The sequence below is a fragment of the Clostridium sp. genome (assembly GCF_036646415.1).
GTDB lineage: Bacteria > Bacillota > Clostridia > Clostridiales > Clostridiaceae > Clostridium_J.
Genome location: NZ_JAVXMF010000003.1, coordinates 57,672 through 115,342, shown reverse-complemented (window position 1 = coordinate 115,342; position 57,671 = coordinate 57,672). Strand labels below are relative to the sequence as shown.

Sequence of the window (57,671 nt, the reverse complement as noted above, 5' to 3'; positions counted from 1 at the left end):
GTTTTATATTATATTTTTAGATTAATACATGATAAAAAAATGTTAAATTTAAGAGTTAATTTGAAACAAATATAAAAACAGTAAATCATAAAAAAATACTGGTATAAAATGTAAAAAAGTTGTTTACAATATTAATATAAAGATGTAAAATAAATACATAAAATAAAATAGATGGAAACGATGAGGGTTATTCTTAATTTGGTCACTTTGAATAATTAGAGTTAGTAGTGAACCCACTCCAGTTAAAGTATGCATATTTGTATAGTTTATTGGAGTTTTTTTATTGGTGCTATTTTAGGGGGAGAGGAAGAGGAGATAGAATGAGGAAAGAAATAAGGAAGCTTCATGATAGAGAGAGTTTAAAAAAAATATTTAAGTATGCTAAGAAAACAATTATTTATATAGTAATTATATTATTATTTACTATTGTACTTCAAAGTTTAAAGATAAGAGTAGATAAGGAATATATACCAAGTATACTTGGACATACATATTTGAATGTATTAACAGAAAGTATGAATCCAGAATTTTATCCAAAGGACTTAATAATTGGAGCTAAAGTAAAAGATACATCTAAACTTAAGATTGGAGATATTATTACATTTAAAGATAGCAATATGTTGGTAACCCATAGAATTGTTGAAGTAACTGGAAATGGAAACACTTTCGCTACCAAGGGGGACGCAAATACTGCCATTGATGAGAAAAAAGTTAGTTCTAATCAAGTAATATCTAAGTATAGTTTCAAAATACCTAAGGGTGGAGTTTTAATAAGCAAAATGCAAAACATTCAATTCTTAGCCTTGGCTTGGATAATAATTATGTACTATATTTCAAAAGAAATATTTAAAGAAGTAAAACTTATTAGAGCGAATAAAAAAAGTATAGAATAAATTCTATTTGATGCATGAAAATAATATTTATATTTTTACAATGTCGTTATAAAAGGTCGCTGAGAAGTATTCACTGTATATGGTCACTTGGTGAATATGGAGCTAATAGTGAATCCACACCATTATATAATAAATAATTATATTATATGGGAGGAATTTTATTATGAAAACTAACATGAAAATCGTGTCATTATTAATGGCAGCAGCTATTACAACTGGGGTAGGCGGATATGGTACTTATGCTTATTTAACTGATAGTGATTCATTATCAGATAAAGTAAACATTACAATGGGTAAACTAGATGTAGAGGCATATTGGGCTACAGATGCTGGGTTAGATAGTTGGAAGGCTACATCAAAAGTTACAGAATCAAATGCTAAAGATGGTGGAAAAACATTAAGCTTTGAAAATGTTAAACCAGGAGATACTTTTGAAAGAGACATAGTAGTTGCGAATTATGGAACACTAAAAGCAGATACAACAGTTCAATTTAATCCTGAATTAATTGATGGATTGAAACTGGAGATGGTAAATTTTACATCTCAACATGGTCATGCACAAATAGATCCAAATGTTGAGAATAGAGTATATGAAAATGGAATGGAAGTTAGAGATTTTATTAGAATGACAGTTAAAGTTACTGTTCCTACAGATGCAGGTAATGATTGGATGGAAAAACTTATCAGTACTGATGCTCAAGAATTTGTAAAAGTTGGAGCACATCAAGTAATAGAACAGTAAAATATAATAAAAGAAAACATTACACCACATAATTGTGTTGTAATGTTTTTTTTACTATTAGTATAGAAAATTCTTAGTTAATAATAGTTACTTCATTTTATTACCATTGTCATCTATATAATGCCATTTATCACTTATACGTACAGGAATAAAATATATCTTGTTATATTCTACCACTAAATTCCAGTATTTACATTGTGAAAATATAGATGATTTAAATTAGGCAAACAAAAATGCAGTATGAACAATTCATACTGCATTTTTTATTGAAACTCATTCTAATATATTAAAATGAGTAAATTACAATTCATAAATCAAAGATTTATATTGCTATTTATCTTCTTTTGTTTGAAATTTCGATATTAACTTTTCTTTTTCCAAACATTTGACCTTTAGAGTTGTTTAAGATTACATCTACAAGGTTTGTAGGTACATCTACGAAGGCAAATTTATCTAGAATATCAATTCTTCCAATTTCTTTACCTTTAACTCCAGCTGTGTGGTCTAAGAATTCTATAACATCTTTAGTTTTTGCTTTATCAAGCTTACCTATAGATAAGAATAATCTAGTAGTTTCTTCAACATCAGAAGAACTATCTTCTGAGTAGTTACAGTTTAATTCTCTATCAAACATAAGTTTAAGAAGTGAAGCTGCAACATCTTCTGAACCATATTCGTTTATAAGTTCTTTAGCCATTGGTAAGAAATTACTGTAAGAATCTTCTTGTAAAACATTTGATATGTTTTCAAGTAAACTTCCTGATTTAGCAGAGAATATATCAGCTAAAGTAGGAATCTCTTTCTTAGAAATTTTGCTCTTAGTATGATTTTCGATTTGTCTTATGAAAGACACTTCTTTTCTTGAAGCAAAATTGTAAGCTATACCTTCTTTATTTGCTCTACCAGTTCTTCCGATTCTATGAACATAAGACTCGATGTCTTGTGGTAGATCATAGTTTATAACGTGAGTAACATTTTCAACGTCAATTCCACGAGCAGCAACATCTGTTGCTATAAGGAAGTGTAATTGACCATTTTTAAATTTAGCTAAGGTACTCATTCTTTGACTTTGTTTCATGTCTCCATGCATACCTTCAACACTGTAGCCTTTGCTATGTAGGGCATCAACTAATTCATCTACGCCTTTTTTAGTTTTGCAGAATAAAATTGTTGTAGTTGGATTATCTACGTCTAAAACTCTGCAAAGAGAATCAAATTTGTTAGATGAGTTAACTAAGAAATATGATTGTTCTATTTTAGAAACAGTCATAGATTTTTTAGCTATTGCTATGTGTTGAGTATCTGGTTTCATATAGTTTTTAGAAAGCATTTTGATTTGTCTTGGCATAGTTGCAGAGAATAAAAGTGTTTGTCTTTCTTCACTTAAGTTAGAAAGGATACTTTCAATATCTTCAATGAATCCCATGTTTAACATTTCATCAGCTTCATCTAAAACTAAGAACTTTACATCTTGAAGCTTTAAAGTTCTTCTGTTTATGTGATCTAATATTCTACCAGGAGTTCCAACTACGATGTCTACTCCTCTTTTAAGTGCACTAAGTTGTCTATCGAAAGATTGACCACCATATATTGGAAGAATCTTATATTTCTCATACTTGCAAAGTTTTGCTAGTTCTTCACTAACTTGGATAGCTAATTCTCTTGTTGGAGCTAAAATAAGTGTTTGGATAGCTCCACCTTTAGGACCCATATTACTAAGAATAGGTGCTCCAAAGGCAAGAGTTTTACCTGTTCCTGTTTGCGCTTGACCTATTATATCGTAACCCTGTAAACTTACCGGAATGCTTTTTTCTTGTATATCACTAGGATTTTCAAAGTTTAAATCAGTTATAGATTTTAATATTGAATCCTTAAGTCCAAGTTCATCAAATTTAGTTTTTACCATTCATATTCCTCTTCTCTTTCTCTTTCTTTTTCTTCTTTAAATACATCTAATAGTAACATAGTATATATATAATAGCAAATGTAAAAATGAATTTTATGTAGATTATTGTAAGTATATATAAAATAAATTATGTAAGTGGTAATATAAAACTCTATTACATTTAGGGAAAATAATATATTATAGTATGTACAGACATAAATATAAACATAAATATATTATATTATGCACAGATATAAAAATATATATATTATATTATGTACAGATATGAATATATTTATATCATTATATTTATATTTATTAATTTAATTTTATAAGGAGAATATATGAAAAAAAATTTATTTGATACTGTAGAAACATTTTTAGATAATGGTCTACAATTAATTACTATAAAGAAAGAAACTCAAATTGCATCACTTAACTTAGGAGTTAAAGTTGGAGCGGTTTGTGAAAATAAGAGAGAGAGAGGAATCTCACATTTTATAGAACACATGCTTTTTAAGGGTACTTTAAATAGAGATAATGAGACCTTAAACAGTGATTTAGAAAGCTTAGGTGGAGAATATAATGCTTATACAGATTATACATCAACAGTTTTTAATACAACTACATTAAATGAAGAGTTAGTAAATTGTATAGAGTTAATTAGTGACTTAATTCAATATCCAACATTTATTGAGGAGCATATTGAAAAGGAACGAGGTGTGATTCTTGCAGAGGTTAGAAGTGGCAAAGATGATATAGAAGATTTATCATTTCAAAAGATAAATGACATGGCATTTACAAATAGTCCATTAAAAATTGATGTTATTGGTAAAGAGTCTATTGTAAAAACCCTCAGTAAGGAACAGTTAACAAGATACTATAAAAATCACTATGTTCCAAATAACACAGTTATATCAATTGTGTCTTCATACGACCATAGCTATGTAATAGAACTAGTGAAAAAATTCTTCGATAGTTGGAAGAAAAAAGAGGTAGATAAACCAATTTTAAATTTTGAGCAGAATAAAGAAAAATTTAAGGTAACTCACAGAGAAAATATGGAACAAAGTACAGTATTATATTTATATACTTTTAAGGATTTAGATAAGAAGGAAGAACTAGCTTTAAGAATACTAAATCATAAGTTTGGAGAGAGTTCAAACTCCATATTATTTAGAGAACTGAGAGAAGAAAAAGGTCTGGCTTATGATGTCTATACAACATTAGATTTAACTCATAATCTAAAATCTTTATATATTTATGCTGCAGTGTCTCCAGAAGATGTAGATGCCACTATAAAAACAATTGATGATTGTATAGAAAAAATTAAAAAGGAAATAATTGTATTTGATGGCAATACTATAAATATTATGAAGAAAGTATTTAAAACTGCTATCGCTTCAACACTAGAAGATTCTTCAGACCATGGTAACTATGTGGTTCATCAAGCTATGGAAAAAGAAAATCTATATCAATTTTCAGAAGATATGGAACAATTAAATGAAATAGTAGCACAAGATTTATATGAAGTTGCTAAGAAAGTATTAAATAAACCTACAGTTCATGTACTATTATCTGACAAAGATGAAGAATAGTAAAAAAGTTTAATTTTATATAGTGAGATTACCTTAATTAAATAAAGCTGAAAAGTCATTTATATAGATAAAAGGTATCAGCTTATGGGATTATGATGGGAATGAAGATTAATGAGTAAAATAATTACAAAGATAGAAACTCAAAAGAAAAAAGAAAATAGGGTTAATGTATTTATTGATGGAGAATTTTCCTTTGGGTGCAGCAGTGAATTAATTTATTATCATAATTTAGCTAAGGGCAGAGAAATAAATGCTGATGAGCTACAAGGGGTAATAGATGAAGATAATTACCTAACTGCTAAAGCTAAAGCTTTGAAGCATATGGAAAGCTCTCTTAAAACCGAATTTCAAGTAAGAGAGCATTTAGAGAAAAAAGAATATGATGAGAAAACTATAGATAGAGTTATAGTGTTTTTGAAGGACTATAAATTTATAGATGATGAGTATTATGCAAAGGCATTTGTAACGCAAAATATAAGAACACAAGGAAAAGGAAATATAAAATATAAACTTATTAAAAGAGGAATATCAGAGGAAATTATTTTAAGAACCTTAGAAAGTGTTCATGGAGACACAGAAGAAAATGTAGCCGCAAAGATTGCAGAAAAGAAGGCAGTTTTATTATGTAAGAATGAAACTGATGAAAGAAAAATTAAAATGAAGCTTAATACATTCTTAATTTCTAAGGGATATAATTTTGATATAGTAAAATCAGTTATTGATAAAATAGAACTTAATATAGTTAAAGAGAATTCTGAAGGTGAAGATGGCTATAATAAGAATGGCGTAGAGTGTAACGATGAAGTTTATTATGGAAGTAAAATTACTTCTGAAAAGAAAAAAAATAGTATATTAAACAATAGAAATAATCATAGTGGTGATAGTTATGAAGTTGTTGAAGAGGATAATGAAGTTAATAGAGAAGAGCTCTTTAAAATCGCAGAAAAGAGATATGAACGATTATCTAAATCAGAGGGAGATGCGATTAAAATAAAGAGAAAGCTGCAGGATTTTCTACTTAGAAAAGGATACTCTTATAGAGACATCAAATCAGTTCTTAGTACAATTATTTATGGAGAAGAATATGATTATTAAAGAGAAAAGGCTATTTGAATAAATAATGTATTTTAAAGGCTTGGACAGAAGAAATGTATAATTAATATCTGTTTAAAATGTACTTAAAAAATATTAAATTAAAACTTTATTATAAATATTAATACAGAAATAAGGAGGTGTGAGGGTGAATTTTTTAGAAGAAAACAGTATAAATATAGTATCATTAATATTAGTGATAGCATTTATTTATCCTATACTTATGGGATTTTTATTTAAACTTAAGAGTAAAAGTCTTGTAATAACGCTAAGGGGTATTTTATCATCCATAGCTATAGTATGTTCAATTATGTTGACCACTGCAGTGGTAAGAGATGTAGTAACTTTAGATAAATATGGTGCTATTGAATATATAGAATCTAAAATTTCACCTTCTTTTGCCTTACTTATTACAACATCTGAATTATTTATAGGGGTTATACTATTAATTGTATTTTTACTAATTTATCAGTTGTTTAAACTTGTTATAAATTTGATAAGTAGATTTGTTTTAGTTCCTGTTTCAGAGGGAATTGATAGAAGTATTAGAGATACAGGAAGAGGAATTAAGGCGTTACTAGGAGGGGTATTTCAAATACCTAAAGCTATATGCTATGTAATAATAGTAACCGCACTACTTAGCTATGGGGCTCTATTCCTAAATGACAGTAAGCTAAATAATAAATTAAATACTTCAAATATATATAATTATGTAAATATAAACATTATAAAGCACGTTACAGAATCAGAAGTTGCAAAAAAATTTCCTAATATATTAGAAAACTCATTTAGAGTTGTAGATGAAGAAAGCAACTCAGTAAATAATTCCGTAGATACTGTAAATGGATATCTTCAAGGTCTTATATTTTATAATGGAGTAACCATAGAAGATGGTGTTAGATCAAATGAAGTTATTGATAATGCAGCAATAAGTATAACAAATGGATACTCTAGTGACTATGATAAAGCAAAGGCTATTTATAAATGGATAGGAAGTACAATAACCTATGATGATAACAAAGCTGAAGAAGTTATGTTAAACAAAATACCAACAGGAATAACCTCAGGTGCAATTAATACATTCAATACCGGGAGTGGAGTGTGTTTTGATTACGCATGTCTTTATGTGGCTATGTGCAGAGCTAATGATATTCCGGTTAGATTAATAGTTGGAGAGGGCTTTAATGGAATGAGTTGGATTAGCCATTCATGGAATGAGGTGTATATATCTGAAAAGGATGAGTGGATAAATGTAGACCCAACTTTCTATAATGCAGGTAACTTTTTTGATAGTGTAGGTTTTAATAGTGATCATAGGGGTAGAAAAATTGCTGGGGAATGGAAATAGAAGGATTAGAGATAGATTAGACCTTTTATTAATATAATTATGATATAAAATAATTTTATAGGTAAATGCATCTTCAAAAAATAAATAAGTCAATCTCCTAGGCTATTTTGAGTGATACGTCGTCAGCAGAACCCTTAGATAGTTCTACTATCTGCGGAACCTGCTTCCTTGTCTAACTCAAAATATCCTTCGCATCTTTGACTTATTATTTATTTTCAGATGCCTAAATAAAAAAACAAGCAAATTAGCTTGTTTTCTTACATTTAGCAAGTATAAGGTTTATGGCTTTTTCACACTCATCATCACTATTATCAATGGACCAAGCAGTATTAAAATAATTTAGAGCTTTACCATTTTCATTTAGCATTACATAGCAGTAGGCAAGATTAAAATAGTACTTGCTTTCATTCTTTAATTCAAGAGCTTTATAAAGTAATGGTATGGCATTTTTATATTTTTTCAACTTTATAAAACACACAGCAGAGTTATAAAATGAAGGCGCTTCATATTCCTTTAGCTCTAAGGATTTTTTATACATGTCAATGGCAGTTTCATAGTCTTTAAGTTTATATAAATCATTAGCATAGGTAAAATAGTTCAAGGAAAAAACCTCCTATAAGTGACATTGTAAATTTATGATTTAGATAGTAGAATTTACTCCTTTAAATTAGTATGAGAAGGAGTTTTTAATTAGTTATCACATTTAAGTAATTTCCACTTTATTCTAAAATATACCGGAACCTAATGAAAATATTTAAATAATTTCAATTAAATTACAATATTATAATTATGGATTATAATAAAAGTTATATTTAAAGATTATAAATTATTATACAGTTAATATTGACAAAATTAATATATTGTATATAATATATTAAAAGAGTAATATATATATAAATTGGCTGTGATGAAGAGGAGTAGAAATAGGAAATATTAAGAGAGGAAAACTCATAGGCTGAGAGGTTTTCTATAGGAAGTATTTTGAAGGTAGCTTCGGAGTTGCTTTAGTGAAGTTATAGTAGCTAAAGACGGTGGTTCCTCATCGTTAAAATTAAGAGAGTCTTAAAAGTGATTTTGAGAAATAAAGGTGGTAACGCGCGCTGTCGTCCTTTGGGGATGGTAGCGCTTTTTTTATTTTAAATAAATTTTTATTTTAAAAAATAATTTTTGTGTACTAAGATTGAGAAATCCAAGAGATGAAGCACTAATTTTATATGTGACCTAAGTAAAAGTTAACTTTAACTTTCATTAAAAAATCATGATTAAAACTATAATAATTAAGCAATTACAAATTAATAGAAGGGCAGGGAATAGTAATGGATGAAAACAACAATATAGCAAAGAATTATGACCCGAAAGAATTTGAAGATAGGCTTTATAAATGGTGGGAGGAAAGTGGATTTTTCACACCAGAAGTGGATAAGAATAAAAAGCCTTATACAGTAATTATGCCACCACCAAATATAACAGGACAATTACACCTTGGTCATGCACTAGATAATACTCTACAAGATATTCTTATAAGAACAAAGAGAATGCAAGGATATAGCGCTCTATGGCTACCAGGAGAAGATCACGCAAGTATTGCCACAGAGGTAAGAGTAGAAAAAGCTTTACTTGCAAAGGGACTTAAGAAGAAGGAAATGGGAAGAGAAGCATTTCTAGAAAATGTTTGGGAATGGACAGATGAATATAGAGAGAAAATAAAAACTCAACTTAAAAAAATGGGTTGCTCTGCAGATTTTACTAGAGAAGCTTTCACTATGGATGAAAACTTAAGTAAGGCTGTTAGAGAGGTTTTTGTTAAATTATATAAAGATAATCTTATTTATCAAGGAAATAGAATTACAAATTGGTGTCCAAAATGTATGACAGCTATTTCAGATGCTGAAATAGAATATGAAGAGCAAGGTGGACATTTCTGGCACATTAACTATCCAGTAGTAGGTAGTGATGAGATTGTTGAAATTGCAACTACAAGACCAGAAACATTGCTTGGAGATACGGCTGTTGCAGTTAATCCTAAGGATGAAAGATATGCTCACTTAGTAGGAAAAAAATTAAAATTACCACTAGTAGATAGAGAAATTATAGTTGTTGCAGATGATTATGTTGATATGGAATTTGGAACTGGGTGTGTTAAGATAACTCCAGCCCATGATCCAAATGACTATCAAGTAGGTAAGAGACATAATCTTGAGCAAATAGTTGTACTTGAAGAGAATGGAACTATAACTAAGGGATATGGAAAATATTCAGGTCTTGATAGATATGAAGCTAGAAAGCTTATGATTAAAGACTTAGAAGAGCAAGGATACCTAGTAAAGGTTAAAGATCATAGCCATAATGTTGGAACTCATGATAGATGTGGATGTACTGTTGAGCCAATGCTTTCTAAGCAGTGGTATGTAAAAATGGATACTCTTGCAGAACCTGCAATTAAGGCTGTAAAAGAAAAAGAAATCAAATTTATTCCAGAAAGATTTGAAAAGATCTACTACAACTGGATGGAAAATATACAAGATTGGTGTATTTCAAGACAATTATGGTGGGGACATAGAATCCCAGTTTGGTACTGTAAAGATTGTGGAGAAATTATAGTACAGACGGAGGCACCAACTCATTGTAATAAGTGTAATTCTACAAGCTTAGAACAAGAGAAGGATGTATTAGATACTTGGTTTAGTTCTGCTTTATGGCCGTTCTCAACTTTAGGTTGGCCTGGTAACACAGAAGACTTGAAATATTTCTATCCAACAAGTACATTAGTTACTGGGGGAGACATAATATTCTTCTGGGTTGCAAGAATGATATTCTCAGGTTTATATAACATGGATGCTATACCATTTGAAACAGTATTTTTCCATGGAATGGTTAGAGATGATCAGGGAAGAAAGATGTCAAAATCTCTTGATAACGGAACAGACCCATTAGAAGTTATAGAAAGCTATGGGGCAGATGCTCTAAGATTCTCACTTGTTACAGGAAATGCACCTGGAAGTGATATAAGATTCTATGAGTCAAGGGTTGAAGCAGCTAGAAACTTTGCAAATAAGATTTGGAATGCATCAAGATTTGTTATGATGTACAATGATGAAGTTCTTATTGAGAAATATAAAGACTGCAAGAATTATTCTGTAGCTGATAGATGGATATTATCAAGACTTAATAATATTGTTAAAGAAGTTACAGATAATATAGAGAAATATGAAATAGGAATTGCTCTTCAAAAGGTTCATGACTTTATGTGGACGGAATTCTGTGATTGGTATATAGAAATTGCAAAACCATCACTATACAGTGACAATGAAGAAACTAAAGGAATAGCTTTAAATGTTCTAAATAAGGTTCTAGTAACAGGATTAAAATTACTTCATCCTGTAATGCCATTTATTACAGAAGAGATTTATACTCACTTAACTAAAGAGAGTGAATCAATAACTATTTCAAACTGGCCAGAGTTTGAAGCAGACCTTGAAGATGGAAAATCTGAAGAGTATATGAACTATATTATAGATGCTATAAGAAATACAAGAAATGCTAGAACAGAAATGAATGTACCGCCTTCAAGAAAAGCTAAGACATATATTTATGCTACTGAAGCTGCAGATGCATTCAAAGAAGGAAAGGTTTATTTTGAAAAACTAGCTTCTGCAAGTGAGGTTATAATACTAAACGCTAAGGAAGAAGCACCAGAAAATATAGTATCTGTAGTTTCTAAGGGTGCAGAAATTTATATGCCACTTTTAGAACTTGTAGATGCAGAAAAAGAAATTGAAAGATTAAACAAAGAAAAAGCTAAGTGGGCTGCAGAGATAGATAGAGTTGAAAAGAAATTAGCTAATGAAAGATTTGTTTCTAAAGCTCCAGCAGAAGTTGTAGAAGAAGAAAAAGCTAAAGGTGAGAAATATAAAGAAATGTATAACTCAGTTTTAGAAAGTATAGCAAAGTTACAATAACTTATAGAGATATTAATCATTAATAGGATAAGTAGTGTGATCATTTACACTACTTATCTTAATTTTTTGAAGAATATCCTTATTGAGTATAATCCTGTTATGAGGTAAAATAAGATTGGAAAAATTAGAGTTCAGGAGGCTTATTATGAATTATACTGAAGCTATTAATTATATAAAAGACACTGCTAAGTTTGGAAGTAAACTTGGTCTTGAAAGAACTGAAAAGATATTAGAACTATTAGGGAATCCTCATAAAAAAGTAAAAACTATACATATTGCAGGAACAAATGGAAAAGGGTCAACAACTGCAATGATTACAAATATATTAGTGCATAGTGGGTATAAGGTGGGAAGCTATATTTCTCCTTATATTGAAGAATTTGAAGAGAGAATACAAATAAATAATAATAATATATTAAAGGAAGATTTAGCGAGTATTGTTACTGAAGTATCAAAGGCTGTTGCTGAAGTTACAGAACTTGGATATGGAAATCCTACTGAGTTTGAAATAATAACTTGTGCAGGTTTTTTACACTTTATGAAAAAACAAGTTGATTTTGCTGTGGTAGAAGTTGGACTTGGAGGACGGTTGGATTCTACAAATGTAATAACTCCAGAACTTTCAATAATTGGTTCTATTAGTTTAGATCATATGAATATTTTAGGAGATACTTTAGAGAAAATTGCCTTTGAAAAGGGTGGAATTATAAAAGCAAATACAAATGTAATTCTTTATCCTCAAGAGAAGCCGGTTTCTAATATTATAGAGAATATTTGCAAAGAAAAAAATGCTCCACTTGTAAAAGTAAATAGAGAAAATGCAACATTAGTTGAAGTTAAAGAAAATGATGAAAAAAGAATTATTCAAAATGTAAGAGTTAGTACAGAAAAAGATGTATACGAAATTTCTTTAGCTCTTTTGGGAATTCATCAAATACAAAATTGTAATGTGGTTATAAATAGTTGTGAGGCTCTTATGGATATGGGAGTAAAAGTTACAAAAGAAAGTATTTTAAGTGGATTAAAAACTGTTAAATGGCCAGGTAGATTAGAAATTATGACAAGGAATCCCTTAGTTGTACTTGATGGTGCTCATAATATTGATGGAATAAAAAAATTATCAGAAAGCATAGATACTTATTTTAAATACGAGAAGCTTGTACTCATTATTGGTATCTTGGCAGATAAACAAGTGGATGAAATGATAAATATAATATGTCCTAAGGCACAGCATATTATAGCAGTTACACCACATAGTGAAAGAGCTGAACTATGTGAAGACTTAAAGGCTAAGATAGATATATATAATGATAATTGTGAAGCTATAATGGATTATGAAGAAGCATATGAAAGAGCATTATTTTATTGTGGTGAGAATACACTTTTAGTTGTTTCAGGGTCTCTTTATATGGTAGGAGACATGAGAAAAATAATTAGAAATCATGATATGAATTTTTAATAGTTTAAATTAAGAACACTGTAAATGGGGTATTATCTTAAGGTGATATTAGTGCTAATTTAAATATTTTTACAAAAGTAATCTGTGTTTAAATTGGTATATAGAAGTAGCAATAGGTAGAAAATAGTTAAAAAAGAGTTGAATAAAATATTTTCGTATCAAAAATAGGAGTTTCTTCATATTATAAATGTGAGGGAGGGATTCCAATGAGGCACTTATATATTTGTAATACAACTCAAGACCGAGTTGATAAGGTGAGTATTGACGAATTTGCCGTAGAAAACATTATAAACTTAGTGGGAGTTAATAGAAGTAAAATAGGTCCTCATGGATTATGCATGCAAGGGGGCTTATTATTTACCTCGAATTGTTATGATGGCTCTGTATCTGTAATTAATTTAAAAACTTCTATGTCTAGTAGTTATTATTTAGGTAGAAACTGTAGAGATATTTGTTCATTAGGAAATCATTTATACATTGCTTGTGGTGATTCAAATAATGTGGTAACTTTTGATTTGAACAAAAAGGAAATAATTGAGATTATTCCTTGTGGTGATTCTCCTCATAGTATTGATTGTTGTAATATTACAAATAAAATAGTTGTAGCTAATAATGGGGATGATTCAATAACCTTATTCGATTCATTATATGGATGTGATATTAAGAATATAAAGGTTGGGAAAGCACCAACAAAGGCCCTATTTACTTTAAATGGAGATTATATACTTGTATGTGAAAGTAGAGCAGGAAGTTCAGATAAGGGGTGTGTAAGCGTTATATCTAGTAAAAGTTATAAAGTTATACATAAATTATCTGTTGGAAATTGTCCATTCGATATGTATTGTGATGAGAGATATTGTTATGTATCTAATTATGGTGATGGAACTATATCAATTATTGATGTGTTAGATTTTAAAAATGTAAAGAACATAAGAACTGGTGGGATGCCAAGAGGAATAACATGTGATGAAAAGCATATTTATGTGGGCGATAGTTATAATAACTTATTAATAAGAATTAATAAGGAAGATAACCAAAAAAAACTAATCATCCAATTGAAAGGTCAACCTACGGGGATGATTATTGCATAGGTTACATTTAATTGCAGTGGTTATTTTGTAAGAAATTTTTAATATATGTATATAAGTTGTAATTAAGTTTATACCTAAAACTTAATTATAGTATTTAAATTTTAGGTAGTTTATTTATTACAACCTATATATTAATAAATTCTATTCAGTTAAAACTTTAATAATTTTAGTATATAAGTCAGAGGGGTTGTTTTTCCATTTTGTACATAACTCTCTGGCTTGTTTATTTGTGGCCACCGTTATTTTTACTTCCATAAGGGGAATGTTGTTTTCAGAGGCACCTAAGCTAACTACGTAGCTGTTAGAATTTTCAATTGTGTAATCAGCTGATATGGTAGCTTCTTTTTTTATTACGTTCATTTTAACATTAATATAGGAATCTAGTTTATTTATATATTCACTTGATAATCTGTTTTGAAATAGAGATAGGACTTCTTTACCTTTATCAGAGATTACAAGTCTATCCTTATCTTTATGATTTACTTTCATAAGTAGATTTGATGAGATGAGTTCATCTATATACTCTTGAAGTGTAAAGTAGTTTATAAAATTATTTTCAAGTACAATCTCTGTTAGTTGTATATTTGAAATAGGTAAGTCGATTTTATCTATTATATGCAATAATAGAAGTTTATTTTCTGCTAAGTTCAAAGAATTATCAAACATAAGGTACCCTCCTTTAAACTATGTATATAAATATACATTAATTAATTATCTAATTATAACATATAATTCGTCAAAATGAATTAATTTTAGAAGATATGATGTAGCATATATTTATTCATTGTGAATATAATTTTATAGAAAGTATGATTAAGTATAGGGGGAACATGAAAAAGATAAATAGATTTCAATTAAGAGTTGTAATTGCCGTAGGTATATTAGCTGTAGCTATTTGTACAAGTTTAGTAGGAAGAATATTTAATAAGGAGGTATTTGCACCTTCAAATAAGAAATTACCTATTTATTCAGTAGAAACTACGGAAAAAAAGATGTCTATAACCTTTGATGTAAACTGGGGAGACGACAAGACTAAAGAAATATTAGATATATTAGACAAGTACAATGTTAAAGCAACTTTTTATATTATTGGATTGTGGTGCGATGATTATCCAGAGCAAGTGAAAGAAATAGCTAAACGTGGACATGAAATAGGAAACCATTCTAATAAACATTCAGACTACACCAAAATGGACAAGGTAGCGATTATAAATGATGTGGAAATAGCTAATGCAAAAATAATGGAACTCACAGGAGAACTACCTAAAACTTTTAGATTCCCATCAGGATCCTACAATAATCTATCAGTAGAAACTGTTAAGGGACTAGGAATAAAGGCTATACAATGGGATGTGGACAGTGTAGATTGGAAGGCTAATGGAGCAAATGTAGAGTATGAGCGAGTAGCATCAAAGGCTAAGGAAGGGTCCATTTTACTATTCCATAACGATGGTAAATATACTCCGGAGAATTTACCTAAAATTATTGAGAGATATCAAAATATGGGATATGAATTTGTAAAAGTTTCAGATTTAATTTACCATGATGATTATTACTTAGATCATGAAGGAAGGCAGATACATAATAAAAATTAGTGATTTGTATTATGTATAGCTAAATACAATAGAAATTAGATGGAAGAATATATGTATATATTAGTTAAGGTGGAATTTAAGAGTAGATAAGTAAATAAAGTATAAAATCCATTTAATGCATAAAATATATGAACAAAAGTTTGAAATTTCAAAAATTAAATGAGATTACTTTAATTTAATAAATAAAAATGTTGTAAAATTTAGACAATTATTTTATAATTAATTAAACGGGGTATGTAAATAGAACTATAAGAAAAAAATGTGTGATTTTTACTATAAATAGTTATATTTTTAATTTTGAAGAATATAGATTATAGTAAATTTTACTAAAAAACCAAGGGAAGAGGGGTTACCATGGATAATAATATGTTTAACAACAAAATCTACTTAGAAGGAAAAGTAATTTCAGATTTAGAGTTTAGTCATGAAATGTATGGGGAGGGCTTTTATAATTTTGAATTTGAGGTTTCAAGACTTAGTGATACTTCAGACACTTTAGTAATTACCGTATCAGAGAGATTAATTGCAGGAATAGATGTGAGCATTGGAAGTGAGATTGTAGTAGATGGACAACTTAGATCTTATAACAAGTTTGTTGATGGTGCAAATAGACTTATATTAAATGTATTTGCAAGAGATATTCGTGAACTTGAAGAAAGAGGAAAGAATCCAAATCAAATTTTCTTAGATGGATATATTTGCAAAGCACCTGTTTATAGAACTACTCCATTTGGCAGGGAAATAGCAGATATGCTATTAGCTGTTAATAGATTATATAATAAATCAGATTATATTCCTACTATAGCTTGGGGAAGAAACTCAAGATTTTGTAAGAGTTTAGAAGTTGGAGATAATATCAGAGTTTGGGGAAGATTGCAAAGTAGAGAATACCAAAAAAAGATATCAGACACAGAAGTTATTAAAAAAGTTGCCTATGAGGTTTCAATTTCTAAAATGGAAAGGGTTACTGATGAAAATAGGGACAATATAGCAGTCATAGGAAGAGTAGATAATGATAATATTACTCCAGTAAGTAACGTAAATTCAGAAAGTCAGACTACTGAAATTAAGATTGAGGATGTTATTTAATAGGGTAAATGCAATAATAAGAAATAAAATATACCATGAGAATTTAATTCTCATGGTATTATATTTTTTTAATTCACTATTTTCTTAAATCAGCTAATATTTCAGTTTTGCTTTTAGTTTTTGCATCTACATGCTTAACTATCCTCGCAGGTGAACCTGCTACAACTACATCTTCAGGTACATCTTCAGTAACAATAGCACCAGCGGCAACTACTGAGTTTTTACCTATTTTAACACCTTCTAAAATAACCGCATTAGCACCAATTAGCACATGATCTCCAATTTCGCATGGTTCCTTACTAGGTGGTTCTAAAACTCCTGCTACCACGGCACCAGCTCCAAGGTGTACACTTTTACCAAGTTTTCCTCTTGCACCAACTACAGCATTCATATCTACCATAGTTTCATCACCAATTTCAGCTCCAATATTGATAACAGCCCCCATCATGATAACAGCGTTATTTCCAATGGAAACTCTATCTCTTATGATTGCACCTGGTTCAATTCTAGCATTAAGATACTTTGTATCTAGCATTGGAATAGCAGAATTTCTTCTATCGGATTCAAGTCTATAGCTATGTATGTTACTTTTATTTTTCTCTAAAAAGTTACCTATGTCAGCGCTATCTCCAAATAAAACATAAAAACTTCCTTCACCAAAGCAATCTATATTTTCAAAGTTGCAATTTTGTATATCACCTTTGATATAGGCTTTAACAGGGGTAGATTTTTTAGACTCTTTTATAAATCGAGCAATTTCATATGGGTCTGTAAAGTTATAATCCATGTTTCTTAACTCCTTTCAGTGAGCAATGTATATTTATTTTATATATTATCCAAAACTCAATATAATAATATATAAATTAAAACTTTTTGAATATAATACTTAATATACTTAATTTACTAATATAGTTATATCATATAATTAAGGTATAATGGAATATTTTATTTATAAATGATATAATAAAGTTAAAATAATACACCATAGGAGGTACAAATATGGGAAACTTAAAAAACGGATATATTCAAATATATACAGGGAACGGAAAGGGTAAAACTACAGCGGCAGTAGGTCTTGCTACAAGAGCAGCAGGAAATAAATATAGAGTTTGTATGGTCCAATTTTTAAAGAGTGGAGTTACTGGTGAACTTGAATCTGCAAAACTTATGGCACCGTATTTTACAATTCACAGATTTGAAAGACCTAGAGGGTTTTTCTGGACATTAAATGACCAAGAAAAGTTAGAATTAAAGGAAGATATACAAGAGGCATATAGATTTTGCTTAAAACAGTTAGAAGAAGGAAACTGTGATATTTTAATTATGGATGAAATCATGGGAACTCTATCTAATGGATTAGTTACTGAAGAGCAATTGTTAAATCTTATGAATAAAAAGCCTGATAATGTAGAACTTATAATGACTGGAAGAAATGTTCCGGAAGCTATAATGAATAAGGCAAACTTAGTTACAGAAATGAAAGATCTTAAGCATTACTTTAACGAAGGAGTTCCAGCTAGAAAAGGAATAGAGTTCTAATATAAACATAGGAAGTGAAGTGTAAGGGATTATGATATTGTCAAATAGGATAGATGGAATAGAGATATCAGGGATAAGAAGATTTTATAATAAGGTAGCGGAGGTAGAAGGAGCAATATCTTTAACCTTAGGTGAACCAGATTTTAAAATTCCTGTTGAAGTAAAGGATGCCATGAAAAGGGCAATTGATGAAGATAAAACTACATATACTCCAAATGCTGGGATTTTGCCTCTTAGAGAAGAAATATCTAAGTACTTACAATTTCAAGATGTAGATTTCTCTAAGGAGGAAATTTGTGTAACTGTTGGAGGAAGTGAAGGGTTACTAGCTACCTTTACAGCTATACTAAACCAAGGTGACAAGGTGTTAATCCCTTCCATAGCATATCCAGCCTATGAAAGCTGTGTAAGTATATGTGGAGGATTTATAGTGAATTATGAGTTAAATGATGACTTATCTATAAATCTAGATAGTCTTAGGAAACTTATAAAAGAAGAAAACCCGAAGGCAATAGTTGTATCCCATCCATCTAACCCAACAGGAAGAGTAATGACAAAGGAAGAATGTAATGAACTCTTTCAAATATTAAAGGATGAAGATGTATTAATTATTAGCGATGAGATTTATAGCTCTATTATATTTGAAGAATTTAATTCTATATCAAAGTATAGTGAGCTGAAAGATAGGTTAATATTAGTTAGTGGATTTTCAAAGATGTTTTCTATGACAGGAATAAGAATAGGGTATGTATGTGCTTCACAGTGGATATTAGAGAGCATAATAAAGGTGCATCAGTACAATGTATCCTGTGCACCATCCATAGGCCAATATGGAGCATTAGAAGGATTGAGAAATTCTATGTACCATATTGAACACATAAAAAATAATCTTATGGCTAGAAGAGATTATGTATATGATAGATTAATCAACATGGGTCTTAAAGCTATAAAACCAGAGGGAGCGTTTTATATATTCCCATCTATTAAAAGCACTGGAATGAGTAGCGATGAGTTTTGTGAGAGACTTCTAAAAGAAGCTAAGGTTGCTATAGTTCCAGGTTCTGCTTTTGGAAAAGGTGGAGAAGGATATATAAGAATATCCTATTGCTATAGTATGGACCAATTGAAACTAGCATTAGATTTAATGGAACAATGGATAAAAAATATATAGGATAAAGACTATGATTTAAGTAAGTGTTGATAATATTGGAGTTCAATTTCAATATTATGTTAAAACATAAACAAAGCAAAAAGACTATGAGAAAAAAATTCTCATAGTCTTTCAGTTTTCACAGGTTTAAGAATTGTATTTAATTAAAATGATTTAAAGTTGAATAAATTTTAATTAATAATTATACATTAACTACATTGTCCATGGAGTAAAGACCATTTGGTTTGTTATAAACATATTCACAAGCTTTTAAAGCTCCAACAGCAAATACTTCTCTAGAAATTGCGGAATGCTTTATTTCTATAACTTCACCTTTGCCAGCGAATATAACTTCATGGTCACCAATTATATTTCCACCACGAATAGCGTGAATTCCTATTTCTTTATGCTCTCTTTTAGCAATACCATCTCTACCACATGTAAAGGTTGTATCTTCATCTATTGAATCCTTAATAGTATTTGCAAGAAGTAGAGCAGTTCCACTTGGTGCATCAACCTTTTGGTTATGATGTTTTTCAATGATTTCGATATCAAAATCTTTAAAAAGGGTATTGCTAATAGATTTTAGCATGCTATTTACTATATTTATACCAATAGACATGTTAGCAGAGAAGAATACGGGAATAGAGTTTTGTAAATTCTTTATGTGAGAAATTTGATCCTCAGTATATCCGGTAGTACAGAAAACTACTGGAGTTATAGTATCTATAACATATTTAGAAATAGAATCCAGGCTTGATGGTCTTGAAAAATCAAGAACTACATCAACATCTTCAACTACTTTAGAAATACATTCATAAACAGGGTAATCAAAGGGACAAGTAGTTTGCATATCTACTCCAGCTACAATTTTCATATTAGAAGAACTAGCAGCTACACTTGAAATCATATGACCCATCTTTCCATTACATCCAACTAATAAAACTTTTACCATATTGAGTCTCCTTTATATTAAGTCGTAGTTTTTTAATTCTTTTTTTAAGAACTCTAAATTAGCAGTATCCATATCAACTAATGGTAGTCTAAGGTCGCCAACTTCTCTTCCAATAAGGTTTAAAGCAGTCTTTATAGGAATAGGATTAGTTTCGCAAAAACATGCATTAGTTAATGGAATAGTTTTTAAGAATAATTCTTGAGAAGCTTTAATGTCTCCATTGAAGAATAATTCGCAAATATCGTGTACATCTTTAGGAACTATATTTGCAATAACAGATATTATACCCATACCACCAATAGCTAGAGTTGGAAGTATCTCATTATCATTTCCAGAGTAAATATCTAATTTATCTTTGCAAAGAGCTTTAATTTCAGCAATTTGACTTATGTTACCGCTAGCTTCTTTTACAGCTACGATATTCTCCATTTGACAAAGTTCAAATAGTGCCTTAGGAGTTATATTCATACCTGTTCTAGAAGGTACGTTATAAACTACTATAGGAGTTTTAACTGATTCAGCGATAATCTTAAAGTGAGCAATTAATCCCTTAGCAGAGGTTTTATTGTAATACGGGTTAATTACTAGAAGACCATCTACACCTACAGATTCAGCGTATTTACTCATTTCAACAGAAGCCATAGTATTATTACTTCCAGTACCAGCAATTACAGGTATTCGTTTATTAACTGCGTCTACGGTGAATTTTATTGCGTCTTTCTTTTCACATTCAGTCATAGTAGAAGCTTCACCAGTAGTGCCACATATTATTATGGCGTCAGTTTTACTTTCTATATGCCATTCAATTAACTCTTTTAGTTTAGGGAAGTTTATTCCATCTTTATTAAATGGGGTTACAATTGCAACACCAGAACCTTTAAAAATACTCATATACACACCTCTTTATATTTAATAATATTTCAATTTGCTTAAATAGATAATTAGTACATTCAAGGCAATTGAAGATTAACCTTGAAGTGAATAAATTACTTGGAAAATCTTATTAGATGAAAAGGTCATTAATACTCTAAATTAGTTATTGATTAAATTCTTTTCTACAAAAACCTCTGCAATTTGAACTGCATTAAGAGCGGCCCCTTTTCTAATGTTATCTGCAACAACCCAAATATTAAGTCCATTATCTAAACTAAAATCACGTCTAATTCTACCTATATAAACATCATCATTTCCTTCTATATCTATAGGCATAGGGTAGATATTATTCTTAATGTCATCCATTACAGTTATACCAGAGAAATCGTTAAATAATGTAAAGATGTCATTGAGTTCAAATTCTTTTTCAAGCTCAAGGTTGATGCTTTCACTGTGACCGTGGAAAACAGGAACTCTAACAGTAGTAGCTGTTATCTTTAATTTATTATTATGAAGAATCTTTTGAGTTTCATTAATCATCTTCATTTCTTCTTTTGTATACCCATTATCTAAGAATACATCAATTTGCGGTATTACATTATAAGATATTGGATATTGAAATTTCTTTGGTGGAACGTAATTCATTCCATCTTTTAAGTCGTTGTATCCTTGTACACCAGCTCCAGAAACAGCTTGATATGTGGAATAAACAATTCTTTTAATACCATACTTATCAGCTAAAGGTTTTAGTGCAACAACTGCTTGAATTGTAGAGCAATTAGGATTAGCGATAATACCATTATGCCATTCTATATCTTCACTATTTACCTCTGGCACAACTAAAGGCACCTTAGGGTCCATTCTCCATGCACTACTATTATCGATAACCACAGCACCGTTTTTAGCAAAGATTGGAGCGAAAATTAAACTTATATCTCCTCCAGCTGAAAAAAGAGCGAAATGGATTTTTTTGTTAGTTATATTTTCCTCTTTAAGTTCTTCTACAATAATATTGGTCTCATTGAAAGTTATAGTACTTCCTGCTGAACGTGAGGACGAAAATAAATATAAATTATCTATTGGGAAATTTCTTTCAGCCAAAATACTTATAAATTGTCTTCCAACCATTCCAGTAGCACCAACTATAGCTACATTATATTTCAAAATATCACCTCATTTAAGTTATATACTATATATATACATTATATAACTTATGGGAATAAAGTTATACACTTTCTATAAAATATATAACTTTTGTAGATTGAATATAATTTAATATATAAGTTGTAATTAAATATTACACTTAAATTTAAGTACAATATTTAAATTTAATGCAATTTATAATAATAGAATTATTTAAGTAAACCTATTTTTAAAGATCAACATTAAAAGTAAAATCATGGAATTTTAAAAAAAATTTTTATTCCATTATAATAGTTAATACAAAAATCATAGGATTAAAATGAAAAAAATGATGAAATATATTTAAAAAGAAGATATGTAATTTATTGTAATATAGGGAAAGGTAAAAAAAATTGTTGTAATTTAAAACTTTTAATATTAATGGGATACTAAAATAGTTTGACAACTTGTGAAAGGCTGTGTTAATATTATAAAAAATGAATTTATTATTATTTTTATTTCATACTTTTGACGTCATATTTTAATTGGATTTATATCTGTAAGATGCATATAGAGTTGATAGTAGCAATTAATTTCAAGGAAAGTTACTAAAACAATAAAAGTTACAGAAGCAATATTGGGTCAATTGAATAGCTATTGTGGTAATTTTCTAAATATTTAAAAACTGCAAACTATTGAAAAAATAACTCATATATACTCTTAAAATGATTTTTGAAATGTCAAAGGGATGAATCCTTACTAGTTTGATTAATAGTGTAGGAGGTGTTAGTAAGGGGAAGTAATTCATAAAGTTTAAATTTAATAAGTTTAGAGGCACTATAAAATATAGAGTACAAAAAAATGTTGAAGGTGTTTTTCTTATATGTATATCAATGGATTAGTAAAGTCTGTATACGATATCATAAAGGGTAAAACCGTTGTCTGATGTACAAGTGTGAGATTACATTTCATTAACTTTAGGGTAAGGTGAGGTGTAATTTATATTAGTGTCTTATGCACAAGGTAAAAAAAGGTTGACATTGGGGAGATGCAATAGATGGGGAATTTATTGCAGGTATTTACTTAAAATGGAGGGATGATGATGTTAAAATTTACTCTAAAAAGATTTGGGTATATGCTATTGACGCTATTTATATCAGCCTCAATAACGTTTATGCTTATTCATGCTATGCCTGGAGATCCACTAGCTGTAGCGGCTAGAAAGCTTCCGGAGCAAATTAAGGCTAACTTTTATGCTAAATATGGTTTAAATGAGCCGGTTATTACACAATATGGATTGTTTGTTAAGAATACTTTGAAGGGGGATTTAGGAGAATCTTTAGCATTCCCAGGTAGAAGTGTTGGTGAAACAATAAGAAAACATGCTCCTATATCAGCGAGAATAGGAGGACAAGCAATCTTAGTTGGTGTAACATTGGGTATACTAATGGGAATAATAGCAGCGTTTAATAGAGGTAAGTGGCCAGATTACGTAGTAATGTTTATAGCGATTTTAGGTATTTCAGTGCCAGCCTTTGTTGTAGCAGCGTTATTACAATTTGCATTCACCGTTCAATTAAGATTGCTTCCAACAACTGGTTGGGGTGAGTTCAAACATACTATATTACCAACTGTAGCTCTTAGCTTTGGGTCTATTGCAACTTATGCTAGATACATGAGAGCTAACTGTCTAGATGTTATAGGACAAGATTATATTTTAACAGCTAAATCTAAGGGTGTTTCTAGTGTGAGTTTAGTATTTAAGCATGTTATTAGAAATGCAATTTTACCATGTATAACACTTTTAGGACCTCAAATTGCAGGTATATTCACAGGATCATTTGTTATTGAGAGTATATTTGCAGTACCAGGACTTGGAGAGAACTTTGTATCAGCGGTTACTAATAGAGATTACACCATGATAATGGGGCAAGCTATATTTGTATCAGCATTACTTATTATAGCTTTATTCTTAGTTGACATTGTATATGGATTAGTTGACCCTAGAATAAGGGTATCAAGCGATAAGCGTTAGGAGGGGATAAGTATGGCAGAACTTTCAAAGGATAAATTTAAGATTATTGGTTGTAATGACTTAGATTCAGAGGGAATACTTAGACCTAGTATGACCTACTGGCAAGATGCTTGGAGAAGACTTAAAAAGAATAAAGTTGCTATGGCTTCATTAATACTATTGGGATTACTTGTAGTGATGACTTTAATTGGACCATATTTAAGTAAGTTTGAATATCAAGTTGGAAATAATGATATGATTAATGTAAAGCCAAACTCAACTTATTGGTTTGGAACAGATACTTTAGGTAGAGATTTATTTTCAAGAGTATGGATAGGTGGAAGAATATCTATCTTAATCGGGTTGATTGGTGCTATTGTTGACACGGTTATAGGTGTAATTTATGGTGGTATTTCTGGTTACCTTGGAGGGGCAACTGATGATATCATGATGAGAATAGTAGAAATTCTAGTAAGTATTCCTTACTTAGTATTAGTTATTCTTCTTAGAGTTATAATTGATAAAGGTGGACTTGCACCAATTATCTTAGCCATGACAATCACAGGTTGGTGTTACATGGCAAGGCTTATAAGAGGACAGTTACTGCAAATTAAAGAACAAGAATATATTTTAGCAGCGAAGGCGCTTGGTGCTAACCCATCAAGAATCATTGCTAGACACTTAGTACCAAATACACTAGGAGTAATGATTGTTGCTATAACTTTTGATATACCAGGATTTATATTTGGAGAAGCTTTCTTAAGTTACTTGGGACTTGGGGTACCTTCACCAATGACAAGTTGGGGTGCTCTTGCATCAGCAGGACAACAGAATTTAATATTCTATCCTCATCAGTTAATCTTCCCAGCTTTAGCGATATCGCTAACGATGTTATCATTCCAGTTATTAGGTGACGGCTTAAGAGACGCACTAGATCCAAAATTACGTCAATAGGGGGGATTAGCAATGGAAAAGATTTTAGATGTAGAAAATTTACAAGTTTCGTTTCATACTTATGCTGGTGAAGTACAATCAGTTAGAGGAATTAGTTTTCATTTAAATAAAGGTGAAACTTTAGCTATAGTTGGAGAATCAGGTTGTGGAAAAACCGTTACATCAAAAGCTATAATGAGATTACTTCCTGAGCCGATGCCGGCAGAAATTAAGAAAGATTCTAAAATATTATTTGATGGTAAAAGCATATTAGATATGAGTGAAAAAGAACTTAGAAAAGTAAGGGGATCGGAAATATCTATGATATTCCAAGACCCAATGACTTCTCTAAATCCAACTATGACAGTTGGTAAACAAATAGCTGAAAGTTTAACAATCCACAGAGGAATGAGTAAAACAGAAGCTATGCAAGAAGCTATAAAGATGTTAGATCTTGTTAATATTCCTAATGCGGATAAAAGAGCTCATCAATATCCACATGAATACTCAGGTGGTATGAGACAAAGAGCAATGATAGCGATAGCACTTGCTTGTAACCCAAAAATATTAATAGCTGACGAGCCAACAACTGCTCTGGATGTTACTATACAAGCTCAAATCATGGATCTTATTGGAGATCTTCAAAAGAAACTTGGAACAGCGGTTATACTTGTAACACATGATTTAGGAGTGGTTGCTGACGTTGCTGATAGAATTCAAGTAATGTATGCAGGTAAGATTATTGAAAGAGGAGATGTTGAAGAAATATTCAAAAATCCTCTACACCCATATACTTGGGCGTTGCTTCAATCTGTACCAAGACTTGATACTAAAAATAAAGATACACTATACTCACTAAACGGAACACCGCCTGATTTAGTAAAACCACCAGTAGGTTGTCCATTTGCTGCGAGATGCGAATATTGTATGCAAATATGTTTAGAAGAAATGCCAGAAACGGTTACTGTGGCAAATAGCCATGAAGTGAGTTGTTGGTTAAAACATCCAATGGCACCGAAAGTAGAAGTTCCTGAAGCATTAAGAAGAGGTGAATAATATGGCTGGAGCAAATAGCAAAAACAAAGAAGTTTTAATTGAAGTTAAAAATCTTAAAAAGTATTTCCAAGTTGGAGCGAATGCTACACTTAAAGCTGTTGATGATGTTAGTTTTAACATTTTCAAAGGTGAAACTTTAGGTTTAGTTGGAGAATCAGGTTGTGGTAAAACTACTTGTGGTAGAACTGTTATGGGTCTATATGGTGCTACAGATGGAGAAATATTATTTGACGGAAGTGATATTAGTAAATATAACAAAAAAGAAAAGAAGGAATTTACTAGAAGAGCTCAAATTATATTCCAAGATCCGTATGCTTCGTTAAATCCAAGAATGACTGTTGGAGATATAGTTGGAGAAGGTATCGATGTTCATAATATCCATAGTGGTCAAGAAAGATTGGAAAGAATATATGAATTGCTTCAATTAGTAGGACTAAACAAAGAGCATGCATCTAGATTTCCACACGAATTCTCTGGTGGTCAAAGACAAAGAATAGGAATAGCAAGAGCTCTTGCTATCGAACCAGACTTCATAGTTTGTGATGAGCCTATTTCAGCTCTTGATGTATCTATTCAAGCTCAAGTTGTTAACTTATTAATAAAGTTACAAAATGAACTAGGATTAACATACTTATTCATAGCCCATGATTTATCAATGGTTAAACATATTTCTGATAGAGTTGGAGTTATGTATTTAGGAACTATGGTAGAACTTGCTAGTAGTGCAGATTTATATGCGAAGCCATTACATCCGTATACTCAAGCATTGCTATCAGCAATTCCAGTACCTGACCCTGAGGTGGCTAAGAATAAAGAGAGAATACCACTAGAGGGTGAGGTTCCAAGTCCGATAAATCCTAAACCAGGATGCAGATTTGCTCCAAGATGCAGATATGCAAAACCGATTTGTAGCGAACAGAATCCTATATTAAAAGAAATAGAGCCTAATCACTTTGCTGCATGTCATATATTATAATTAAAATAAAAATAAGAGTAGATTTAATCTGCTCTTATTTTTATTTTGTTTGCTTTTGAATAATATTTTAGGGTATATAGTGATTAAACTGTGGTGAAAATAATTAAAAGAATATATAGAGAAAAGAAATTTATAAACCTAAATAATTCATAATTAGATTTCAACTGATATTAAACAAAAAAAAACTACAAATTGTGACAAAAACAAAGATTGGGTTGTTAAAAAATAGACATACCAATGAAAGAGAAATTATAATATGTGAATAAAAAAACAATAAAATGTAGAAAATTAGAATTAAAGAGGTTAAGAAACAAGAGGAAGATTCCAAAAATTGAATAACATTATAAAATAAGAGTCTTTAGTCGGAACAATAACCGTTGACAGTGTCGACGTAACGGTGTATTATATATGTAGATTCAATTCATGAAAGAATGTGTAGAAATTTCTGGAATTATAATTTGTAAAGTTATATAAATTTTTCACATTGCATAATGAGGAAGAAAAAGTATTTTTAAAATTACAAAGATTAAATGTTTTAAAATACTTAGTGAAACTATGAGATTATTTAAGGGGGATTTACTTATGAAAAGTAAAAAAATACTAGCATCATTATTAGCGTTATCTATGGTAGCAACTGTTGCTTTAGTTGGATGCGGTAAAGATGAGGCTAAAGATTCAACTAATGGAAGTGCAAGCACGGAAGCTGATAGTGAGCAATACTTAAATATGTTATTAGCTCAAGAGCCAAAAACAATTGACCAATCAAAGTCAAGTGACTCATATTCATCATTAATCCTTGCAAATGCTGAAGAGGCTTTAACAAGAATCGTTCAAGATGAAAATGGAAAAGATAAAATCGAAGCTGGTGTAGCTGAGAGTTGGGAACAATCAAAAGATGGATTAACTTGGACATTCAAATTAAGAGATGCAAAATGGAGTGATGGGAAACCAGTTACTGCTGAGCAATTTGTTTATGGGATTACAAGAACTTTAAATCCAGATACTGCATCACCATATGCATTCCTTTTATATCCAATAGCTAATGCTGTTGAATTCAATGGTGGAAAAGCTAAAGCAGAGGAATTAGGGGTAAAGGCAATAGATGAAAAAACTGTTGAATTTAAGTTAAAATCACCATGTGCATTCTTCTTAGATTTAACATACTTTAAAGTAATGCAACCACAAAGAGAAGATATAATAGCTACTCATGGAGAGAGATATGGTTCGGAAGCAAATACCATGGTATTTAACGGACCTTATATGATATCAGAGTGGGTACACAACAATAAAGTTGAATTAGTTAAAAACCCAGAATACTGGGATGCTGAGAATGTAAAACTTGAAAAAGTTACAATGAAAATAATAAAAGAAACTTCAGCAGCTATGAATGAGTTATATAATGGTTCAATAGATATGGCTGCAGTAAATAAACCAGAGTGGATAGAAAAATTAGATGGAACTGGTGAATTTGATGTTAAAAAAGGGTATGATGCATCTACTGCATATACTTTCTTTAACCAAGAAAATAAATTATTCAGCAATGAAAAAATAAGAAAAGCGTTTATAATTGCTGAAGATAGAGAAGGAAAAATTAAAACTCTTAGAAAAGGTCTTGGAGAGCCAGCATTATCATTCTGTCCTCCAAAAGTACAAATAGGTGGAGAAGATTATAGAGCTAAGGCTAATGATTTACCAGTAAAATCTCTTATGGATGAAAATCCAGATGCTAAAGCATTATTTATAGAAGGAATGAAAGAATTAGGACTTGGAGAAGATCCATCAACTATTAAAATTAAATACCTACAATCAGGTACAGATACAACAGCTAAAGAATTTGCTGAATTCCAACAACAAGTTTATCAAAATACTTTTGGAATTAAGGTTGAAGTAGAATATGTTGAGTGGGCTATATTCCAAACAAGAACAGATGAATTGAATTATGAAGTAGCAGCAATGGCATGGACAGGTGATTATAACGATCCTAACACATATCTTGATATGTGGGTGTCAGGTGCTGGAATTGTACCAACTGGCTGGAAAAGTGAGAAATACGATGAGCTTATAAAAAAAGCATCACAAAGTACTGATGCAAATGAAAGAGCTGAATTATTTAAGCAAGCTGAAAGAGTATTAATATATGAAGATGGAGTTGTAAGTCCGGAAGCATGGAGATTTAAAAATACTTATGTTAAGAAGTATGTTAAAAACTACACTGCTCCATTATTTGGAACCATTGATTTAAAATATACTTACACTTCAGGAAGATAATATTATATAGTAAATAAAAGGGTAAAGTGGAATTTCACTTTACCCTTTTATTTTATTAGAATTATTAAATTGATTATTAGATTGCAGAAATAAATTCCATGTGAATAATTTGTCAATTGGGTAATTATATTAAGTGAAATATAATTTTAAAAGAGATTAAATAGTGTTGTTATATAGAAGTTATTTGTTACAACTTTAGGGTGTTTCTTTATATAGGGTTATATAAAGTTAAAAGGTCTCTTGAGGATAAGAATTGTATAGGCATATATTTTAAAAAGTGAGTATTAAATCCAGGAATAAAGAGTTTCATATGAATTTAAAATTAATAAAGTGGTGATTATATATAAATTTGAAGAAACTATTTAGCGTAGATACTTAAATGCGCTACATTTTATTACGAAAAAAATGGTATATATATAATACATATGAGGAAAAAATATTTTTATGTTAAATTTCGTGTTACAATTTTCGCATTTTGATACTTGTAAAACTCGGTTTTTATAGAAAAAGATAGAAAGCTTAGTATATTCAATCTATAAAATTAAATGTTAATTAAAATAATTGATTAGTATTCAAAACATTAATTCACAAATGGCAAGGATACGTTTACATATTGCGTTTTTTATGAAATATTTGTTACATCGAAAATTAATTGGTCGAATTTGAGTAATCTTATAAATATTCAGAAAATAACTATTGCAATAGTGAAATTGTTAATATATAATAAATTTAAATCAAATGAAGTGTAATTAAATTATTACATGATGATGATGATAATAAAGGGGGATTATTCATGAAAAGTAAAAAAATATTGGCTTCTCTATTGGCTGTATCAATGGTAGCGTCTGTTGCATTGACTGGCTGTGGTAAGAAAGATGATGCAAAAGATCCAGGCACAGGTAATGATACCGCAAAAGAGAATGAAGAAAAATTAGATGCTGATCAGTACTTAAATATGTTATTAAAGTCAGAACCAAAAACATTAGATCAATCAAAATCAAGTGATTTATACTCTTCTCAAGTTCTTGCAAACTGCCAAGAGGCTTTAACAAGAATAGTTCAAGATGAAAATGGAGCAGATAAAATTGAACCAGGTATAGCTGAGAGCTGGGAACAATCAAAAGATGGATTAACTTGGACATTCAAATTAAGAGATGCAAAATGGAGTGATGGGAAACCAGTTACTGCTGAGCAATTTGTTTATGGGATTACAAGAACTTTAAATCCAGATACTGCATCACCATATGCATTCCTTTTATATCCAATAGCTAATGCTGTTGAATTCAATGGTGGAAAAGCTAAAGCAGAGGAATTAGGGGTAAAGGCAATAGATGAAAAAACTGTTGAATTTAAGTTAAAATCACCATGTGCATTCTTCTTAGATTTAACATACTTTAAAGTAATGCAACCACAAAGAGAAGATATATTAACTACTCATGGAGAAAAATACGGTTCAGAAGCAAATACTATGGTATTTACTGGTCCGTTCTCAATAACAGAGTGGGTACACAATAATAAAGTTGAATTTGTTAAAAATCCAGAGTATTGGGATGCTGAAAATGTAAAACTTGATAAAGTTACAATGAAAATAATAAAAGAAGATTCAGCAGCTATGAATGAGTTATATAACGGTTCATTAGATATGGCTGCAGTAAATAAACCAGAGTGGATAGAAAAATTAGATGCAACTGGTGAATTTGATGTTAAAAAAGGTTATGATGCATCTACTTCATATACTTTCTTTAACCAAGAAAATAAATTACTTAGCAATGAAAAAATAAGAAAAGCGTTTATAATTGCTGAAGATAGAGAAGGAAAAATTAAAACTCTTAGAAAAGGTCTTGGAGAGCCAGCATTATCATTCTGTCCTCCAAAAGTACAAATAGGTGGAGAAGATTATAGAGCTAAGGCTAATGATTTACCAGTAAAATCTCTTATGGATGAAAATCCAGATGCTAAAGCATTATTTATAGAAGGAATGAAAGAATTAGGACTTGGAGAAGATCCATCAACTATTAAAATTAAATACCTACAATCAGGTACAGATACAACAGCTAAAGAATTTGCTGAATTCCAACAACAAGTTTATCAAAATACTTTTGGAATTAAGGTTGAAGTAGAATATGTTGAGTGGGCTATATTCCAAACAAGAACAGATGAATTGAATTATGAAGTAGCGGCAATGGCATGGTCTGGAGACTACAACGATCCTAACACATATCTTGATATGTGGATGTCAGGTGCTGGAATTGTACCAACTGGTTGGTCAAATAAAGAATATGATGAACTTTTAACTAAGGCATCACAAAGTGTAGATCCAGCTGAAAGAACAGAGTTATTTAAAAAAGCAGAAAGAATATTAATATATGAAGATGGTGTTATAAGTCCAGAAGCTTGGAGATTCAAAAACACTTATGTAAAAAAATATATTAAAAACTACACTTCTCCATTATTTGGAACAATTGATTTAAAATACACTTACACTTCAGGAAGATAATAAATTGTTAATGTAAAGTAATTGAACCCCTTAAAGTAGTTTAGGTGAAATAGCCTATAGAATACTTTAAGGGGTATTTTTTATTCTTAAATCTTTAATTTTCATCTCAAGTAAATTAAAATTTGTATGTTTATAATTTGTATGTTTATAATTTGTATCTTTATTATGGTGAAAAAGTAAAATAACCAATAAATGTAATATAAAATAGTTATAACAAAATAGTAAAGGCTTAATAAATTATATGAATAAATGTAAAAATCATTATAACCATGAATAAAAAACAGCTTACGGTAGAAAATATAGTTAGTACATACAAAGTATATTTAGTTTTTTGGTGAGGTGGAAAATTATGAGTAAGACTCCGTTAAAAAAAGTAATAAAATCTAAATTAAAAGCAAATAAAGAATTAACGCCACAAGAAACTTTGCGAGAACAAATGAAGTATGATATAGTGCAAGAATTAGGCCTTGAAGACAAAGTTAATGAATTAGGGTGGAGTAGTCTCACCGCGGAAGAAACTGGTCGTATAGGCGGAATGATGACTAAGAAGAAGAAAGGTCTAAATGTTCCTAAGAATGATGAGTTTTTCTAATTTATATATACATTGAAAATTTATTTTAAATTAAATAAGTTTATTTTGTAAACTTTCTGTCATATAGAAACAGATAAACTTAAAAAGTAAAATAAGATTTCTTAGACAAAAGAAAAAAATTAAGGTAAAATAATATAGGTAATTATATGGAGAAGTTGGTGAACCTATGGAATGTTATAATGATTTTGCTAACATTTATGATGAACTTGTTAATGAAGATATAGATTATAAAAGTTGGGCAGATAAGATAATAGAAATTTGTGGTGAGAGTAATGTTGTGAAACGGGACTATCTAGATTTAGCTTGTGGAACTGGAAATCTTGCAGTTCCTATAGGAAAGAAGTTTATATTTACAACTGTGGTAGACTTATCGAAAGAAATGTTATCAATTGCAGATGAAAAATTGAAAGAAAATAATATTAAAGCTAAGGTTTGTTGTCAAGATATTTGCGATCTTAATTTGAAAAAACAGTTTGATTTAATTACTTGTGGATTAGATTCAACAAATTACATAACTGACGATTTAAAATTAAAACAGTATTTTATGTCTGTAAATAAACACTTAAAAGAAAATGGTATTTTTATTTTTGATATAAATACAGAATATAAAATTAAGAATATTTTAGGTAATAATAATTTTAATTATGATAATGAAGAGGTTGTTTATATTTGGGAAAACCAATTAGAAGATGATGTTGTTAATATGTACTTAACATTCTTTGTGAAAAAAGGACAAGTATACTATAGATTCGATGAGCATCATAGAGAAAGAGCGTATAGTCAAGAGTTTTTAGAATCAATAATGAGTGAGTCAGGTCTTATTGTAGAAAAGAAACTTAATTGTTATGGATTAGAGCCTATAGATGATAATACAGAAAGAATAACTTATATAGTACGAAAGAAGGGGGAGTATAGCAATGGCAGATAAATTAATTAGAGCTACGGCTAAAGAGGGACAAATAAGAATTATTGCAGCAATTACTACGGATATGGCAGAGGAGGCAAGGAAAACACATGATTGTATGCCTACAGCATCGGCAGCATTAGGAAGAATGTTGACTGGTGGAGTTTTAATGGGTGCAATGCTTAAAAATGATACGGATAGCTTAACACTTCAAATAGACGGGGGTGGAGAAGCTAAGGGAATAGTAGTTACAGCTCATTCTGATGGAGCGGTAAAGGGGTATATAGGAAATCCACAAGTGGATTTACCTTTGAATGAAAAAGGTAAATTAGAAGTTGGTGGAGCAATTGGTAAAGGTGGATATCTAAAGGTTACTAAAGATATGGGACTTAAAGAACCCTATACAGGTCAAGTTCCAATTTATACAGGGGAAATCGGGGATGATATAGCATATTATTTCACTGTTTCAGAACAAACACCATCTGCAGTTGCCCTTGGAGTATTAGTGGATACAGATTTGTCTATAAAAGCAGCTGGTGGATTCATAATACAAATGATGCCTGGAGCATCTGAGTTTCTAGCTGATATAATTATGTACAGGTTAGAAGAAATTCCATCAGTAACTTCTATGATAGATAAAGGAATGACAATTGAAGAAATACTAGAGCTTATATTTGAAGATATGGATCTTAAAATATATGATTCTTTAACTCCAAAATATAAGTGTGACTGTTCAAAAGATAAAGTAGATAGAGTTCTTATGAGTATAGGAAAAAAAGATTTACAAGAGATATATGATGAAGGAAAAAATGAAGAGATTCTATGTCATTTTTGCAATAAATCCTATGAGTTTAAACAAGATGATATAAAAAAATTAATTGATGAGATTGATGGTAAGTAAGTAATAAAAATTTAAAAACAATATTGACATTGTTGTAAGAATTTAATATAATAATCTTTGTAAGAGTTATTAAGTGTTTTTTAAAATTCACATAATTCTTACTAAAGATTATTTTATATAGTGGTTAACATAAAATTAAGATTTTGGTCGCATAGCTCAGCTGGGAGAGCATCTGCCTTACAAGCAGAGGGTCACAGGTTCGATCCCTGTTGCGACCACCACATAATCTTAATATGGCCCAGTGGCTCAGTTGGTTAGAGTGCCGGCCTGTCACGCCGGAGGTCGAGGGTTCGAGTCCCTTCTGGGTCGCCATTTAATTTTATTTTTTATGTTTGGCTCGATAGCTCAGTCGGTAGAGCAGAGGACTGAAAATCCTCGTGTCGCTGGTTCGATTCCTGCTCGAGCCACCATTATTAAGCGGGAGTGGCTCAGTGGTAGAGCGTCACCTTGCCAAGGTGAACGTCGCGAGTTCGAATCTCGTCTTCCGCTCCAATTTGGCGCCATAGCCAAGTGGTAAGGCAGAGGCCTGCAAAGCCTTTATCCCCAGTTCAAATCTGGGTGGCGCCTCCAAAAAGCAAGTAATAATACGTTACTTGCTTTTTTATTTTTGAAAAATTAAAGTAATGATAGTTTAATAAAAGTATTTTGATTTTAATAATATTAATACAATACAAGTTGTTATGAAAAAAGCTCTACTTCTAATAAATGTTTTATGAAGTAGAGCTTTTTTAGTTTATAAGGAAATATAATATAAAATTATACTAAAAATAAATCGTTATAAATATATTAGTAAATTCATCTTTAAATAAGTACTTATACATCTAAAAAGAAAATACTTCCTCTATCAATTAAAGGTGTGTCATTTAAATAAATAGGAGTTATATTATGTTTTTCTAAAAAGGTTTTAATCTTAGAACCATGGTGGTAATAATCTAAACTTCCATAAAAAACTATTGTGCTAGAATCTAACATACCACAAGTTCCACCGATAAAGCCGTAGTCTAAACCGGGCAATGAAATATCACCAGGGGGGAGAAGTAATACTTCACATCCAAGAGTGGATAATTCATTAGAAATAGTGATATCAGAGGTAATAAATGCTTTGTCAGATAATATTACTGTAGAGCATTTGGTATACCCCTGCTTTACGGTTATTAAATTTTTATAATTAACTTCTTTTAATAGCGCTTTATCAGTGTAGTTTATATTATGAATAAAAAACTTTGGAGTATTAACAGCGTTTAATATTATATCTCCTGGATATTTACTCCTAAGTGAACTGTTGCTTCTAATTACTTCAAAGTTTAGAGAAAGAAGTTTTTTCTCGAAATTAGTTGAGGTTTCTTTGTGTATTATGACTTTTCTATCGTTTACAAAGTGTAGAAGGATATCAGGATGACCACATATGGCATTATATAAATCTTTACTAGGTTCACAAGGAATAATGGAACAATTTAAATTTGTTAAATTAAATATTTCTTCAGAAGATATCCTGTAGTCGACAAATGCGTACTTCAAATATAACATCACCTCATATTTTAATATTTATTATAATAAACAATAATATACCATAAATATTATAGAATAAATTGGATTTTAAAAATTGAATATAGAATAAATAAAAACACATAATATATATTAACTCAAGATTTAAAGAACAATATAAAGTTTAACATAAGATGAGGTGATTAAATGCTACTATTGACTATTGTGAATAATAGCCATGGAGACTATGTGTTAGATAAAGTCCAGAGCATTGTCTATTATTTTAAGAATAAGGGGCTAATTTTAAGTACTGATATTAAAAAAGGTGAAGCAGATGAATGTATAGATATATATTTAGAAAGTAATGAATACACTGAAGGAGATAGGAAATTATTTAATTATCATATAGCCAATATTTTATATGAGGTCATGGTAGAGGAATTTATCTATAAAAGAGTAAGTAAATACTTGAGTGAAACCTACACCTTTCTTAATTTTCAGGATATAAGCATAGTTAAAGAAACTGTAGAGTTGGTTTTAAAAGAAGAAATGCCTATAGATGACACGATTTTATTTTGTATGAATAAAAAAAATAAAATAATAAAAAATATAATAATGTGTTTAGAAGAAGGAATAGAAATAAACATTAAAGGGTTTCTGGATTTTAGATCTAAGGAACTTACTGTGGATATTTATGGAATGATAGAAAAAATAGTAGAAAGATATATGGTAGAGAAAGAATATAATGAGTTTATAAGTCTTTTAAAATATTTTGTAGAGGTTCAGGAGAGTAGATTGGATAGGATAGATATTTTTATAGGAAAAGAGGATGGTCAGTATATATTAAAGGATGAGTTTGGGAATGATATGATGAGTTCTTTGATGAGTGAGCTCTGTGAGAATAAAAGTATAGTAGACGTTAGCAAGGATGATTTAGTAATTAGTGGACTTATAACAACTTGCCCTAAGAAGATTGTTATACATTCTGCTAATAGGTGTAGAAATAAAGAATTATTAAACACTATAAAAAGTGTATTTGAAGATCGTGTTGAATACTGTAATGGTTGTAATGAATGTTCAATACTAAAAGAATTTATTAAAATACCCATTGACAACAACATAAACATATAGTAAAATATGTTGTGTTAGTAGAAAACTAAATAAATTAACAAGAAGAAACAGCCGTTTCTCACCTTACAGCAATGCTAGTAAGGTTAAATATTAATTACAATGATTGTAATAACAGGACGGCGTTTGCTGTCCTTTTTATTTTATATATGGTTAATCAAAACCGGAGGTGAATGTTATCAGTAAAAATAAAGACTTCATGATGAATGAAGAAATAAGAGACAAAGAAATCAGAGTTATTAGTTGGGACGGAGAAGCACTGGGTGTAATTCCTACTAAAGAAGCATTAGAAATTGCTCAAAACAAGGAACTAGACTTAGTAGTTATGTCTCCCAATGCAAAACCAATGGTATGCAAAATAATGGATTTTGGTAAATTTGTTTATGAGCAACAAAAGAAAGAAAAAGAAGCTAAGAAAAAACAAAAAGTAGTTACAGTAAAAGAGATTAGATTAAGTGCAACAATAGAAGAGCATGATATCGAAATTAAAGCTAATAACGCTAAGAGATTTTTATTAGATGAAGATAAGGTTAAAATTACTGTGAGATTTAGAGGAAGAGAAATTGAGAACTCACAAGTAGGACGTAAGATATTAAACCTTTTTGTAGAGAAATTAGGCGATATTTATATTGTAGAAAAGCCAGCTAGACAAGAAGGAAGAAATATGATAATGATATTAGCTCCTAAAAGAGCATAACCGAGAGGAGGACTTTACAATGCCAAAAATGAAAACACATAGAGGTGCTGCAAAAAGATTCAGAAAAACAGGAACAGGTAAGTTAAAAAGATCTAAAGCTTTTAAACGCCATATATTAACTAAAAAGAGCGCAAAAACTAAGAGAAATCTTAGAAAAGCAGGATACGTTTCAACTACTCAAGAAAAAATAATGAAGAAATTACTACCATATTTATAGTAGAAATTATCTAGGAGGTAAATATAATGGCAAGAGTAAAAAGAGCGATGAACAGTCGTAAAAAACATAAAAAAGTATTAAAACTTGCAAAAGGATACTACGGTGGGAAAAGCAAGTTATTCAAGACTGCTAACGAGTCAGTAATAAGAGCATTAAGAAATGCTTACGTTGGAAGAAAGTTAAAGAAAAGAGATTTCAGAAAACTATGGATAGCTAGAATAAACGCTGCTGCTAGAATGAATGATCTTTCTTATTCAAAATTCATGAATGGAATGAAACTTGCTGGAATTGATATTAACAGAAAAATGCTTTCTGAAATAGCTATCAATGATCCAAAAGCTTTTGCTGAATTAGTAGAAGTTGCAAAAAAACATATCCAAGGTTAATTTAAAAACATACAACTCTACTTGCCAAGAGAAAATTAAGTTTTGATCTGAATGAGTGGAGTTGAACCTTGTTGGGCCAAGTTATATAGTCTTACCAGTAGGTGATAGACTATATAAGGTCCTAAAAAGAAAAGATGTTATATAGTATAAGAATGTAGCTAAGGCTACATTCTTATACTATATAATATTTTATCTATAAATGGGGAAAATAATTGATGTAATTGAATTTGAAGCTTTTTATTGCAATATGAAATAGAGGTGTTTTTTATGCAATTGAGAATGAGAGACATATTAAAAAGTAAAAAATTTACTCCTGTCCAAGTAATAGCCATGGGGTTTGCTACTATAATTTTTACAGGAGCAATATTATTAAGTTTGCCAATAGCAACCATAGATGGAATAAGCACTCCGTTTATTGACTGTATTTTCACATCTACCTCAGCGGTATGTGTAACAGGTCTGGTAACAGTAGATACAGGTACACACTGGAATTATTTTGGTAAGACAGTAATTATTATTTTAATACAAGTAGGGGGATTAGGATTTATGTCCTTCGCTACATTGTTATCTATAATAATAGGAAAAAAAATAACACTTAAGGAAAGATTAATAATAAGGGAATCACTTAATTCTACATCTCTTCAAGGGATAGTAAAATTAGCAAGATACATAATTATGCTTACATTTTCAATTGAAATTATAGGTGCTCTATTGCTCTCAATACAGTTTATACCGGAGTTTGGCATAAAAAAAGGAATATATTATAGTATATTTCATTCTGTATCGGCTTTCTGTAATGCAGGATTTGATCTCATGGGTGGATATAATAGTGTAATGGCTTATAGCGATAATGCACTGGTTATTATTACTATATCTTTACTTATAATTATTGGAGGATTAGGCTTTTATGTTTGGGATGAAATTTATAATTATAGAAAAGTAAGAAGAATAACAATACACACAAAATTAGTAATAGCAATGAGTATATTTTTAGTTGCATTCGGATTTGTTATGTTCTTTATATTTGAATATTCAAATCCAGATACATTAAAAGATATGTCAATGAAGGGGAAGGTTTTATCAGCATTATTTGCATCGGTATCACCAAGGACGGCAGGATTTAATTCTATAAACTTAGGAAGCATGACAGTAGCATCAACATTTTTAACCATAATGCTTATGTTTATAGGAGGATCACCAGGTTCAACAGCTGGAGGTATTAAGACATCAACTGCTGGAGTGCTATTTATGACTGTTATATCAGTAATAAGGGGAAGAGAAGATACAGAACTATTTAAAAGAAAAGTAAACAAGGAAACTGTTTATAAAGCTTTTGCTGTAGTAGTCATGGCTTTAGGTTTAGTATTCTTTGTAACTATATTATTATCAATAACAGAAAGGGCATCAGGAGTACCTTTTGAATATTATTTATATGAAGCAACTTCTGCATTTGGAACTGTAGGATTAACATTAGGATTAACTCAAAAATTAACTACTATAGGAAAAGTTATAGTTGCTCTTACTATGTATGCTGGAAGAGTTGGACCGCTTACATTAGTGTTAGCAATTTCTATGACAAAGAATAAAAAAGGAAATTCGATTAAGTATCCAGAGGATAAAATTTTAGTTGGATAAAAGGGGATATATTATGAGTAAAAAACAATTTATAGTTATAGGACTAGGGAGATTTGGAACTTCAGTTGCAGAAACTTTATATGCACTGGGAAATGATGTTTTGGCTGTAGACATTGATGAGGAAGCAGTTCAGAATATTGCAGAAAAAGTTACCCATGCAGTTCAGGTAGATGCTAATGATGAAAATAGCTTAAGAGCACTTGGTATAAGTAATTTTGATGTGGCTATAATTAGTATAGGTTCGGATATTCAAGCTAATATTTTATCGACGCTTCTAGTTAAGGAAATGAATGTTAAGCATATAATAACAAAGGCTAATAATGCTCTACATGCGAAGGTTCTATACAAAATTGGTGCAAATAGAGTTATATTTCCAGAGAGAGACATGGGAATTAGAGTAGCACATAATCTTTGTTCTTCAAGTATATTAGACTATATAGAATTATCACCAGACTTTAGTATTGCAGAAATTGTAACGCCTAAAGAATGGGAAGGAAGTTCATTAAAAGACCTAGATTTAAGAGTGAAATATGGAATAAACGTAGTAGCTATTAAAAGAGACAATGATATTGAGGTATCTCCATCAGCTGATGAAGTTATTGAAGAAGGCGATATTATAGTTGCTATTGGAGGAACTTCAGAACTAAACAACATTGAAAGTTTAGTTAGATAAGGAGAAATATAAGTGCAATTTATAACAAGTAAGGATAATAATACAATAAAAGAAATAAAAAAGATAAAAGATAAAAAATATAGAGTTGAACATAGGAAGTTTCTTATTGAAGGATTTCGATTCGTTGAAGAAGGGCTTAAATCAAAATTTGTAATAGATAAATTATTTGTAAAGGAAAGTTCTCTTGAAAAGTTTAAAGAAAAGTTTGATTTTTATTTAGATGATTATGAGGATAAAGTTTTTATAATAAGTGATAGTTTATTTAAAGGAATTTCAGCTACAGAAAATTCTCAAGGAGTTTTAGCTGTTGTTAACATGAATGATGATAGGTTTATAAGTCAAGATGGATTATATGTGTTAGTAGATAAAGTTCAAGATCCGGGAAACTTAGGAACTATAATTAGAACTGCACATAGTGCCGGATGTAGTGGAATTATATTGACGAAGGATACAGTTGATATATACAATGAAAAAACACTTAGATCAACTATGGGTTCTATATTTAATATTCCTATAATTCAGGATGAGGATTTAAGAATTACAACGGGTTTAATTGCTAAAGGGTATAACTTAGTGTGTAGTTCACTACAAACAGATAAAAACTTCTATGAAGTTAATCTAGAGGAAAATGCTATTATTGCAGTAGGAAACGAGGGCAATGGTATTAGTAATGAGGTTATGAAACTTGCAACTTCAAAGGTGAAGATTCCTATGATAGGAAGCACAGAATCATTAAATGTTGCCATAGCAGCATCTATAATGATTTATGAAGGTGTAAGACAGAAGGTACTAAAGAATAACCATTAATACTTGAATTTTTTCAATATTATATGTATAATGTTTCTAACAAGTTAGAATGTGAAATTATGATTTATCACTTAGAAGTTAAGCTGTGATTCAAATCTTATATTTGGAAAATAGAACTTACTGAATTAAGAAAAATAAAATTAGTTCAATATATTTAATGACTATATTGAAGAACTTAAAAAGTAAATAGATATACGATGATGGAGAGAGTAGATATATATTTTTATATAAGGGATGAAAAGCCATAGACTGAAAGCTTTTCTTATAAAAACTATTTCGAAGTTCACTCTTGAGTACTAATTATGAAGTAGTAGTAGTAATTAGCGGCGATAGTCGATAAACTTACTAAGAGGAATTTCATTTGAAGTTCAACTAGGGTGGTACCGCGGATATTCCGTCCCTTTTAGGGGCGGTTTTTTTATTGCAGAAAAACCTAAGTTTTATTAGTGATATAAATCAGTGATTAGATTTTGATATGGCGTTAGAGGGCATAGATATAGTATAAAACAAGTAATGTGAACATACATTATGAAACTATAATCTAACAGGTATTTATACTTTAAAGATCAAAATGAGTTATTAAATATAATTATTAACTATGGTTAGAATCTAGTTAATGATTAAATTACATAAAGAAAATTTGGAAAGGAGCAAGGTTATGAAAGAACAATTAGAACAAATTAAAAAAGTTGCATTAGAACAGTTAAATGAAGTTACAGATAAAGCTGAACTTGAAAACCTAAGAGTAAAATACCTAGGTAAAAAGGGAGAACTTACTGCAATTTTAAGAGGCATGGGAAAATTATCTGCAGAAGAAAGACCAGTTGTTGGTAAAGTTGCTAATGAAGTGAGAGAGGAAATAGAAGTTGCCTTAGAAAGTAAAGTAAATGCTATAAAGAATGCTGAAAAGCTAGAAAAGTTAAATAGTGAGGTTATAGACATTTCTATGCCTGGAAAAAAACAAATAGTTGGAAAGGTTCATCCTATTAATTTAACTCTAGAAAAAATTAATGATATATTCTTATCAATGGGATTTTCTATAGAAGAAGGACCAGAGGTTGAATACGACTATTATAATTTTGAAGCGCTAAATATACCAAAGGATCATCCAGCAAGGGGAGAGCAAGATACGTTCTATATAAATGATAATATAGTTTTAAGAACTCAAACCTCACCAATACAAATTAGAACAATGGAAAATCAAAAGCCGCCTATAAAGATGATTGCACCTGGAAAGGTTTATCGTTCTGATGCAGTAGATGCTACTCACTCTCCAATATTCCATCAGATAGAGGGACTTGTAGTAGGTGAAGGGATTACTTTTGGAGATCTTAAAGGAACTTTAGAGATGTTTATACAAAAAATGTTTGGAGATGAAATGAAGGTTAAATTTAGACCTCATCACTTCCCATTCACAGAGCCATCTGCAGAAGTAGATGCAACTTGCTTTGTATGTAAGGGTGAAGGCTGTAAAATTTGTAAAGGTAGCGGTTGGATAGAAATCTTAGGTTGTGGTATGGTACATCCAGACGTACTTAGAAGAGGCGGAATAGACCCAGAGAAGTATAGTGGTTTTGCCTTTGGATTTGGTCTTGATAGAATGGTAATGCTTAAGTATGGCATTGATGATATAAGACTTTTATATGAAAGTGACATGAGATTCTTAAATCAATTTTAGAAGGTAGGAGGAAAGATTATGAAGTATCCAGTTAAATGGTTAAAAGATTATGTTGATATAAATATTTCCCCTGTAGAACTTGGAGATGCATTAACATTATCAGGTTCCCACGTGGAAGAGGTTATACTTACAGGTGATGATATTACAAATGTAGTAACAGGTAAAATAACAAAAATAGAAGGACATCCGGATGCAGAAAAGTTAGTGGTATGTGCAGTAGATATAAATGCTGAGGAACCAATACAAATAGTAACTGCAGCTACAAATATGAAGGAGCAGGATATTGTTCCAGTGGCACTTCATGGGTCAACGCTGCATGGTGGACTTAAAATTAAAAAGGGTAAATTAAGAGGCGTTCTATCAAATGGTATGTTCTGTTCTGAAGAGGAACTAGGAATAGCAGGGGATGAGCCAGTACACGGGCTTATGATAATGTCTCCAGATACTCCAATTGGAGTAGATATAAAATCTATTTTACCACTTGAAAGTGCAATAATAGATTTTGAAATAACTTCAAACAGAGCAGATTGTTTTAGTATAATTGGTATGGCGAGAGAAACAGCAGCAACATTAGGAGTTCCTTACAAAATGCCAAACTTAGAATATAAAACTACTGATGAGACAAACTTAACAGATACATATAAGGTAGAGGTTAAGAGTCCATTATGTAGAAGATATATGGCTAAAGGAATTAGTAATATAAAAATAGAGCCTTCACCACAATGGATGCAAGAAAGATTATTAGAGGCTGATGTAAGACCTATAAATAACATAGTGGACATTACAAACTTTGTAATGCTTGAGCTTGGTCAACCACTACATGCTTTTGATGCAAGAGATATAGAGTCAAATACTATAGTTGTAGAAACTGCAAAAGATGGTGAGAAGTTCACTACGTTAGATGGAGAAGAAAGAACTTTAGATAATTCTATGCTTTGTATTAAAGATGGAGATAAGACTATAGGACTTGCTGGAGTTATGGGTGGATTAAATTCTGAAGTTAAAGATGATACTACAATGATAGTTCTTGAAAGTGCAAACTTTAATGGACTTAATATCAGACTTACTTCTAAAAAATTAGGATTAAGAACTGAAGCTTCAGGTAAATTTGAGAAGGATTTAGATCTAAATCTATGTGAGTTAGCTGTTAAGAGAGTCTGTGCCCTTGTAGAAGAGTTAGGTGCTGGAACAATTATGTCTGGTGAAATAGACATCTACAATGAAGTTAAGGAATCACATACACTAACTGTAGACTTCAAATGGATTAATAAATTCTTAGGTAGCAGAATATCTCCAATAGATATGAAGAGATATCTTGATGGATTAGATTTGTTTACTGAGTTAGATGGAGATAATTTAGTAGTTACATGTCCTACCTTCAGAAGTGACCTAAATATTAAAGAAGATATTGCAGAAGAAGTTGCAAGAATACATGGATATAACAATTTTGAATCTACTATTCCACATTGTGAAGTGGAAAAATCAGGTAAGTCTGAAAAGCATATGTTAGAAGATAAAATAATTTCTTCTTTAGTTGCTAGTGGAATTAACCAATCTATTAGTTATTCATTTGTAAGTAATAAGATATTTGATAAGCTTTTAATTCCAGCAGATAGTGAACTTCGAAGTGTGGTTGAAATAAGAAACCCACTAGGAGAAGATTTTAAGCTTATGAGAACTACAACTATTGCTTCAATGATGGAATCTTTAGCTAGAAACTATGTTAAGAGCAATGAGTGTGCTATGCTATTTGAAATAGGTAGAGTATATATTAAAAATCAGGATGAAACAAAACTTCCAGAGGAAAGAAATATTTTAACTATTGGAATGTATGGCGTAGGGGATTACCTAGAACTTAAGGGTGTAGTTGAAAATGTTCTAAGTGATCTTGGTATAGAAAATGCAGCATTCCTAAGAGAAAGTGAAAATCCGACCTTCCATCCAGGGAAAACAGCAGGATTAAAACTTAGAAATAAGATGGCTGGAGTATTTGGAGAAATTCATCCAGATGTAAGTGATAACTATGGCGTGGATACAAGATGCTTTGTTGCAGAATTAAATTTAGATATGCTAATGGAATGTGCTAAACTTGATAGAAGGTATAAAGCTCTTCCAAAATTCCCAGCTGTAACAAGAGATATAGCAGTACTTGTAGATGATAGAGTTCTTGTACAGGAGATAGAAGATACTATCAAAAAACAAGGTGGTGGAATTTTAGAAAGTGCTAAGCTTTTCGATGTTTACAAAGGAAGTCAAATTCCAGAAGGCAAGAAGAGCATTGCGTACTCTATAATTTATAGACATGTAGATAAAACTTTAACTGATGTAGAAGTTAATAAGGTTCATGATAAAATATTAAGAAGCTTAGAGCATAAACTAGGTGCAGAGTTAAGATAAATAAAATAGATATATTTTAAATAATCATTGGTAATAGCATTATGATAATTTTAATAATCTATTAAAATGTAATAGTAAAGTAAATGTGCTAAGTATACAGCTTAATTGCTATATGCTTAGCATATTTTTATAACAAAAAAATTTATTGTGAAAGACAACATTTTAATAATAATACAATATTATAAAAATATACTTGATACAAGATGATGATTTAGTATATATTACATAAAAGTTATATAATAAGTGAATTTACTACAGAATAAATAAAAAAAATTCATAATAATTAAAGTATATGGAATATAATGTTGACAACTAATTGGAATATTTATTAAATACCTTATTTAATAAATATCTAATATATGTTAAAATGGAGATAAGTTTATATGGGTATAAATTTATATTTAAGAGGGTGTTTATGTGAGCATTATAACAGTTAAGATAAATGGGATGGAGTATAACCTACGAGGCGAAGAAAATGATGAATATTTACAGATGATTGGACAATATGTAGATAATAAAATAAATACTCTACTGTTTAAGAATTCCAAAATAAGTCGTCCTGATGCTACTATACTTGCAGCTATAAATTTAGGCGATGAGGTTTTTAAAAATAAAGAAGCTTATGAAAGAGCTAATGAAAACTATAAGATGATTTCAAAGGAACAAAAGGAACTTATTTCAGAGATTGAAGGAATAAAGAGAGATTTTGAAGATGTAAGAAAAGAAAATGAAGACTTGAAAAAATCTTTAGAAGTGTTAAGTGAAAGCGCTGTGAGTAAAGAAGCAGAAAAACAATCTGTAGAGTTAAATAATGAAATTACTTATCTAAAAGAACAATTAGAAATTATGGAGCAATTAGTTCAAGAGTTAAAAAAGGATAATAACAAGAAAAATGGGTCCAATAAGAAACTTTTATCAGAAAAAACAGATTTAAAATATCAGTTACTTTCTAAGGTTGGAACTATAGAAAAGCTTAACAATGAATTACAGCACAAAAATATTGAGCTGATGAAAAATGGACAAATTACTACAATTAAAAAGTAAAAATCTATAAAACAAGAGAGTTGATAATAAAAGTTTATATTATCAGCTCTTATTTCTATGTAAAATAACGTGTATATTTATAATTAGATAGGTATTTAATTATAGTATACAAGCTTTCATTAAGTTTATTTTGTAGATTTGTGATAATTAAAATTTCAAGGGCATAGTTATTAATTAAAACCATAATTCTTAGGGGGATTATAAATGAAAGTTTTATTATGCGCTAGAGGCGATTACACAAATTTAAGTGGTGGAGATACAGCTATTATGTTTAAAATATATTCATTTTTAAAAGAGCAAAAAGTTGAAGTCACAATATGTGGTGCGAATGAAGAAGTTAAATATGAGGATTATGACATAGTTCATCTATTTGATATAAAAAATATATTTGATGCATATAAACATTTTAAATTAGCTAGCAATAGTAGGTGCAATATTGTAATTTCACCTATGTACTTTAATATGAGTAAATTTTTTAATTATACCAATAATGAAGAGCGGTTTAACTTATGGAATAACTGTAAGGTGTATAGAGAAAGGATTTTAAAAAAGAGTAATCTTATATTTTGCAATAGTAACTATGAAAAGGATATTATAGTTAAAGACTTTAATCCTAAAGGAGAGATAATTGTAGTTAATAATGGTGTAGCTATAAATTATGATGAAGTTCCGTTGTATAACTTCAAGGAGAGATATGAATTAGATAACTATATTCTATGTGTAGGAAGGATATGTGAGAGTAAAAATCAGCTTACATTAAGTAAAATATGTAATGAAATTGGTATTGATCTAGTGTTAGTAGGAACCACATTAGAAGGTGATTATCTTAAAAAATGTTTAAAATATGACACTACCCACTATATGGGATTTATGAATGACTATGATTTATATAATGCATACACATTTTCAAGTGCCCATGTGTTGGCAAGTTTTTCTGAAGTTACTAGCTTATCTTCTCTTACGGCAGCGGCTTATGGCTGTAATATAGTAGTTACAGAGGAAGGTGCATCAAAGGAATACTTTAAAGATATGGCTATTTATTGTAATCCATATGATTATGATAGTATAAAGAATGCAGTGAGAAAAAGTATAAATAAGAAAAAAAGCAATAAGCTTAAAGATTATATAAGAGAAAATTATAATTTAGATAATGTTATAATGCAAATATATAATGGATATAAATCAAAAATGAATCCTTAATTTAAATGAAGTATTAAAGATGTAGGATTAATAGTTTAATATGACTATTATTCCTACATCTTTTTTATAAATTAAACTTGAAAGCTATACTCATTGATGGGTTTGTAATACAATTAATTATGGTATAATAATCGATGAGAAGGTTTTAAAAATGCTTTTAGGTAATTAACAAAGGGTGAGCTTAAAAACCCTTGAAAGCCAATGAAATTCATAATTTTAATTTGGTTTTCATTCGTAATAATAGGAGTTGATAACATATGAATAAAATAGAATTACTAGCACCCGGTGGAAGCAAAGAAAGTATATATGCTGCGGTTCAAGGTGGTACAGATGCAATATATATGGGCGGAACTAAATTTTCAGCTAGAGCATATGCAAATAATTTTAGTGAAGAAGAATTGATAGAGATAGTGACTTATTGTCATTTATATAATGTTAAGGTATATATAGCTTTTAATACATTAATAAAGGAAAATGAACTAAGAGAAGCCTTAGAGTATGGAAAATTCCTATATGAAATAGGAGTAGATGCAGTAATAACTCAAGATATGGGGTTATTTAAAATGTTAAAAGAAGCTATACCAGATTTTGAAATACATGCATCTACACAAATGACTATACACAATGGAGAAGGTGCACAATTTTTAAAGGATCTTGGATTTCAGAGAATTGTACTTTCAAGAGAGTTAAGTCTTGAGGAAATAGAATATATTTCAAAGGATTTAGATATAGAGACAGAAGTATTTGTACACGGAGCTTTATGTATAAGTTATTCAGGCCAATGTCTTATGAGTAGTGTAATAGGAGGACGAAGTGGAAATCGTGGTAGATGTGCTCAACCATGTAGACTTCCTTATAACATAATAAATAAAGGTACTGGAGAAAGTAAAGAGGGATATTTATTAAGTCCAAAGGATACATGCACCATTGAAGAAATTAAAGGATTAGTTGAAAGCGGTACTTCTTCATTAAAGATTGAAGGAAGAATGAAAAAGCCAGAGTATGTAAGTGGAGTAGTAACTACTTACAGAGAAGCTATAGATAGTGTTTATGAAAATAAGAAGTTTAATGTAGTTTCAAAGAAGGAAATATTAAATCAACTTTTTAATAGAGAGGGATTTTCTAAAGCATATCTTAAAGGGAATATAGGAAGAGATATGATGGCTTACAATTGTCCTAAAAACACAGGAGTGTTTCTTGGAAAGGTAGGAAATGATTTAACTATAAAGCTTCAAAAGGATATAAGAGTTCAAGATGGTGTTAGAACTGATAGTAGTGGTTTCACAATTACCAATATTATAAAGGGCAAGGAAAAGGTTAAAGAAGCATTTAAGGGTGACATGGTAAAACTCATGCCTACAAAATATAAGGGTGGAGAGTCTGTATATGTTACTTCAGATAACAAGCTTTTAACTGAGCTTCAAAAAAATTATGAGGATATCTATAGAATAAAGATACCACTGACTATACACGTAAAGGTTGCACCAGGAGAACCATTTTATTTAGCTACAAACTATGATGGAAAACATTTTGAAGTTTATGGAGATATGGTGGAAGTGGCAGCAAGTAAACCTATGGATAAAGAGTCTATAATTAAAAATTTAAGTAAGTTAGGGGATACACCATTTAAATTAGATGCAGTAGAATTTGATAAGTTTCAAGATGGATTCCTGAGAATGTCATCTATAAATAGTGGAAGACGTGAACTTATTGATAAGATAATTCACCATATAGAAACTAGGGACAAAAGGAAGATTAAAGAGAATACAACTAATGAAGAGATTAAAAATAATGTTGATAGTTGTGATATTGGCTTAGAATTAAAGGTTACAAATCAGTGCTCATATAATAAAGAAGATTTAAGTATTCAAGAAGCTATAGGTAAAAAGGAAAGATTTAATGATGAATATTTAATCTGTGTAAAAACCGAGAGCCAATTAAAAGGTATTCTAGATTTCAGTAGCAATAATTCTAAAATAAATCCAGCTATAGCAGTGGACTTATTCCAAAAGGGTGGAACTATAAATTTGAAGGATATTAACTATGAAAACTTATATTTAGTAGTTCCTAATATAATAAAGAATGAGTTTAACCTAGTTTGTCAGGTAATAGAAAAAAATATTGCAAGTATTAAAGGAATTATTACTGGTAATCTAGGAATAGTTAATGTATTTAAAGATAAGGTTAAAATAATTGGTGATTACAAACTAAATATTTTAAACAGTGATAGCTATGAATTTTATAGCAAGTTTAATGATATATCAGCTTTAAGTGTAGAGCTTAATAATAAGGAGTTATTCTCCATTTCTAAAAACTTAACTTTACCTGCGCAGATAGTTGTTTATGGTAAGTATGAACTTATGGTTAGTGAATATTGTGTAATTGGTAGTACCTTTGGAACAAAGAGTGCTGCATCAAGTTGTAATTTTAGATGTCATAAGGATAAATTTGTTTTAAAAGATAGAATGAATGAGGAATTTTTAGTTACTACAGATAAATATTGTAGAAGTCATATATACAATACAGTTCCAGTTAACTTAGTACCATTTATAAAAGAACTTAAGAAGAATAAGATTAATAATTATAGAATTGACTTTGTAGATGAGACATATGAGGAAGTTTTAAATGTAATGGGATATGTGTTTAATAATGAAGATGTAAACTTAGGAAAGAGTACACGAGGTCATTATAAGAGGGGAATTGAATAGAAAGTAGGGGATTAATAAATGAACGAAAAAACCTTTAAAGTATTAGAATACTACAAAATAAAAGAAATACTTAAAAAATATACAGTTACAAGAGCTGGTAAGGATTTAATTGATGGACTTAAGCCGTATGCAAATCTTTATGAGATTAGAGAACATCTAGAGGAGACGAAGGAAGCACTACTCTTAATTACAACTAAAGGAGCACCTCCTTTTGAAGGAATATATGATGTAAGAGATGGACTTTTAAGAGCAAAGAAGAATTCTACACTTATGCCTGTAGAATTACTAAGAATAGGAAACATGCTAAAAAGTTCTAGGAATTTTAAGGAATATGTTTCTACAAAGGATGAGGAAACAGTTTATAGAGTTTTAGAAGATATAATAGCGGGAATAGTTCCATTTAAGAATATAGAAGATGAAATATTTAAAGCTATTATTGGTGAAGATGAAATTGCCGATAGAGCCAGTGAAACACTATTTACAATAAGAAAGAAATTAAAGGATAAGAGTTCTTCTATCAAGGATAGAGTAAATAGTATGGTAAGAACCTATTCAAAATATCTTCAAGAAAGCCTTTATACAATCAGAGGAGATAGATATGTACTTCCTGTAAGAGCTGAGTATAAAGAGCAGGTTAAGGGGTTAGTTCACGATCAAAGTGGTACAGGAGCTACTCTTTTTATAGAGCCTATGGGACTTGTGGATCTTAATAATGAAATAAAAGAGCTTAGAATTAAAGAAAAGGTAGAGATAAACAGAATTCTTAAAGAGCTTACTTTAAAGATTGCAGGAAACATTGATGTTATACAAAATAACGGAAATATAGTTTGGGAACTTGACTTTATATTTGCAAAAGCTAAGTATGCCAATGAATTAAATTGTGTTTGTCCAGAAGTTAATGATAGTGGAATTATAGATTTAATAGAAGCTAGGCATCCACTAATAGATCAAAAAGTTGTAGTGCCAAGTAATATATATCTTGGAAGAGAGTTTACATCTTTAGTTATTACAGGACCAAACACAGGTGGTAAAACTGTAACTCTAAAAACCGTAGGATTAATAGAACTTATGGCAATGAGTGGAATGATGATTCCTGCAAGAGATGGGTCTGTAATTAGCTTTTTTAATAAAGTATTTGCAGATATTGGGGATGAACAAAGTATAGAACAGAGTTTATCTACATTCTCTTCTCATATGACCAATATAGTAAATATTATTAGTGAAGCTGATGAAAATACTTTAGCTCTATTTGATGAACTTGGATCAGGTACAGATCCAACTGAGGGTGCTGCCCTTGCTATGAGTATTTTAGATAATTTGAAAGAAAGAAATACAAAGATAATGGCAACTACTCACTACAGTGAGCTTAAGGGATATGCATTAAAGACTGTAGGTGTTGAAAATGGATCTGTAGAATTTGATGTTGAAACTCTAAGACCTACCTATAAGGTGCTTATTGGAGTTCCAGGAAAATCAAATGCTTTTGAAATATCAAGAAGGCTTGGTCTTCCAGAGTATATTATAAATAGTGCTAAAGAAAATATATCTACAGAAAGTTTAAAGTTTGAAGAGTTAATTCAAAACCTTCAACAAAAGAGCATTAAAGCAGAAAATGATGCAAGAAGAGCTGAAGGCTTAAAGTCTGAAGCAGAAAAATTAAAAGGTAAATATGAAGAGAAGTTATATAAATTAGAAAAAGTTAGAGAAAAAGCAATGTATGAAGCTCAAAGAGAAGCTAAAGATGTTATTAAGGCAGCTAAGGAAGAAGCGGATACAATTGTTAAGAGTATAAGAGAGCTAGAGAAACTTGGATACTCTTCAGAGGCTAGAACTAAGATTGAAAAAGAGAGAAAGAAAATAAAGGATTCTCTAGATAATATTCAAGATAATTTAAGTAAGAAAGAGGAACCTAAAGGCGATGCGCTAACATCTGTAACTCCAGGAGAAGATGTGTATCTTCCATCGCTAAATCAAAATGTAACAGTAATTTCTGGAGTAGACAATAGGGGTGAAGTACAAGTTCAAGCTGGAATAATGAAGATTTCTGTTAAACTTAAGGATTTAAGAAAAGGAAAAGTTTCAAAAGAGGATAAGCAACAAAGGAAGATGCAAAAAAGAGAGGCAAAACTTAATTTGAAATCTGTTGCATCATCAGTAGATTTACGAGGAATGGATTCACAAGAAGCAATTTATACAGTAGATAAATATTTAGATGAGGCTTATCTTGGAGGTCTTGGCGAAGTTACAATAATCCATGGTAAGGGTACTGGTGTACTTAAAAGTTCTATAACAGACCTTTTAAAACATCATCCACATGTTAAGAACTATAGACTTGGAAATTACGGAGAAGGTGGAACTGGAGTTACTGTTGCAGAATTAAAGTAACACTTTTAATTTATGATTTGGTGACTGGAAAGTACTAATTCTAATATATATGATAAGTAGTTTCTGCTAAGTAACACTCCAAGTCTTTGATTTGGAATGTGTTACTTACTTCTTAAAACAAAGCCAAGAGGAGCTTTTATCTAAGAATACAAATGAAAGAATTGGGGTAAGGGTATGATTTTAGTAAGTGGATGTTTGTGTGGTATTAACTGTAAATATGATGGGAAAAATAACTTAAACGAAAGAGTTTTAGAGCTTATGAGACAAGGAAAGGCAATCCCAGTATGTCCAGAACAGCTAGGTGGACAACAAACTCCAAGAGTAGCCCATGAAATAATAGATGGTGATGGTGCTATGGTGTTAGATGGTAAGTGTAGAGTTATGGGAACAGATATAAATGATGATGTAACTGCTGAATTTATTAAAGGTGCGGAGGAAACTCTAAATATAGCTAAACAAATGAATATTAATGTAGCGATTTTAAAGGCAAGAAGCCCATCATGTGGAAAAGCTATGATATATGATGGTACTTTTTCTGGTGAAAAAAAACCTGGAAATGGTGTAGCAGCTGAATTATTAATAAGAAACAACATAAAGATATATACTGAAGATGAGTTGGATAAATTCTTTGAAGAAAGTCAGATGTAAATTTATATTTTGGATATGTTTTAAACTAGTGTTGAAGATATGAAGTCCAATTTCAACAATTATTTAAAATATATCCTATACATTAAATAATTACTATGGATTAAGTTAGGTTGAAGATTCCATCATAAAATATATGATAATATGAGTGTGAATTTTTGAAGTAACATAAAGCATGGATAATAATAAAAATATAGGTTGGTGGGGATGAAATGAATTATAAAGAGATAAAAAAAGAAGCAAAAGCAAATTTGAATAATAGCTGTAAGGCGTGTCCAGTTTGTAATGGAGTTGCATGTGCAGGGGAAGTTCCTGGCATGGGTGGAAAAGGTACAGGAAATGCATTCAAAGAAAATCTTAAAGCTTTAGAGAGATATAAGCTTAATATGAGAGTTTTACATGATGCTAAAAATCCTGATACATCTATTGAGATTTTCGGAAGAAAACTTGATGTTCCAGTATTTGCAGCACCAGTTTCAGGTACAACCCTTAATATGGGTGGAAAATATTCAGAGGAAGAATACATATCTTGGGTTATAGGTGGATCTTTAGATTGTGGAATATACCCTATGGTAGGAGATACAGCAGTAGATTCATTTCTAACCACAAACTTAAAGGTACTAAAAGAATTTAAGGGCGAAGGTATTGTATTTATAAAACCTTGGGAGAATAAAAATATAATAGAGAAGATTAAAATGGCAGAGGAATCAGGTGCCTTCGCGGTTGGAGTAGATATTGATGCTTGTGGACTTATAACACTAGCACTTCATGGAAAACCTGTAATGCCTAAAAATATTGAGGATATAAAAGAGTTAGTTAAAAGCACTAAACTTCCATTTATATTAAAGGGAATAATGACAGTGGATGAGGCTCTACTTGCAGTAGAAGCTGGAGTTTCAGCCATTGTAGTTTCAAACCATGGAGGAAGAGTTTTAGATGAGACACCTGGTGTTGCTGATGTCCTTGAAGATATTGCAAGAGCAGTAAAAGGAAAGGTTAAGATTTTAGCTGATGGAGGAGTAAGAACTGGGGTTGATGTACTTAAGTTTTTAGCTCTTGGAGCAGATGCAGTATTAATAGGAAGACCTTTTGTAACCGCATCCTTTGGAGCTCAAAGAGAAGGTGTAAAAACTTATATAGAAGAGCTAACAGGAGATTTAAAATCAGCCATGGTACTTACAGGATGCAAGGATGTGGCTAGTGTAGATAAAAGAATTATATTTGAAAAGAATAGATAAAAAATGGCAGAAACATATTTTTAAAAATATTAGATTTTAAAATACCTTCACAATGATGATTATCATTGTGAAGGTATTTTTCTATTAATTTATATTAAATCCTCTAAGCCATTAACCGTAGTTTGTTCATTGTCATTAATCGGAATAACTATGTATTTTTGGCCATCAATTATTTGAGATTTTATTTGAGATACTTTTTCGGGCTTTACTTGAAGTATAACATCATAGTGAGGAGCAGCTTTTTTATACTCATCATCTGAAGTTGCATGGTCATTTTCTTCTATATTAGCTGGTAATGCTTCCTTCAAATTGGTTTCTGGAGATTCTTTTATATTAGTTTCTAAAAGTTCTTCTGAATTAGTAGCTAAAGCGTCTTCTGCCACATTATCTTCATCAATATCTTTAGATGAGCGTGGTTCCTTATCCATAGAAGTCTCTTGTTTAACTTGTTCAAGTTTATTTTCTAGAATTTCCACTTGTTTTAGAAGGTGTGTTTCCGTCCTTTTTTGAGCACTTGCTTTAAGTGCTTTTGTGTCAATTAAATTCGCGGCTAAAGGCAGGTCATCACTAAAGCATTCTACATAGGATTTTTCAATTTTAGCAGTAACTTCTTCAGAAATTCCACTGTCTATTAAAAGATTTTGTATATCATTTTTTGATAAAGTTATGGGTTCACAATCTATATCTTCATAGGTAGCATTGTATTCATCTACCATAGCATTTAGGTTATCTTGTATTTCCATAAAAATTTTATCAGCTTTTTGCTCATCATCACCCAAAGAATCTTTAATAATGGACTCAAAGGTTTCCTTTTGTATAGTAGCAGTCTGTTTTGAAGAACATCCTAAAGCATTTTCCATTAATTCAGGATGTGGGTCCTTTGCATTTTTGGTGTAGTACATTATAGAGTTAACATCTGAACTACGCTCAATAAAAGCAGGGAACACAAAGCCATGAGTTGGAACATCAACCACCCAATCTCTAATACGTGCTTCTATTTTATTTTCTTTTTCAAAGTATCTAAGACCAGGTTCTGAAAGTGAAACAGGACATATTGCACATAGCACATACTCATAAACCTCTTCAGATTCATCCAGCTTTGCATTATCACTAGTTTTAGTAATAACATCATAAGCATCATAAAAAACAAGTATTAAAATATTACCAGTATAATCATAATTATCTATAATGGAGTCATAAAAATCATCAAGAAGAGCATCATTCTTTAATTGACTTTTTTTAAGCAGCATAAGAGAAATTTGTCTTTCATTTATATAATCTTCATTAACAGGAAAGTTAAGTTCTAAAATGTTATTTCCAATGGTTCCAGATAGGACTTTTTTAGCAATTTCCATGTATTTAAAGAACTCATCATCATCTAAATTTAGAAAGGATTCTCTAAATTTTAAAATAACATTTTTTTCTCCATTAACATAGCAACCACACATCTTAGTGAAGGTACACTGATCTTTTTTAAAACGTCTTTTTAACTCAAGTATATCTTTCTTTCTCATATATAAACCCCTCAATCTAGTATTTTCTAGGAAACTCCTTCTCAAATATTCAAAGGAGTAAGCACACCTTAGCCAAATTAAAATTTGGAGGTTTACTCATGTAACTCATTCTTGTATTTATTCGAATACGCCAAATCACCAATGCCTTTAGGGTAGAGATTTAGATTCTCACTTATTAGTATAGTATTATTTCTATATTATTTAAAGATTTATTATTTAAACTTAAGGAAGAGGATATTTTCCTATGTTGTAGGAACTTCTTTATCAGAATATATTCGTAACCGAAGACTTTCACTTGCCGCGGTGGATTTACAAAGCAAGAAATTTAAAGTTATAGATGTGGCTATAAAATATGGTTATAATTCTCCGGAATCATTTGCCCGTGCATTTCGTGAAATGCATGGAGTATCACCAAAGGAAGCTTTCACCTTTGGCGTGAAACTCAGACTCTACCCTCGTATTACCTTTCATATTTCAATTAAGGGAGATGTAGAAATGGAATATCGTATTGAAGAAAAAGAAGTCATTAAAGGTGTTGGGATTGTAAAAAACTTTGGAAAGTGGACTTCAAACAATGAAGCTAAAAATTGGAAAAATCGTATGGGTGAAAGATGGGACTTTTGGAATGAATTTTTATATGGTGGAATGAATAATCAAATTGCTGAATACCAACTTTATCGGGCTCCATTTTATCAAATGGGTGTCATTCATACGCTTAATAATGGGGAAATTGAGGAATGCATTGGTGCTGAATCAGATAGTGAAGAGTATCCAACTCTTATGCCTTTTGAGATTCCAATAAAAGAAAAATTATAGTCTTTAGGCGGAACTAATACTGAATTATAAAAATACCTACACTGAAAGTCCTTATTGTACTTTTGTGTAGGTGTTTTTAATTGTTTAAATTATCGATTGATTATGGCCATTTCATAGCATATGGAATTAGACAAGTTTTATATTTATTAACATCTAAGGAAGCACATTAATATAAAGAGTAGCAGTGTTCAAGCTTAAAGTTACTATACTCTAACAAGAATAATTAGGGCATTTATATATTTCTTCTTCCCACCAACCAAAAGCAACCTTTGAGCTATCAAAGGTGACCGGCAAAAATCCACCAAGATAAATAATAATAGATTGTCCAGGTGCAAGTATAATTTGACCACCATCAACTACTAAAGTTGAATATGGAGAAACTATTCTACTAAATATAGCAACACCATCACTTGGAGGTTCAGAAGTTGTAGTTAAATACTTAATTTGACCTCTAGGAATTGGCTCAGGACGAATAGTCGTATTAGTA

At 30.3% G+C, this 57,671-nt stretch carries 47 protein-coding genes, 5 tRNA genes, 1 pseudogene and 3 other annotated features (1 of these 56 only partly in view); of the genes and pseudogenes, 43 read left to right on the top strand and 10 right to left on the bottom strand.

The features are described from left to right. The first annotated feature begins 320 nt into the window (after positions 1-320). Together RSD37_RS03170 and RSD37_RS03165 are read left to right on the top strand one after the other, a co-directional pair. Entirely contained in the window at positions 321-893 is a 573-nt protein-coding gene (locus tag RSD37_RS03170) for a signal peptidase I (RefSeq protein ID WP_346945242.1), read from the top strand. A 163-nt stretch (positions 894-1,056) separates the two neighbouring features. Beyond that, a complete protein-coding gene (locus tag RSD37_RS03165; RefSeq protein WP_346945241.1) occupies positions 1,057-1,635 on the top strand; it encodes a SipW-dependent-type signal peptide-containing protein in 579 nt (192 codons plus the stop codon). A gap of 334 nt (positions 1,636-1,969) precedes the next feature. On the opposite strand, the gene RSD37_RS03160 is transcribed toward RSD37_RS03165, so the two are convergent. Next, a complete protein-coding gene (locus RSD37_RS03160; protein WP_346945240.1) occupies positions 1,970-3,541 on the bottom strand; it encodes a DEAD/DEAH box helicase in 1,572 nt (523 codons plus the stop codon). 323 nt (positions 3,542-3,864) lie between these two features. Between RSD37_RS03160 and RSD37_RS03155 the strand changes: the two genes are divergently transcribed. The 3 genes from RSD37_RS03155 (at position 3,865) to RSD37_RS03145 (ending at position 7,558) form a co-directional block, all read left to right on the top strand. Next, complete coding sequence (locus tag RSD37_RS03155) at positions 3,865-5,118, top strand: pitrilysin family protein (protein WP_346945239.1); 1,254 nt, start codon at positions 3,865-3,867, stop codon at positions 5,116-5,118. Between the two features lie 111 nt (positions 5,119-5,229). Next, entirely contained in the window at positions 5,230-6,213 is a 984-nt protein-coding gene (recX, locus tag RSD37_RS03150; protein WP_346945238.1) for a recombination regulator RecX, read from the top strand. Between the two features lie 145 nt (positions 6,214-6,358). Next, positions 6,359-7,558 carry a transglutaminase domain-containing protein gene (locus RSD37_RS03145; protein WP_346945237.1) on the top strand — a complete coding sequence of 400 codons (1,200 nt, stop codon included), beginning with the start codon at positions 6,359-6,361 and terminating at the stop codon, positions 7,556-7,558. Between the two features lie 244 nt (positions 7,559-7,802). Here the strand turns inward: RSD37_RS03145 and RSD37_RS03140 are convergent, their stop codons facing one another. Continuing rightward, complete coding sequence (locus tag RSD37_RS03140) at positions 7,803-8,159, bottom strand: CDC27 family protein (RefSeq protein ID WP_346945236.1); 357 nt, start codon at positions 8,157-8,159, stop codon at positions 7,803-7,805. 294 nt (positions 8,160-8,453) lie between these two features. Continuing rightward, positions 8,454-8,672: a binding site (T-box leader), on the top strand. Positions 8,673-8,874: 202 nt separating this feature from the next. Here RSD37_RS03140 and RSD37_RS03135 point away from each other — a divergent pair. The 3 genes from RSD37_RS03135 (at position 8,875) to RSD37_RS03125 (ending at position 14,067) form a co-directional block, all read left to right on the top strand. Further along, positions 8,875-11,517, top strand: coding sequence for a valine--tRNA ligase (locus tag RSD37_RS03135; protein WP_346945235.1), 2,643 nt, complete (start codon positions 8,875-8,877; stop codon positions 11,515-11,517). 145 nt (positions 11,518-11,662) lie between these two features. After that, positions 11,663-12,976: a folylpolyglutamate synthase/dihydrofolate synthase family protein gene (locus RSD37_RS03130; RefSeq protein ID WP_346945234.1), complete on the top strand. Its 1,314-nt coding sequence runs from the start codon at positions 11,663-11,665 to the stop codon at positions 12,974-12,976. Positions 12,977-13,182: 206 nt separating this feature from the next. Continuing rightward, positions 13,183-14,067, top strand: a complete 885-nt coding sequence (locus RSD37_RS03125) for a YncE family protein (protein WP_346945233.1) — start codon at positions 13,183-13,185, stop codon at positions 14,065-14,067. 141 nt (positions 14,068-14,208) lie between these two features. Here the strand turns inward: RSD37_RS03125 and RSD37_RS03120 are convergent, their stop codons facing one another. Then, entirely contained in the window at positions 14,209-14,733 is a 525-nt protein-coding gene (locus tag RSD37_RS03120; RefSeq protein WP_346945232.1) for a DUF4364 family protein, read from the bottom strand. Positions 14,734-14,897: 164 nt separating this feature from the next. On the opposite strand from RSD37_RS03120, the gene pdaB reads away from it, so the two are divergent. Next, a complete protein-coding gene (gene pdaB / locus RSD37_RS03115; RefSeq protein ID WP_346945231.1) occupies positions 14,898-15,662 on the top strand; it encodes a polysaccharide deacetylase family sporulation protein PdaB in 765 nt (254 codons plus the stop codon). 354 nt (positions 15,663-16,016) lie between these two features. Beyond that, positions 16,017-16,751 carry a single-stranded DNA-binding protein gene (locus RSD37_RS03110; RefSeq protein ID WP_346945230.1) on the top strand — a complete coding sequence of 245 codons (735 nt, stop codon included), beginning with the start codon at positions 16,017-16,019 and terminating at the stop codon, positions 16,749-16,751. Positions 16,752-16,827: 76 nt separating this feature from the next. Here the strand turns inward: RSD37_RS03110 and dapD are convergent, their stop codons facing one another. After that, a complete protein-coding gene (dapD, locus tag RSD37_RS03105; RefSeq protein WP_346945229.1) occupies positions 16,828-17,538 on the bottom strand; it encodes a 2,3,4,5-tetrahydropyridine-2,6-dicarboxylate N-acetyltransferase in 711 nt (236 codons plus the stop codon). 212 nt (positions 17,539-17,750) lie between these two features. Here dapD and RSD37_RS03100 point away from each other — a divergent pair, with 212 nt between their 5' ends. Together RSD37_RS03100 and RSD37_RS03095 are read left to right on the top strand one after the other, a co-directional pair. Continuing rightward, positions 17,751-18,290 (top strand): cob(I)yrinic acid a,c-diamide adenosyltransferase, encoded by a 540-nt coding sequence (locus RSD37_RS03100; RefSeq protein WP_346945228.1) that lies wholly within the window; start codon positions 17,751-17,753, stop codon positions 18,288-18,290. A 31-nt stretch (positions 18,291-18,321) separates the two neighbouring features. After that, positions 18,322-19,461, top strand: a complete 1,140-nt coding sequence (locus RSD37_RS03095; RefSeq protein ID WP_346945227.1) for an aminotransferase class I/II-fold pyridoxal phosphate-dependent enzyme — start codon at positions 18,322-18,324, stop codon at positions 19,459-19,461. 181 nt (positions 19,462-19,642) lie between these two features. Here RSD37_RS03095 and dapB read toward each other — a convergent pair whose 3' ends face one another. The 3 genes from dapB to RSD37_RS03080 all read right to left on the bottom strand — a co-directional run bounded on the left by dapB (position 19,643) and on the right by RSD37_RS03080 (position 22,432). Then, positions 19,643-20,395 (bottom strand): 4-hydroxy-tetrahydrodipicolinate reductase, encoded by a 753-nt coding sequence (gene dapB, locus RSD37_RS03090; protein ID WP_346945226.1) that lies wholly within the window; start codon positions 20,393-20,395, stop codon positions 19,643-19,645. Positions 20,396-20,407: 12 nt separating this feature from the next. Continuing rightward, complete coding sequence (gene dapA / locus RSD37_RS03085; protein WP_346945225.1) at positions 20,408-21,286, bottom strand: 4-hydroxy-tetrahydrodipicolinate synthase; 879 nt, start codon at positions 21,284-21,286, stop codon at positions 20,408-20,410. 141 nt (positions 21,287-21,427) lie between these two features. After that, complete coding sequence (locus tag RSD37_RS03080) at positions 21,428-22,432, bottom strand: aspartate-semialdehyde dehydrogenase (RefSeq protein ID WP_346945224.1); 1,005 nt, start codon at positions 22,430-22,432, stop codon at positions 21,428-21,430. 1,060 nt (positions 22,433-23,492) lie between these two features. Between RSD37_RS03080 and RSD37_RS03075 the strand changes: the two genes are divergently transcribed. The 14 genes from RSD37_RS03075 (at position 23,493) to RSD37_RS03010 (ending at position 35,101) form a co-directional block, all read left to right on the top strand. Further along, the gene (locus RSD37_RS03075; protein WP_346945223.1) at positions 23,493-24,425 is read left to right on the top strand and encodes an ABC transporter permease; all 933 of its coding nucleotides are present in this window, start codon (positions 23,493-23,495) and stop codon (positions 24,423-24,425) included. Positions 24,426-24,437: 12 nt separating this feature from the next. Then, on the top strand, positions 24,438-25,358 hold the full coding sequence (locus tag RSD37_RS03070) for an ABC transporter permease (RefSeq protein WP_346945222.1): 921 nt from the start codon (positions 24,438-24,440) through the stop codon (positions 25,356-25,358). A gap of 12 nt (positions 25,359-25,370) precedes the next feature. Continuing rightward, positions 25,371-26,393, top strand: a complete 1,023-nt coding sequence (locus RSD37_RS03065) for an ABC transporter ATP-binding protein (RefSeq protein ID WP_346945221.1) — start codon at positions 25,371-25,373, stop codon at positions 26,391-26,393. A gap of 1 nt (position 26,394) precedes the next feature. Next, positions 26,395-27,369 (top strand): oligopeptide/dipeptide ABC transporter ATP-binding protein, encoded by a 975-nt coding sequence (locus tag RSD37_RS03060; RefSeq protein ID WP_346945220.1) that lies wholly within the window; start codon positions 26,395-26,397, stop codon positions 27,367-27,369. Between the two features lie 582 nt (positions 27,370-27,951). Then, positions 27,952-29,637 (top strand): peptide ABC transporter substrate-binding protein, encoded by a 1,686-nt coding sequence (locus tag RSD37_RS03055; protein ID WP_346945219.1) that lies wholly within the window; start codon positions 27,952-27,954, stop codon positions 29,635-29,637. A 793-nt stretch (positions 29,638-30,430) separates the two neighbouring features. After that, a complete protein-coding gene (locus tag RSD37_RS03050; protein ID WP_346945218.1) occupies positions 30,431-32,134 on the top strand; it encodes a peptide ABC transporter substrate-binding protein in 1,704 nt (567 codons plus the stop codon). A 349-nt stretch (positions 32,135-32,483) separates the two neighbouring features. Then, complete coding sequence (locus tag RSD37_RS03045) at positions 32,484-32,726, top strand: small, acid-soluble spore protein, alpha/beta type (RefSeq protein WP_346945217.1); 243 nt, start codon at positions 32,484-32,486, stop codon at positions 32,724-32,726. Between the two features lie 166 nt (positions 32,727-32,892). Continuing rightward, positions 32,893-33,654, top strand: a complete 762-nt coding sequence (locus tag RSD37_RS03040; protein ID WP_346945216.1) for a class I SAM-dependent methyltransferase — start codon at positions 32,893-32,895, stop codon at positions 33,652-33,654. Beyond that, a complete protein-coding gene (gene hslO / locus RSD37_RS03035; RefSeq protein WP_346945215.1) occupies positions 33,644-34,531 on the top strand; it encodes an Hsp33 family molecular chaperone HslO in 888 nt (295 codons plus the stop codon). Before RSD37_RS03040 ends, hslO begins: the two co-directional genes overlap by 11 nt. 145 nt (positions 34,532-34,676) lie before the next feature. Further along, positions 34,677-34,752: transfer RNA gene (locus RSD37_RS03030), tRNA-Val, on the top strand. Between the two features lie 14 nt (positions 34,753-34,766). Further along, positions 34,767-34,843: transfer RNA gene (locus RSD37_RS03025), tRNA-Asp, on the top strand. A gap of 22 nt (positions 34,844-34,865) precedes the next feature. Beyond that, positions 34,866-34,941 (top strand) — tRNA-Phe (locus tag RSD37_RS03020). A 7-nt stretch (positions 34,942-34,948) separates the two neighbouring features. Next, positions 34,949-35,023: transfer RNA gene (locus RSD37_RS03015), tRNA-Gly, on the top strand. A 4-nt stretch (positions 35,024-35,027) separates the two neighbouring features. Next, positions 35,028-35,101 (top strand) — tRNA-Cys (locus RSD37_RS03010). 243 nt (positions 35,102-35,344) lie between these two features. Here the strand turns inward: RSD37_RS03010 and RSD37_RS03005 are convergent. Then, on the bottom strand, positions 35,345-36,049 hold the full coding sequence (locus RSD37_RS03005) for a DUF6873 family GME fold protein (protein ID WP_346945214.1): 705 nt from the start codon (positions 36,047-36,049) through the stop codon (positions 35,345-35,347). Between the two features lie 174 nt (positions 36,050-36,223). Between RSD37_RS03005 and ytxC the strand changes: the two genes are divergently transcribed. From ytxC to RSD37_RS02930, 15 genes are all read left to right on the top strand, one after another. Continuing rightward, positions 36,224-37,147, top strand: a complete 924-nt coding sequence (gene ytxC / locus RSD37_RS03000) for a putative sporulation protein YtxC (RefSeq protein ID WP_346945213.1) — start codon at positions 36,224-36,226, stop codon at positions 37,145-37,147. A gap of 33 nt (positions 37,148-37,180) precedes the next feature. Further along, positions 37,181-37,291: a sequence feature (ribosomal protein L20 leader region), on the top strand. A 22-nt stretch (positions 37,292-37,313) separates the two neighbouring features. Then, complete coding sequence (infC, locus tag RSD37_RS02995) at positions 37,314-37,841, top strand: translation initiation factor IF-3 (protein WP_346945212.1); 528 nt, start codon at positions 37,314-37,316, stop codon at positions 37,839-37,841. A 19-nt stretch (positions 37,842-37,860) separates the two neighbouring features. After that, positions 37,861-38,058 (top strand): 50S ribosomal protein L35, encoded by a 198-nt coding sequence (gene rpmI / locus RSD37_RS02990; protein ID WP_346945211.1) that lies wholly within the window; start codon positions 37,861-37,863, stop codon positions 38,056-38,058. 26 nt (positions 38,059-38,084) lie between these two features. Continuing rightward, complete coding sequence (rplT, locus tag RSD37_RS02985; RefSeq protein WP_346945210.1) at positions 38,085-38,444, top strand: 50S ribosomal protein L20; 360 nt, start codon at positions 38,085-38,087, stop codon at positions 38,442-38,444. 267 nt (positions 38,445-38,711) lie between these two features. Beyond that, positions 38,712-40,079 carry a TrkH family potassium uptake protein gene (locus tag RSD37_RS02980; RefSeq protein ID WP_346945209.1) on the top strand — a complete coding sequence of 456 codons (1,368 nt, stop codon included), beginning with the start codon at positions 38,712-38,714 and terminating at the stop codon, positions 40,077-40,079. Positions 40,080-40,092: 13 nt separating this feature from the next. Further along, a complete protein-coding gene (locus RSD37_RS02975; RefSeq protein WP_346945208.1) occupies positions 40,093-40,752 on the top strand; it encodes a TrkA family potassium uptake protein in 660 nt (219 codons plus the stop codon). 12 nt (positions 40,753-40,764) lie between these two features. Continuing rightward, entirely contained in the window at positions 40,765-41,559 is a 795-nt protein-coding gene (locus RSD37_RS02970; protein WP_346945207.1) for an RNA methyltransferase, read from the top strand. A gap of 188 nt (positions 41,560-41,747) precedes the next feature. Next, positions 41,748-41,964 (top strand) — a binding site (T-box leader). Between the two features lie 253 nt (positions 41,965-42,217). Continuing rightward, the gene (gene pheS / locus RSD37_RS02965; protein ID WP_346945206.1) at positions 42,218-43,237 is read left to right on the top strand and encodes a phenylalanine--tRNA ligase subunit alpha; all 1,020 of its coding nucleotides are present in this window, start codon (positions 42,218-42,220) and stop codon (positions 43,235-43,237) included. 18 nt (positions 43,238-43,255) lie between these two features. Next, the gene (gene pheT, locus RSD37_RS02960; protein WP_346945205.1) at positions 43,256-45,634 is read left to right on the top strand and encodes a phenylalanine--tRNA ligase subunit beta; all 2,379 of its coding nucleotides are present in this window, start codon (positions 43,256-43,258) and stop codon (positions 45,632-45,634) included. Positions 45,635-46,051: 417 nt separating this feature from the next. Further along, the gene (gene zapA, locus RSD37_RS02955) at positions 46,052-46,678 is read left to right on the top strand and encodes a cell division protein ZapA (protein ID WP_346945204.1); all 627 of its coding nucleotides are present in this window, start codon (positions 46,052-46,054) and stop codon (positions 46,676-46,678) included. Positions 46,679-46,882: 204 nt separating this feature from the next. Next, positions 46,883-47,878: a glycosyltransferase gene (locus tag RSD37_RS02950; protein WP_346945203.1), complete on the top strand. Its 996-nt coding sequence runs from the start codon at positions 46,883-46,885 to the stop codon at positions 47,876-47,878. A gap of 257 nt (positions 47,879-48,135) precedes the next feature. Beyond that, on the top strand, positions 48,136-50,586 hold the full coding sequence (locus RSD37_RS02945; protein WP_346945202.1) for a U32 family peptidase: 2,451 nt from the start codon (positions 48,136-48,138) through the stop codon (positions 50,584-50,586). 18 nt (positions 50,587-50,604) lie between these two features. After that, the gene (locus tag RSD37_RS02940) at positions 50,605-52,971 is read left to right on the top strand and encodes an endonuclease MutS2 (protein ID WP_346945201.1); all 2,367 of its coding nucleotides are present in this window, start codon (positions 50,605-50,607) and stop codon (positions 52,969-52,971) included. A gap of 174 nt (positions 52,972-53,145) precedes the next feature. Continuing rightward, entirely contained in the window at positions 53,146-53,619 is a 474-nt protein-coding gene (locus tag RSD37_RS02935) for a DUF523 domain-containing protein (RefSeq protein ID WP_346945200.1), read from the top strand. A 209-nt stretch (positions 53,620-53,828) separates the two neighbouring features. After that, the gene (locus tag RSD37_RS02930) at positions 53,829-54,854 is read left to right on the top strand and encodes an alpha-hydroxy-acid oxidizing protein (RefSeq protein ID WP_346945199.1); all 1,026 of its coding nucleotides are present in this window, start codon (positions 53,829-53,831) and stop codon (positions 54,852-54,854) included. An 89-nt stretch (positions 54,855-54,943) separates the two neighbouring features. Here the strand turns inward: RSD37_RS02930 and RSD37_RS02925 are convergent, their stop codons facing one another. Continuing rightward, entirely contained in the window at positions 54,944-56,368 is a 1,425-nt protein-coding gene (locus RSD37_RS02925) for a DUF4317 family protein (RefSeq protein ID WP_346945198.1), read from the bottom strand. Between the two features lie 174 nt (positions 56,369-56,542). Between RSD37_RS02925 and RSD37_RS02920 the strand changes: the two are divergent. Continuing rightward, positions 56,543-56,776, top strand: a pseudogene (locus RSD37_RS02920) (helix-turn-helix transcriptional regulator); the annotation flags it as partial. Between the two features lie 87 nt (positions 56,777-56,863). Next, entirely contained in the window at positions 56,864-57,184 is a 321-nt protein-coding gene (locus RSD37_RS02915) for a hypothetical protein (protein ID WP_346945197.1), read from the top strand. 210 nt (positions 57,185-57,394) lie between these two features. Here the strand turns inward: RSD37_RS02915 and RSD37_RS02910 are convergent, their stop codons facing one another. Continuing rightward, on the bottom strand, positions 57,395-57,671 hold the 3' portion of the coding sequence (locus tag RSD37_RS02910; protein WP_346945196.1) for a DUF6143 family protein. It continues 272 nt past the right edge of the window; the window shows 277 of its 549 coding nt (coding positions 273-549); the start codon falls outside the window, past its right edge — the gene reads right to left on this strand; its stop codon occupies positions 57,395-57,397.

Bases quoted from the DNA above. Each gene is read 5' to 3' on its own strand.
- RSD37_RS03170 (WP_346945242.1), top strand. From the start codon at position 321: ATGAGGAAAGAAATAAGGAAGCTTCATGATAGAGAGAGTTTAAAAAAA.
- RSD37_RS03165 (WP_346945241.1), top strand. From the start codon at position 1,057: ATGAAAACTAACATGAAAATCGTGTCATTATTAATGGCAGCAGCTATT.
- RSD37_RS03160 (WP_346945240.1), bottom strand. From the start codon at position 3,541: ATGGTAAAAACTAAATTTGATGAACTTGGACTTAAGGATTCAATATTA.
- RSD37_RS03155 (WP_346945239.1), top strand. From the start codon at position 3,865: ATGAAAAAAAATTTATTTGATACTGTAGAAACATTTTTAGATAATGGT.
- recX (WP_346945238.1), top strand. From the start codon at position 5,230: ATGAGTAAAATAATTACAAAGATAGAAACTCAAAAGAAAAAAGAAAAT.
- RSD37_RS03135 (WP_346945235.1), top strand. From the start codon at position 8,875: ATGGATGAAAACAACAATATAGCAAAGAATTATGACCCGAAAGAATTT.
- RSD37_RS03130 (WP_346945234.1), top strand. From the start codon at position 11,663: ATGAATTATACTGAAGCTATTAATTATATAAAAGACACTGCTAAGTTT.
- RSD37_RS03125 (WP_346945233.1), top strand. From the start codon at position 13,183: ATGAGGCACTTATATATTTGTAATACAACTCAAGACCGAGTTGATAAG.
- RSD37_RS03120 (WP_346945232.1), bottom strand. From the start codon at position 14,733: ATGTTTGATAATTCTTTGAACTTAGCAGAAAATAAACTTCTATTATTG.
- pdaB (WP_346945231.1), top strand. From the start codon at position 14,898: ATGAAAAAGATAAATAGATTTCAATTAAGAGTTGTAATTGCCGTAGGT.
- RSD37_RS03110 (WP_346945230.1), top strand. From the start codon at position 16,017: ATGGATAATAATATGTTTAACAACAAAATCTACTTAGAAGGAAAAGTA.
- dapD (WP_346945229.1), bottom strand. From the start codon at position 17,538: ATGGATTATAACTTTACAGACCCATATGAAATTGCTCGATTTATAAAA.
- RSD37_RS03100 (WP_346945228.1), top strand. From the start codon at position 17,751: ATGGGAAACTTAAAAAACGGATATATTCAAATATATACAGGGAACGGA.
- RSD37_RS03095 (WP_346945227.1), top strand. From the start codon at position 18,322: ATGATATTGTCAAATAGGATAGATGGAATAGAGATATCAGGGATAAGA.
- dapB (WP_346945226.1), bottom strand. From the start codon at position 20,395: ATGGTAAAAGTTTTATTAGTTGGATGTAATGGAAAGATGGGTCATATG.
- dapA (WP_346945225.1), bottom strand. From the start codon at position 21,286: ATGAGTATTTTTAAAGGTTCTGGTGTTGCAATTGTAACCCCATTTAAT.
- RSD37_RS03075 (WP_346945223.1), top strand. From the start codon at position 23,493: ATGTTAAAATTTACTCTAAAAAGATTTGGGTATATGCTATTGACGCTA.
- RSD37_RS03070 (WP_346945222.1), top strand. From the start codon at position 24,438: ATGGCAGAACTTTCAAAGGATAAATTTAAGATTATTGGTTGTAATGAC.
- RSD37_RS03065 (WP_346945221.1), top strand. From the start codon at position 25,371: ATGGAAAAGATTTTAGATGTAGAAAATTTACAAGTTTCGTTTCATACT.
- RSD37_RS03060 (WP_346945220.1), top strand. From the start codon at position 26,395: ATGGCTGGAGCAAATAGCAAAAACAAAGAAGTTTTAATTGAAGTTAAA.
- RSD37_RS03055 (WP_346945219.1), top strand. From the start codon at position 27,952: ATGAAAAGTAAAAAAATACTAGCATCATTATTAGCGTTATCTATGGTA.
- RSD37_RS03050 (WP_346945218.1), top strand. From the start codon at position 30,431: ATGAAAAGTAAAAAAATATTGGCTTCTCTATTGGCTGTATCAATGGTA.
- RSD37_RS03045 (WP_346945217.1), top strand. From the start codon at position 32,484: ATGAGTAAGACTCCGTTAAAAAAAGTAATAAAATCTAAATTAAAAGCA.
- RSD37_RS03040 (WP_346945216.1), top strand. From the start codon at position 32,893: ATGGAATGTTATAATGATTTTGCTAACATTTATGATGAACTTGTTAAT.
- hslO (WP_346945215.1), top strand. From the start codon at position 33,644: ATGGCAGATAAATTAATTAGAGCTACGGCTAAAGAGGGACAAATAAGA.
- ytxC (WP_346945213.1), top strand. From the start codon at position 36,224: ATGCTACTATTGACTATTGTGAATAATAGCCATGGAGACTATGTGTTA.
- rpmI (WP_346945211.1), top strand. From the start codon at position 37,861: ATGCCAAAAATGAAAACACATAGAGGTGCTGCAAAAAGATTCAGAAAA.
- rplT (WP_346945210.1), top strand. From the start codon at position 38,085: ATGGCAAGAGTAAAAAGAGCGATGAACAGTCGTAAAAAACATAAAAAA.
- RSD37_RS02980 (WP_346945209.1), top strand. From the start codon at position 38,712: ATGCAATTGAGAATGAGAGACATATTAAAAAGTAAAAAATTTACTCCT.
- RSD37_RS02975 (WP_346945208.1), top strand. From the start codon at position 40,093: ATGAGTAAAAAACAATTTATAGTTATAGGACTAGGGAGATTTGGAACT.
- pheS (WP_346945206.1), top strand. From the start codon at position 42,218: ATGAAAGAACAATTAGAACAAATTAAAAAAGTTGCATTAGAACAGTTA.
- pheT (WP_346945205.1), top strand. From the start codon at position 43,256: ATGAAGTATCCAGTTAAATGGTTAAAAGATTATGTTGATATAAATATT.
- RSD37_RS02950 (WP_346945203.1), top strand. From the start codon at position 46,883: ATGAAAGTTTTATTATGCGCTAGAGGCGATTACACAAATTTAAGTGGT.
- RSD37_RS02945 (WP_346945202.1), top strand. From the start codon at position 48,136: ATGAATAAAATAGAATTACTAGCACCCGGTGGAAGCAAAGAAAGTATA.
- RSD37_RS02940 (WP_346945201.1), top strand. From the start codon at position 50,605: ATGAACGAAAAAACCTTTAAAGTATTAGAATACTACAAAATAAAAGAA.
- RSD37_RS02935 (WP_346945200.1), top strand. From the start codon at position 53,146: ATGATTTTAGTAAGTGGATGTTTGTGTGGTATTAACTGTAAATATGAT.
- RSD37_RS02930 (WP_346945199.1), top strand. From the start codon at position 53,829: ATGAATTATAAAGAGATAAAAAAAGAAGCAAAAGCAAATTTGAATAAT.
- RSD37_RS02925 (WP_346945198.1), bottom strand. From the start codon at position 56,368: ATGAGAAAGAAAGATATACTTGAGTTAAAAAGACGTTTTAAAAAAGAT.
- RSD37_RS02915 (WP_346945197.1), top strand. From the start codon at position 56,864: ATGGAATATCGTATTGAAGAAAAAGAAGTCATTAAAGGTGTTGGGATT.